Source organism: Streptomyces sp. NPDC005878 (assembly GCF_040629815.1).
Classification (GTDB): domain Bacteria; phylum Actinomycetota; class Actinomycetes; order Streptomycetales; family Streptomycetaceae; genus Streptomyces.
The window spans coordinates 115343-173013 of the sequence record NZ_JBEXWK010000012.1 but is presented as its reverse complement, the minus strand read 5'-3'; the positions used below and the strand labels follow the sequence as shown (position 1 = coordinate 173013).

Sequence of the window (57671 nt, the reverse complement as noted above, 5' to 3'; positions counted from 1 at the left end):
GGCCGATCCCGATGAAGTCGTACGGCTCACGAGACTGCGTGGACAAGGTTCTCTCCCAGGTACTGCTCGGCGTGGCCGGCGATCAGATCGAGGACGGCGGCGATGTCGGCGGCCGTCGTCTCGGGGTTGAGCAGGGTGAACTTCAGGTACTGGCGTCCGCCGGTCTTGGTACCGGCGACGACCGCCTCGCCGGACGCGAAGAGCGCCTTGCGGGCGTAGAGGTTGGCGCGGTCGATCTCGGCGGGCGAGGTGACGGCATCCGGGATGTAGCGGAAGACCAGGGTCGAGAGGGTGGGCTCGACCACGACGTCGTAGCGCGGGTCGGCGGCGAGCAGCCGCCAGCCCTCCACGGCCAGGTCGCACACCTCGTCGAAGAGCGAGCCGATTCCGTCGGCGCCCATGGTGCGCAGCGTCATCCACAGCTTCAGGGCGTCGAAGCGGCGGGTGGTCTGGAGGGATTTGTCGACCTGGTTGGGGATGCGCTCCTCGGCGGCCCGGCGCGGGTTGAGGTAGTCCGCGTGGTACGTGGCGTGCCGCAGCGTGGTGCCGTCCTTGACCAGGATCGCGCTCGAACTGACCGGCTGGAAGAAGGACTTGTGGTAGTCCACGGTGACCGAGTCGGCGTGCTCGATGCCGTTGAGGAGGTGGCGCCGGGTGGGGGAGACGAGCAGCCCGCAGCCGTACGCGGCGTCCACGTGGAACCAGGCGCCGTACCGCTCGCACAGCTCGCCGATCTCCGGCAGCGGGTCGAGCGAGCCGAAATCGGTGGTGCCGGCGGTGGCGACGACGGCCATCGGCACGTTGCCCTCGGCGGCGCAGCGCTCCAGGGCGCGGGCGAGCGCCACGGTCTGCATGCGCTTGTCCTGGCCGCAGGGGATCGACACGACGGCGGACCGGCCGAGGCCGAGGAGCTGGGCGGACTTCTGGACGCTGAAGTGGCTGCACTCGGAGGAGAAGATCCGCAGCCGGGAGAGGTCGTCGGTCTTGGCCTCCTCGCGGGCCAGCAGCAGCGCCTGAAGGTTGGACTGGCTGCCGCCGCTGGTGAAGACGCCGTCGGCGGCCGGGCCGTAACCGACGCGTCCGGCCGTCCAGTCGATCAGCCGGCGCTCGATGAGGGTGCCGCCCGCGCTCTGGTCCCAGGTGTCGAGCGAGGAGTTGACGGCCGAGAGGACCGCTTCGCCGAGGACGGCGGGGATCACCACGGGGCAGTTGAGGTGGCCCAGGTAGCGCGGGTGGTGGAAGTAGACGGCGTCGCGCAGATACACGTCCTCCAGCTCGTCCAGGACGGCGGAGGTGTCGCCCAGCGGCCGGTCGAGGTCGACCCGGTCGATGAGCGGGGCGATGTCCTCGACGCCCGCGCCCGTGAACGGGCGCCGGGTCGCGGCGAGTTTCGACGCCACCCGCTCGACTCCTTCGGTCACGGAGCGCCGGTAGCTCTCCGCCGTCGTGTCATTGAGCAGGTGCGAACGCATGAACTGTCCTCCCGGATCGGGGACTTCGTCGGGCCCTCCGGGCAGAAAGGAAGGGGGCGAGGACCGCGATCTGGAACTAAGGTTAGCCTAACCTAAGTTCGATCTCAACAGGCCCTCGCCCCCCTTGAGGCGGGTGCGGCGCCCTGAGGCCCGGCCTCCGTCTGCGGGTGAGTGGGTGGCTGGTCGCGCAGTTCCCCGCGCCCCTAAAAGCTTGTGGCTGAGCAGAGTTCCCCGGCTGCGGCGGACCCCCTAGGGGCGCGGGGAACTGCGCGACCAGCCCACCACCGGCCCGCAGCCGTGCAACCGGCCTACGCGGCCTCTTCCTCGCGCAGCTGGTCCTCCGAGCGCCCCTGCCGCCAGTAACCGACGAACGTGACGTTCCTGCGGTCGATGTGACGCTCATTCACGAAGTGCCGCCGCAGCTCCCGCATGGTGGAGGCCTCCCCGGCGATCCATACGTACGGGTCGAGCCCCGGCAGGACCGGCTCCGTCCGCACCGCGTCCAGGACGGAGGGCGCGCCCTCCTCCTTCACCAGCCAGGTGATCTCGGCGTCGGCGGCCGTCGGCAGCGCCATCCGGTCCCCGCTGAACGGCACTTCGAGCCACACCCGCGCGGGCGTGCCGGCCGGCAGCCACTCCAGGATCGCGGAGACGGCCGGCAGCGCGGTCTCGTCGCCCCACAGCACCACCCCGTCCGTCCCCGCCGGGGGCCGGAAGCGCACCGCCGTGTTGTCGGCGACCGCCGGACCGAGGACCGCCACACGGTCCCCGGGCTCGGCGCGCGCGGCCCAGCGGCACGCCGGGCCGCCGTCCTCGTGGAGCGCGAAGTCGATGTCGACCTCGTCGGGGTCGCGGCGCTGGGCGCGCAGGGTGTACGAGCGCATCACCGCCCGTACCCCGTCGGGCAGCGCCCGGTACTCCGCGAACCACGTCTGCGGGTCCTGGGTGAGCGGCAGGACGGGCGCGTCCTGGCCCGGGTGCGGCAGGAAGAGCGAGAGGCTCTGGTCCCGGCCGCCGCCCTCGAAGTACGCCAACTGCTCGCCGCCGAAGGTGATCCGCACCAGCGACGGGCCGAGCCGCCGGGTCCGTACCACGCTCAGATCGAAGAGACGGAAGGGGACGGTAGCGGTCTCGGCTGTCAGCGTCATGGTCAGGCAACCTTCTTCGCGGTCTCGATGGCCTGGGCGAGGGTTTCGAGGATCGGCGCGCACTTGGCGTACGAGTAGATCGGCTCGGTGGTGCGCGGGGTGATCTGGCCGGCCTTGACGGCGGGCAGGCCGGCCCAGGTCGGCTTGGACTTCAGGGCGTCGGGCTGGAGGGCCGTGGAGCGGTTGTCCATCATGATCACGTCGGCCTTGTACTTGCCGACGTTCTCCCAGCTGAGCTCCTCGAAGAAGCCCTGGGCGTTGACCTTGGGCTCGACGAACTTCACGCCCAGCTCCTGGAAGTAGGCGGTGTCGGCGGAGGTCTTGGGCGCCGAGACGTAGAACAGGTCGGCGCTGGCGGAGCCGATCATCACCGTGACGTTGGGGTTGGCCTTGGTGGCGGCCTTCAGCCGGGCGGCGGCCTTCTCGAACCGGGCCTTGGCCTCGGTGACCTTGGCCGCCTTGAGGTCGGCGCCGAGGGAGGCGGCGAGGTCGGCACGGCGCTGGAGGGCGGCCGGCATGCTGAGCTGCGCGGCCCACAGGGCGACGCTCGGGGCGAGCTTGAGGATCTTGTCCTTGCTGTTGTCCGGCACGTACCAGAGAGCGTCCTTCTCCCACATGTCCGTGACGAGCAGCTCGGGCGCGAGGGCCGCGTACTTCTCGACGCTGAACTCGCCCCAGACGTTGCCGAGGATCTCGACCTTGTTGATGTCGAGGTCGCCCGCCTGGACGTCCGGCTTGCCGTCCTTGGTCTTCGTCGGGCCGAACACGGCCTTGACCTCGACGCCGTAGTCGTGGAGGGCGGCGGCGGTGCCGGTGAAGGCGACGATGGTCTTGGGGGTGGACTTCGTCTGCACGGTCTTGCCACGGTCGTCCTTGAAGGACCAGGGACCGGACTTGCCGGTGGCCTGCTGCTCGTCGCCCGTTTTCTTGTCGTCGTCGCCGTCCCCGCAGGCGGCCAGCGCGGCCCCGAGGCCGAGGGCGCCGCCGGCGGCCAGCAGGCCGCGACGGGAGAGGTGGGACGCTCGGGAAAAGGGCATGACGATCCGCTTTCGTACGTGCCGGGGTCGGCCTCTGGCAGTTCCTGGGTAGGTTAGCCTAACCTCACAAGGATCTGTAGAGGGGTCCCGGACGGGGCCGGGGCCCTATGGCCGCGCGGCCCCGAGGCCGAGGGCGCCGCCGGTGGCCGACAGTCGCGACGGGAGGGGTGGGACGCCCCCGAGCGCCCTACCGCCGCAGGGGCGCGTACGTGAAGCGGACTTTGTGGGACGCGGTGGGTTCGTAGAGGGTGCGGCAGGTGGTGCAGTGCCAGTGCCAGTGGTCGGCGGCGCCGGGGACGGTGGCGGAGGTGTCCTTCCACAGGGGCGGCCGCGTGGGGCAGGCGGGGCAGGTGGGTGGGGTCACGTTGCCCAGGGTGGGGGTGGGGGTGGGGTGCCGGGGGGTGTACGCGCCGGGTCCACCCCTTCGGGGGATCGGGGTGCGGCGGGGGTGGCTTGAGGCATCTCCCGGGGGCGAGCCCCCGGGTCCCCTGGACGGGCCCGCGCCCCGCTACCGCGCGGGAGCGACCCTGCGGCCCGGTGGTGGGTTGCTCGCGCAGTTCCCCGCAGTTCCCCGCGCCCGCTAGTCACCCTTTGTCTGCGGCCCGGTGGTGGGTTGCTCGCGCAGTTCCCCGCGCCCCTAACCCCCCGTTTGTCTGCGGCCCGGTGGTGGGCTCGTCGCACAGTTCCCCGCGCCCCTAAAGGCCCAGGGGCGCGGGGAACTGCGCGCTCGGCCACAGACGGTCCGCAGACGAACTCCCCGGCCTGCCCCGCAGGCGCCTCCCGGGCCGAGCCCAATCCCCCAAGGGGCGCGGGGAACTGCGCGACAAGCCCCCACCGGACCCGCAGACGAACCCCGGACCGAGAAGCGACCCGCAGGCGAACCCCGGACCGAGAAGCGACCCGCAGGGGAACCCCGGGACCAGGAAGCGACCCGCAGGGGAACCCCCGGCCGGGGAGGGGCCCGGAGGGCGAGCCGGGCACGGGGCGCGGGGAGGGGCAGCTGTTACGCCGGCATGCCCAACTCCCTCGCGATCAGCATCCGCTGCACCTCACTCGTCCCCTCCCCGATCTCCAGAATCTTCGAGTCCCGCCACATCCGGGCGACCGGATACTCGTTCATGAAGCCGTACCCGCCGTGGATCTGCGTCGCGTCCCGCGCGTTGTCGACCGCGACCGTCGACGAGTACAGCTTCGCCACCGCCGCCTCCTTCTTGAAGGACTCGCCCCGCACCAGACGGGACGCCGCGTCGCGCCACCCCACCCGGGCCATGTGCGCCCGCATCTCCATGTCCGCGATCTTGAACTGGATCGCCTGGTTGTCCCCGATGGGACGGCCGAAGGCGTGGCGCTCGCGCGCGTACTTCACCGACTCGTCGACGCAGCCCTGCGCCAGTCCCGTGGCCAGCGCGGAGATGGCGACGCGGCCCTCGTCGAGGATGCGCAGGAACTGCGCGTAGCCCCGGCCCTCCTCGCCCAGGAGGTTGGCCGCCGGGACGCGGACGTCCGCGAAGGACAGCTCGCGGGTGTCCGAGGCATTCCACCCCACCTTCGAGTACGGCGCGGCCACCGTGAAGCCCGGTGTGCCGGAGGGGACGATGATCGAGGAGATCAGCGGGCGTCCGTCGGGCTTGCGGCCGGTCACGGCCGTGACCGTCACCAGGCCCGTGACGTCCGTACCGGAGTTGGTGATGAAGCACTTGGTGCCGTTGATGACCCACTCGTCACCGTCGCGCACCGCCGTCGTCCGCGTGCCCCCCGCGTCCGAGCCGCAGTCGGGCTCGGTCAGGCCGAACGCGCCCAGCATCTCGCCGGAGCACAACTTCGGCAGCCACTCCCGCTTCTGCTCCTCCGTACCGAACCGGAACACCGGCATCGCCCCGAGGGAGACGCCCGCCTCCAGGGTGATGGCCACCGAGGAGTCGACCCGCGCCAGCTCCTCCAGGGCGATGCCCAGCGCCAGGTAGTCGCCGCCCATGCCCCCGTACTCCTCGGGGAAGGGCAGCCCGAACAGGCCCATACGGCCCATCTCGCGGACGATCTCGTACGGGAACTCGTGGCGCTCGTAGAAGTCGCCGATCTTGGGGGCGACGACGTCGTGCGCGAACTCCTCGACCGTACGGCGGAGTTCTTCGTGCTCGTCGGAGAGCCGGTGGTCAAGGGACATGGGGGTCACTCCTTGTGGGAGTCGGGGGAGAGGGCGCGGACGGTGCGGGACGGGCTCGGCCGTCCCAGCTGCTCGGCCATCCACACGCTGGTGGCGGTGAGCCGGCCGAGGTCGACCCCGGTGTCGATACCGAGGCCCTGGAGCATCCACACGAGGTCTTCGGTGGCGAGGTTTCCGGTGGCGGACTTGGCGTACGGGCAGCCGCCCAGGCCGCCCGCCGAGGCGTCGACCGTGGTGACGCCGTGCTGGAGGGCGGCGAGGGTGTTGGCGAGCGCCTGGCCGTAGGTGTCGTGGAAGTGCACCCCGATCGCGGAGGTGGCCACGCCCTCCTCGTTCAGCGCCGCCAGCAGGCTCCGGACGTGGGCCGGGGTCGCCACCCCGATCGTGTCCCCCAGGCTCAGCTCGTCGCAGCCCAGGTCCATGAGGGACTTCGCGGTGCGGACGACCTGCTGGACGGGGACGGCTCCCTCCCACGGGTCGCCGAAGCACATCGACAGATAGCCCCGGACATGGACCCGCCGCTCCTTCGCGCGGGCCACGACCGGCGCGAACATCGCCAGCGACTCGTCCACCGTACGGTTGAGATTGGCCTTGGCGAAGGACTCCGTGGCGCTGGCGAAGACCGCGATCCGGTCGGCGCCGAGCGCGAGCGCCCGGTCCAGACCGCGCTCGTTGGGCACCAGGACCGGCAGCGCCACGCCTGCGATGTCCCCGACCATCGGGAACAGACGCTCGGCGTCGGCCAGTTGGGGCACCCACTTCGGGTGCACGAAGCTGGTCGCCTCGATGGTGGTCAGACCCGCGTCCGCGAGGCGGCGCACGAACTCGGCCTTGACCTCGGTGGGGACGACGGCCTTCTCGTTCTGGAGCCCGTCGCGGGCCCCGACCTCGTGGATGCGCACCGAGGCGGGCAGGTCCGGCGCCGGTACGACCATGGGGAGCGTCACTGGTCCTCCTCCTTGGGGGTCACCACGGCCAGGACCTGGTCCATGGCGACGGTCGAGCCGGGGGAGACGTCCAGCTCGGTGACGGTGCCGGCGTGCGGGGCGGAGATGACGTGCTCCATCTTCATCGCCTCGACCACCAGCAGGCTCTGGCCCGCCGCGACCTCGTCCCCGACAGCCACCTTGACGACGGTGACGGTGCCTGGCATCGGCGCGGCCAGGGTGTCCGCGCCGCCGCGCGCGGCGCCGCCGAGGCTCGCCGCGACCGGGTCGTGGTCCAGCACGTGCCAGCTGTCCCCGTCCCGCCCGAGCCAGGTCCCCTCCGGGGAGGCGGCGGTGGTGAAGGTGTGGGTGACGCCGTCGAGCTCCACCGAGACCTGGCCGGGGGAGACCCGCCCGGCGGCCGTGCCGCGCACCGTGTGAGTAACGGGTTCGAGTCCCGGTACTCGGAACGGGAAGGACAGGGGCGCCGGTTCGCCGCCCATGCGCCAGCCGCTCGGCACCGCGAACGGGTCCCGCCACGCGCCCGTGGCGGGCGGCCGCAACCCCTCCTGCCGCACCAGCGCCGCCGCCGCGTACACCTCGTCCGGGACACCGTCCGGGACCAGGGTGTCGGCCTCGCGCTCGACCAGGCCCGTGTCGAGGTCGCCCGCGACCACGGCCGGATGGGCGAGCAGCCGGCGCAGGAATCCCGCGTTGGTGGGCACGCCCAGGGTGACCGTGTCGGCCAGCGCGGCACGCAGCCGGCGCAGCGCGGTGGCGCGGTCCGGTCCGTACGCGATGACCTTGGAGAGCATCGGGTCGTAGAGGCTGCCGACCTCCGTGCCCTCGCTCAGGCCGGAGTCCGTGCGCACCCCGTCACTCTGGGGCTCGCGCAGCGCCAGGACCGTGCCCCCCGAGGGCAGGAAGCCACGGGAGGGGTCCTCGGCGCAGACGCGGGCCTCGACGGCGTGGCCGGTCAGGGTGATGTCCCGCTGCCCGAACGGCAAGGGTTCGCCCGAGGCGACCCGCACCTGCCACTCCACCAGGTCGAGGCCCGTGATCAGCTCGGTGACCGGGTGCTCGACCTGGAGGCGGGTGTTCATCTCCATGAAGTAGTACGAGGAGGGGTCGCTGCCCGGGACGATGAACTCGACCGTGCCCGCGCCCGCGTAGCCACAGGAGCGGGCGGCCTGGACCGCCGCCTCGCCCATGGCGGCCCGGGTCTCCTCGTCGAGCAGGACCGAGGGTGCCTCCTCGATGATCTTCTGGTGGCGGCGCTGGAGGGAGCACTCGCGCTCGCCGAGGTGCACCACGTTGCCGTGGCCGTCCGCGAGGACCTGGATCTCGATGTGGCGGGGGCGGTCGATCCACCGCTCCACCAGGAGCGTGTCGTCGCCGAAGGAGGCGCGGGCCTCGCGCCGGGCGGCCGCGATCTCGTCGGCGAGCGCCGCCTCCTCGCGGACCAGCCGCATGCCCTTGCCGCCGCCGCCCGCGCTGGGCTTCAGCAGTACCGGCATGCCGATCTCGCGGGCCGCGTCGGCCAGTTGGCCGTCGGTGAGACCGCTGCCGGAGGAGCCGGGCACGACCGGGACGCCGGCCGCCTTCACGGTCTCCTTGGCGCGGATCTTGTCGCCCATCAGCGCGATGGCGTCCGCCGGGGGGCCGATGAAGACCAGGCCGGCCTCGGCGCACGCGCGGGCGAAGGCCGCGTTCTCGGCGAGGAAGCCGTAGCCCGGGTGGACGGCCTGGGCGCCGCTCTTCGCGGCCGCCTCCAGGAGGCGGTCGACGCGGAGGTAGCTCTCGGAGGCCGCGGCCGGGCCGATCCGCACGGCCGTGTCGGCCTCGCGTACATGGCGGGCGTCCGCGTCCGCGTCGCTGAACACCGCGACCGAGCGCACCCCGAGGGCGCGCAGGGTGCGGATGACGCGGACGGCGATCTCGCCCCGGTTGGCGACGAGGACTGTGTCGAACATCGTCATGGTCCGCCTCACATCCGGAAGACGCCGAAGCCGGGCGCCGAGTAGTCCCGCTGGGGGAGGGGGGCGTTGGCACAGGCCGTCAGGGCGAGCCCGAGGACCTGGCGGGTCTCCATCGGGTCGATCACCCCGTCGTCCCACAGCCGGGCCGACGCGTAGTAGGCGTTGCCCTGCTGTTCGTACTGCGCGCGGATGGGGTCCTTGAAGGACTCCTCGTCCTCGGCGGCCCAGGACTCGCCGCGCGCCTCCAGCTGGTCGCGCTTGACGGTGGCGAGCACCGAGGCGGCCTGCTCGCCGCCCATCACCGAGATCTTGGCGTTGGGCCACATCCACAGGAAGCGCGGCGAGTAGGCCCGGCCGCACATCGAGTAGTTCCCCGCCCCGTACGACCCGCCGACCACCACCGTCAGCTTGGGGACGCGGGTGCAGGCGACGGCGGTGACCATCTTGGCGCCGTGCTTGGCGATGCCTCCCGCCTCGTAGTCCCGGCCGACCATGAAGCCCGAGATGTTCTGGAGGAAGACCAGCGGGATGCCGCGCTGGTCGCACAGCTCGATGAAGTGGGCGCCCTTCTGGGCGGACTCGGAGAACAGGATGCCGTTGTTGGCGACGATGCCGACCGGGTGGCCGTGGATCCGGGCGAACCCGGTCACCAGCGTCTGCCCGAACTCGGACTTGAACTCCTGGAAGCGCGAGCCGTCGACCACGCGCGCGATGACCTCGCGGACGTCGTACGGCGTGCGCGAGTCGACCGGGACCGCCCCGTACAGCCCGAAGGGGTCGACCTTCGGCTCCTCCACCGGCTCCACGCTCCAGGGGAGCTCCCCGCGCGCGGGGAGGGTGGCCACGATGGTGCGCACGATGCGCAGCGCGTGCGCGTCGTCCTCGGCGAGGTGGTCGGTGACGCCGGAGGTGCGCGAGTGGACCTCGCCGCCGCCGAGCTCCTCGGCGGTGACGACCTCGCCGGTGGCGGCCTTCACCAGCGGCGGGCCGCCGAGGAAGATCGTGCCCTGGTTGCGGACGATCACGGCCTCGTCGCTCATCGCCGGGACGTAGGCCCCGCCGGCCGTGCAGGAGCCGAGGACCGCCGCGATCTGCGGGATCCCGGCGCCGGACATCCGGGCCTGGTTGTAGAAGATTCGCCCGAAGTGGTCCCGGTCGGGGAAGACCTCGTCCTGCATCGGCAGGAAGGCGCCGCCGGAGTCCACCAGGTACAGACACGGCAGCCGGTTCTCCAGGGCCACCTCCTGGGCGCGCAGGTGCTTCTTGACGGTCATCGGGTAGTACGTGCCGCCCTTGACCGTGGCGTCGTTGGCCACGATCACGCACTCGCGGCCGCTGACCCGCCCGATTCCGGCGATCACCCCGGCGGCGGGGGCCTGGTCCCCGTACATCCCGTCGGCCGCGAGCGGTGCCAGCTCCAGGAAGGGCGAGCCGGGGTCGAGCAGGGTGTCGACCCGGTCGCGCGGCAGCAGCTTGCCGCGCGCGACATGACGCTCGCGGGCCCGCTCGCCGCCGCCGAGACGAGCCGCGGCCAGTCTGGCGCGCAGCTCCTCGCCGAGGGCGCGGTGCGCCTCCTCGTTGGCCCGCCATGCCTCGGACGCGGGATCGGCCGCGCTCCCAAGGACCGGTGCCTGCTGCATCGTGTCGAGCCCCCTTGCCCGTACGAAGTCTCCGGCGGAGCCGTCACGCGGAGTCCTCCGGTGAGATCCCCGGCCGGATGTTAATGACCGTTAACTCATTTCCACCAGGTTAACGAGCGCTAACCGCGTTGTCTAGAATGAATTCCCATGAGCACCCGGACCGATGCCCCCACCCGCCGCGAGCAGATCCTGCGCGAGGCCGCGCGCCTCTTCGCCGAGCGCGGCTTCCACGGCGTGGGCGTCGACGAGATAGGCGCGGCCGTCGGTATCAGCGGCCCCGGCCTCTACCGGCACTTCGCCGGCAAGGACGCGATGCTGGCGGAGCTGCTGGTCGGGATCAGCGGCCGGCTCTACGACGGCGGGCGCAAGCGGGTGGCCGCCGCGGACGGGGGCCCCGAGGCGGTCCTCGGCTCGCTCATCGACGGCCACATCGACTTCGCCCTCGACGACCGGGCGCTCATCACCCTCCACGACCGGGAGCTGGACCGGCTGCGCGACAGCGACCGCAAGCTGGTGCGCCAGCTCCAGCGGCAGTACGTGGAGCTGTGGGTCGCGGTCGTCCGCGAGCTGTACCCGCACGGCTCCGAGGCCGAGGTCCGCGCCGCCGTCCACGCGGTCTTCGGCCTGCTCAACTCGACCCCGCACCTCGGCTCGTACGGGGCGGGGCTGCCGGGGCGCGCCGCCACCGAGGCGCTGCTGCGGCGCCTGGCGCACGGGGCGTTCGCGGCGCTCGCCAACTGAGCGCCCACGCGCGCGTGACGGGCGCGCGGCGGTCGCGCGACGGATGCGCGGCGGATGCTCGGGGGCGCCTGCGGCCGTACGTCCACTGCGCGGACGACGGCGCCCGGCTCCGCGCGCGGGGGCAGAATGGGCGCATGCCGATACCCAGCCGTGCCGCTCTCGTCGACCACCTCGTCCGCACCCGTATCGCCGGAGACGTCGCCACCCCCCGCGACAACAACCTCTCCCACTACCGCAAGCTCGCCAACGGCGACCGCCACTACTGGCTGGGCCTGGAACTGGGCGAGCGCTGGAGCGACGAGCAGGACGTGCTCGCCGTGATGGCCGAGCGCTGCGGCGTCGTCGACGACCCCGGGCACCGCACCGGCCAGGACACCATCGACCCGGAGCTGACGGTCGACGCGCTGGAGCGGATGGCGGCCCGGCTGCGGAAGGCCGTGGCCGGCAAGCAGCGGGTGCTCTTCGCCACCGGCCACCCCGGCGCGCTGATCGACGTGCACAGCAGGACCGCGTCGGCGCTGCGCGCCGCGGGATGCGAGATCGTGCGGATCCCGGACGGGGTGACGGCCGACGAGGGCTGTGTGGTGCAGTTCGCGGACGTCGCGCTGTACGAGCGGGGCGCGTCCCTGTGGCACACGCACTCGCCCGCGCCCATGGCGGCCATCCTGGACGCGCTGGAGCGCGCGGGGCGGGCGCTGCCGGACCTGGTCGTCGCGGACCACGGCTGGGCCGGGTGCGCCGCCCAGCGCGGGATCGACGCGGTGGGGTACGCCGACTGCAACGACCCCGCGCTGTTCCTGGCGGAGGCGGAGGGGACGCTCCAGGTCGCCGTGCCGCTGGACGACCACGTGGTCGACCCCCGGTTCTACGAGCCGATGACCGAGTACCTGCTGGGCGCGGCCGAGCTGGTCTGAGGCGGCGCCGCGGGGCCGGGGCCGCGGGGCCGGAGCCGTCGCGGGCTCCCGGGCCTACCGCGGGACCCTGACCACGCCCTCCTGGACCACCGTCACCGCCAGGCGGCCGTCCTGGGTGTAGATGCGGGCCTGGCCCAGGCCCCGGCCCGCCGAGGCCGACGGGGACTCCTGGTCGTACAGGAGCCACTCGTCGGCCCGGAACGGGCGGTGGAACCACATCGCGTGGTCCAGGGACGCGCCCACCACGTCCCCGACCGCCCAGCCGCCCCGGCCGTGCGCGAGCAGCACCGAGTCGAGCAGCGTCATGTCGGAGACGTAGGTGGCGAGCGCGATGTGCAGCAGGGGGTCGTCCGCGAGCTTGCCGTTCGTACGGAACCAGACCTGCGAGCGCGGCTCGCGCGGGGTGCCGGCGCTGGCCCACGGCGGCGCGTCCGCGTAGCGCAGGTCGACGGCCGCGCGCGCCTCGATCAGGCGCTCGGCGACGTCCGCGGGCAGATGGCGCGGCAGCGTCTCGGCCGCGGTCGGCAGCGACTCCGGGTCCGGCGCGGGCGGCATGTCCGCCTGGTGCTCAAGCCCCTCCTCGTACGTCTGGAAGGACGCCGAGAGGTGGAAGATCGGCTGACCGTGCTGGACCGCGACGACCCTGCGGGTGGTGAAGGAGCGGCCGTCGCGGATGCGGTCGACCAGATAGACGATCGGCGCGCCCGGGTCCCCGGCGCGCAGGAAGTACGCGTGCAGGGAGTGCGGCGTCGGGGTCTCCCCCGCTCGCGCGGAGCCGGGAGGGGAGGCGGGGACGGTGCGGCCCGCGGCGACCAGCGCCTGGGCCGCGACCTGTCCGCCGAAGACGCGCGGGACGAGCGCCGAGCGGGAGCGGCCCCGGAAGTAGTCCTGCTCGATCTGCTCCAGGTCGAGCAGATCGAGCAGGGCATCCAGAGCCTCGGTCACAGACCCATGTCCTTGGCGATGATCGACTTCATGATCTCGCTGGTGCCGCCGTAGATGCGGTTGACGCGGTTGTCGGCGTACAGACGGGCGATCGGGTACTCGTTCATGAAGCCGTAGCCGCCGTGCAGCTGGAGGCAGCGGTCGATGACGCGGTGGGCGACCTCGGTGCAGAACAGCTTGGCGGAGGCGGCCTCGGCCGGGGTCAGCTCGCCCGCGTCGAGGGCTTCCAGGGCGCGGTCGGCGACCGCCTCGGCTGCGTCCACCTCGGCCTGGCAGGCGGCCAGTTCGAACTTGGTGTTCTGGAAGTGCGCGACGGGCTTGCCGAAGACGGTGCGCTCCTGGACGTACTGCTTGGCGAACCGGACGGCGGCCTTGGCCTGCGCGTAGGCGCCGAAGGCGATGCCCCAGCGCTCGGAGGCGAGGTTGTGGCCGAGGTAGTAGAAGCCCTTGTTCTCCTCGCCGAGGAGGTCCTCGACGGGGACCTTCACGTCGACGAACGCCAGCTCCGCGGTGTCGGAGGTGCGCAGGCCGAGCTTGTCGAGCTTGCGGCCGACGGAGTAGCCCTCGGACTTGGTGTCGACGGCGAACAGCGAGATGCCGTGGCGGCGGTCCTCGGCGGTGGGCGCGGCGGTGCGGGCGCAGACGATCACGCGGTCGGCGTGGACGCCGCCGGTGATGAAGGTCTTGGCGCCGTTGAGGACGTAGTGCGAGCCGTCCTCGGAGAGCTTCGCGGTGGTCTTCATGCCCGCGAGGTCGGAGCCGGTGCCCGGCTCGGTCATCGCCAGCGCCCACATCTCCTCACCCGAGACGAACTTGGGCAGGAAGCGCTTCTTCTGCTCGTCGCTGGCGAGCATCTTGATGTACGGCAGGCCCAGCAGCACGTGCACACCGGAGCCGCCGAACTGGACGCCCGCGCGGGCCGTCTCCTCGTACATGACGGCCTCGAACTTGTACGAGTCGATGCCGGCGCCGCCGAACTCCTCGTCGACGCGGATGCCGAAGACGCCGAGCTCGGCGAGCTTGTAGTAGAAGTCGCGCGGCGCCTGGCCGGCGGCGAACCACTCGTCGTAGACCGGGACGACCTCGGCCTCGATGAAGGCCCGGATGGTGTCCCGGAACGCCTCGTGGTCCTCGTTGAATACGGTGCGGCGCACGGACGCTCTCCTTCTGACGGTGGCGGCGGCTTGGCTAAGCGCTTGCTCAGAGCTGGAAAGACGAAGTTACCCGGCGGTCACTCGCACTGTCCAGAGTGAGGCTCAGCACGTCCCGGCGCACTCCGGAGCGCGAGCCACAGCTCCGTACGGACGTCCATGTCGTCCAGGTCCGCGTCCAGCAGCGCCGCGCACCGGGCCACGCGCTGGCGCACGGTGTTGCGGTGCACGCCCAGGGCCGCGGCCGTCCGGTCCCAGCTGCCGTGGAGCGAGAGCCAGGTGTGCAGGGTCGTCACCAGCGGCTCGGTGAGCGGGGCGAGCAGTGCGCGGGCGTGGGCGGCGGCCTCCTCCGGGTCCATCAGCGAGGCGTAGCCGCCGGTGCGGTGGCGCGCCAGCGCCGACCGGGCGGCCTCGGCCCGGCGCAGGGCCCGCGCCGCCTGGGCGTCGGCCGCGGCCAGCTCCCCGGGGGCGGCGGGCGCGCTCACCCCCAGCGTCCAGCCGGGGCGCGCGGCGACCTCCCGCCCTCCGGGGACGAGCACGCGCGCGTAGCCGTCGCCCGCCTCCACCAGCGGGCTGCCGAGGTCGGGCGGATCGCCCTCCCCGCGCGCGTGGACGACGGTCCAGGGCGCCTCGCCGAGCAGCGGCGCGACCTCGGCCGGGGCCTCGCCGAGCAGCAGCCGCACCAGCGCGGCCGACCGCGCCGACTCGCCCGCGCCCTGCCGGTCCGCGGTGAGCAGGGAGAGCAGCACGGAGGCGACCCCGGCGACGGTGTGGTCGCCCGCCTCGCGCTTGTCGGCCGCGGTGGCGAGCACCAGCCGCCGCGGTCCGGTCAGGGCGTACGCGGCGAGGTGCGGGCCCGCGCCGGTGTCGGTGGCGGACGCGGGGGAGCCGGGGGTGCCCGGGGCCACCACCGCCGCCAGCCGGCGCAGCGCCGCCGCCGCGCCCGGGGACGGCTCCGGGCCGGCCGCGCGCAGGACGTCGCCCCCGGGGCCGAGGAGCCCCGCCCAGCCGCCGAGCCGGACCGCGAGCTGGTGCAGGACCGCCGGGACCGGGTCCGGGCGGGCCGCCGCCGCGGCGAGCCCCTGCTGGGCCCGGGCGACCCGGCGCAGCTCGTGGTGGCGGGCCCGGGTCATCAGGCCCCACACCGCGCGGGCCACCGCGGTGAACGTGGTGGCCGGCGGCACTTCGAGCAGCGGCAGCCTGTGCCGTTCGCAGGCGTCCACCAGCGCCGCGGGGACCGTGTCGTACACCGGGGTGACGCCGAAGCCGAGCGCCGCCGCGCCCGCCTCGGCGACCCGGGCCGCGTACCGCTGCGGGTCGGTGAGCTGTACGCCCGCGGTCAGCAGCAGCTCCCCGCCCAGCAGGTACGGATACGGGTCGGCCATCTCCGAGGTGTGCACCCAGTGCACATCGGCCTCCGGCGGCCCCGCGATCCGCCGCAGGCCCAGGTCGGCGCGGGTCAGCAGGGCCGAGAGCGGGACGGGAGTGGTGGGAGGGACGGAGGTGTCCGCCATGGTGGATGATCCCTCCATCATCGGCGTCGGGAGTGGAGGAAACGTACACTTCAGTGTCGGTGTCCGGCGACCTATCGTCGTGGTGAACCGCATGAACCGTGTGAAGTGCGCGAACAGCGCAGAACGCACGAATCGCCGAAACGAAGGGCCCCTTCCCATGAGCAGCAACGAAACGCCGCGCGGTCCGATCGACTCGTCCCGCGTCCCGCGGTACGCCGGTCCCGCGACCTTCGCCCGGCTGCCCCGTCTCGACGAGGTCGGCACCGCCGACGTCGCCGTGGTCGGCGTGCCCTTCGACAGCGGTGTCTCCTACCGGCCCGGCGCCCGCTTCGGCGGCAACGCCATCCGCGAGGCCTCCCGTCTGCTGCGCCCGTACAACCCGGCCCAGGACGCCTCGCCCTTCGCGCTCGCCCAGGTCGCGGACGGCGGCGACATCGCGGTGAACCCGTTCAACATCAACGAGGCCGTGGACACCATCGAGGCCGCCGCCGACGACCTGCTCGGCACCGGCGCCCGCCTGATGACGCTCGGCGGCGACCACACGATCGCGCTGCCCCTGCTGAGGAGCGTCGCCAAGAAGCACGGCCCGGTCGCGCTGCTCCACTTCGACGCGCACCTGGACACCTGGGACACCTACTTCGGCGCCGAGTACACCCACGGCACCCCGTTCCGCCGCGCGGTCGAGGAGGGCATCCTCGACACCGAGGCGCTCTCCCACGTCGGCACCCGCGGCCCGCTCTACGGCAAGCAGGACCTCACCGACGACGAGAAGATGGGCTTCGGCATCGTCACCTCGGCCGACGTCTACCGCCGAGGCGCCGACGAGGTCGCCGACCAGCTGCGCCAGCGCATCGGCGACCGCCCGCTCTACATCTCCATCGACATCGACTGCCTCGACCCGGCGCACGCCCCCGGCACCGGCACCCCGGAGGCGGGCGGCATGACCTCCCGCGAGCTCCTGGAGATCCTGCGCGGCCTGGCCTCCTGCAACCTGGTCTCGGCCGACGTCGTCGAGGTCGCCCCGGCGTACGACCACGCCGAGATCACCTCGGTCGCGGCCTCGCACACCGCGTACGAGCTCACGACGATCATGTCCCGGCAGATCGCGGCGGGCCGCGCAGGGGGCGCGGGACAGACCGGCAAGTGACGTATCCGCGTCGCCGGGCGGCCGCCGTGCCGGCCGCCCGGCGACGGGCCCCGCTCCCGGAAGAGGACGCGCAGTGACCCACGACCACCACGACCCGGTGCTCCGGCCCACCCCGCGGCAGCGGGAGGCGGCGCTGAACGCGCCGCCCGGCCGCACCGGCGGCGACCTCGTCGTCGAGACCCTCCGGGGGCTCGGCGCCACCGCCGTCTTCGGCCTCCCCGGTCAGCACGCGCTCGCTCTCTTCGACGCCGTGGGCCGCTCCGACCTGCGCCTGATCGGGCTGCGGACGGAGAGCAACGCGGGCTTCGCCGCCGACGCCTACGGGCGGATCACCGGCGAGGCGGCTCCGCTGCTGCTCTCCACCGGTCCCGGCGCCCTCGCCTCGCTGCCCGCCCTACAAGAGGCCGCCGCCGCCAGCGCCCCCGTGGTCGCCATCTCCAGTCAGGTCCCCACCGCGGGCCTGGGCGGGGGCCGCCGCGGCCATCTGCACGAGCTGCGCGACCAGAAGGCGTCCTTCCGGGACGTGGTGAAGTCCGTGCACCCCGTCCGCAGCCCGTCCCAGATCCCCTCGGCCCTCGCCGCCGCCTGGGAGTCGGCGCTGACCGCCCCGCACGGGCCGGTCTGGGTGGAGATCCCCGAGGACGTCCTCCTCGCCGAGACCGTGCTCCCCGAGGTCACGGGCATCGACGCGACCCCGCGCGAGCTCGCGCCGCGCCCGGAGCTGACCGCCCTCGCGGCCCACTGGCTGGAGACCGCCGTCCGGCCCGTGATCATCGCGGGCGGCGGAGTCGTCCGGTCGGACGCGGCCGGTAAGCTCCGCCGGCTCGCCGAGCGTCTGAACGCCCCCGTCGTCACCACCTTCGGCGGCAAGGGCGCCTTCCCCTGGAACCACCCGCTGTCGCTCCAGTCCTGGCTGGAGGACCGGCACATGACCGACTTCCTGGAGGACGCCGACGTCCTCCTCGTCGTCGGCTCGGGCCTGGGCGAGCTGTCCTCGAACTACCACACGTTCCTCCCCGGCGGCCGGGTCGTCCAGATCGAGGCCGACCTCGGGAAGCTGGAGTCCAACCACCCCGCCCTCGGTATCCACGCCGACGCCCGGCTCGCCCTCCAGGCCCTGCTGGAGACCGTCGGCGAGCGCCCCGACCCGTACGCCCCGGCCCGGGTACGGCTCGTCCTCGACGAGATCGGGGCCCGCCTGGCCGGGCAGGACCTGGAGCTGGAGCAGTCCCTGCTCGCCTCGATCCGCTCCGCGCTGCCGCCCCGCTCCCCGTCGTTCTGGGACATGACGGTCCTCGGCTACTGGGCCTGGTCCGCCTTCGACGCCGGGCACCCGGGCCTCATGCACTCCGCCCAGGGCGCGGGCGGCCTCGGCTACGCCTTCCCCGCCGCCCTCGGCGCGGCCGTCGCCGAGCCGGGCACCCCCGTCCTCGCGGTCTCCGGCGACGGCGGCGCCATGTACTCGCTCGCCGAACTGGCCACCGCCCGTCAGCACGGCCTGGACGTCACCTGGCTCGTCGTCGACGACGGCGGCTACGGCATCCTGCGCGCCTATATGAACGACGCCTTCGGCGCCGCCACCGGTACCGAGCTGACCGGCCCCGACTTCGTGGCCCTGGCCGAGTCCTTCGGCGTACCGGCCGTCCGCACCACGCCGCAGGGCCTGGCCGGGGACCTCGGCAAGGCCCTGGCCGCGCCCGGTCCCTCGGTCGTGGTGCTCCCCGCCGCTCCGCGCATGTTCGCCCCGACCCACCGCTGACGACTCCTTCCGCCGCGCACCTGTCCGGTATGGGGCGATAGACGGCCGCCGGTGACAGAGCTGTGACAGAGTTCGGCGCCGTCGCCGGGCAACTATCCCGTCCTCGACGAGTCATCTCAGGTGGGCGCACCACGGGGGTGCGCCCACCTGACGATCTCCAGGGGACGGAATCGCTTTGCCCAGACACCTCCTCACCTCCCGCATATCCCGCCGGGCGCGCCGCGGCGCGCTCTCGGTGGCCGTCGCCGCGGGCGTGCTCGCGCCGGTGGCCCTCACCGCGACGCCGGCCGCCGCCGCGCCGACGGTGAGCTGCACCTCCGCCAAGGCCGGTCTCGCGGCCAAGCTGTCCAAGGACATCACCTCCGCGCTCAGCGGCCGCGCGTCGCTGACGGCCGTGGCGCTGTACGACCGCTCGACCGGCACCAAGTGCGAGCTGCGCGCGACCGACACCTTCGACTCCGCGAGCGTGGTCAAGGCCACCGTGCTGGCGACGCTGCTGTGGGACGCCGGCAACCACCACCGCTCGCTCACCTCGAACGAGCGCGCCCTGGCCACGAAGATGATCACCGAGTCGGACAACGACTCCACGACCGCGCTGTGGAAGCAGCTCGGCACCTCCAAGGTGTCGGCGTTCCTCAAGGCCGCCGGGATGACCCAGACGACCCCGGGCTCCGACGGCTACTGGGGCCTGACCCGGATCAGCGCCCGCGACCAGGCCAAGCTGCTCGCGCTGCTGACCTCCCGCAACTCGGTGCTCAGCGACGACGCCCGGGAGTACGAGCTGGGCCTGATGAACCGCGTCCGCTCGGACCAGCGCTGGGGCACCCCCGCGGGTGTCCAGGGCGGGACGACCGTGCACGTGAAGAACGGCTGGCTGCCGCGCGCCACGCACGGCTGGCGGGTGCACAGCATCGGTGCCTTCACCGACGGTGGCCACGACTACGGCCTGGCCGTCCTCACCGAGGACAACAGTTCGATGAGCCAGGGCATCAGCACCATCGAGGCCGTCGCGCGCGCCGTCCACGCGGACCTCGGCCGCCCGGCCGAGGGCGGCAGGCCCTGGCACCCGCCGAAGCGGCCCTCGGTGGCGAGCGAGGCCATCCCGCCGGTGCCGGAGGCCCCCGCGGGCCGCGACCTCGTCTCGGTCGTCCCGAGCCGCTGACGCGCCCGTACGCCGCACCACAAAACCCGCCGCGGGTCCTAGGACCCGCGGCGGGTTTTGTGTCGCCGACCGTTGCGGCGGGATGAAATCCGCCGGTGACGGCGTTGGTGCGTTGCGGTGGACCGGACGGTCGGGCGTACTTACGGGAGGCAACCAGTGGCGGCGGCAGAGCAGGGGTGGGCACGACGGCTCACCGGGTACGCCTGGCGGTACCGGCGGGACGTCGTGCTGGCGCTCGGGTCGTCGCTCGGCGGCATGGCGGTGATGGCCCTGGTCCCGCTGGTCACCAAGGTGATCATCGACGACGTGATCGGGGCGCACACCCGGTCCCTGGCCGTGTGGACCGGCCTGCTGATAGCCGCGGCCGTGGTCGTGTACGTCCTGACGTACATCCGCCGCTACTACGGCGGCCGCCTCGCCCTCGACGTCCAGCACGACCTGCGGACCGAGATGTACGCGACGATCACCCGGCTCGACGGGCGGCGCCAGGACGAGCTCTCCACCGGCCAGGTCGTCGGCCGCGCCACCAGCGACCTCCAGCTCATCCAGGGCCTGCTCTTCATGCTGCCGATGACCATCGGCAACATCCTGCTCTTCGTGATCTCCCTGGCGGTCATGGCCTGGCTCTCACCGGTGCTCACGCTGGTGGCGCTGGCCGTGGCGCCCGCGCTGTGGTTCATCGCCAAGCACAGCCGCGACCGGCTCTTCCCGGCCACCTGGTACGCCCAGGGCCAGGCGGCGGCCGTCGCGGGCGTCGTGGACGGTGCCGTCTCCGGCGTCCGGGTGGTCAAGGGGTTCGGCCAGGAGGAGCAGGAGACCGGCAAGCTCCGCGAGGTCGGCCGCAGGCTCTTCGCGGGCCGGCTGCGCACGATCAAGCTGAACTCCCGCTACACCCCCGCCCTCCAGGCCGTCCCCGCGCTCGGCCAGGTCGCCATGCTGGCCCTCGGCGGCTGGCTGGCCACCCGGGGCGAGATCACCCTCGGCACCTTCGTCGCGTTCTCCACGTATCTGGCCCAGCTCGTCGGCCCGGTGCGGATGCTGGCCATGGTCCTCACCGTCGGCCAGCAGGCCCGGGCGGGCGTCGAGCGGGTCCTGGAGCTGATCGACACCGAGCCGTCGATCGCGGACGGCACCAAGGAGCTGCCCGCCGACGCGCCCGCCACGGTCGAGTTCGACGACGTGAGCTTCGCGTACGAGGACGGGCGCCCGGTCCTGGACGGCTTCTCCCTGGAGATCATGCCCGGGGAGACCGTCGCCGTGGTCGGCGCCTCCGGCTCGGGCAAGTCCACCGTCTCGCTGCTGCTGCCGCGCTTCTACGACGTGACCCACGGCGCGGTCCTGGTCGGCGGCCACGACGTGCGCGAGCTGACCCTGGCCTCGCTGCGCGCCGCCATCGGCCTGGTGCCGGAGGACAGCTTCCTCTTCTCCGACACCGTGCGCGCCAACATCGCGTACGGCAGGCCCGACGCCACCCAGGAGGAGATCGAGGCCGCCGCGCGCGCGGCCCAGGCGGACCGGTTCATCGCCGACCTGCCCGAGGGCTACGACACCACGGTCGGTGAGCACGGTCTGACGCTCTCCGGCGGCCAGCGCCAGCGCGTGGCGCTCGCCCGCGCGATCCTCACCGACCCGCGCCTGCTGGTCCTGGACGACGCCACCTCGGCCGTGGACGCGCGCGTGGAGCACGAGATCCACGAGGCCCTGAAGTCGGTGATGGCCGGGCGCACCACGCTGCTCATCGCCCACCGCCGCTCCACCCTCAACCTCGCCGACCGCATCGCCGTCCTCGACGAGGGCCGCCTGGCGGCGCTGGGCACCCATGAGGAGCTCCAGCGCGACTCGGCGCTCTACCGCCGTCTGCTGACCGACCCGGACGAGCTGGGCGCGGTCTCGCCCGGCCACGTCGTCGCGGCCGGGGCGGTGGAGGACCACACCGTACGGCAGGAGCTGGACGCCGAGTTCGACGCCGAGCGGGGCATCACGCCCCCGCTGTGGATCCGCGAGGACAAGCCGGTCGCGGCCGCGCCCGGCGGGATGCCCGCCACCCCCGAGCTGCTGGCCCAGGTCCAGGCGCTGCCCCCGGCCACCGACACCCCCGGCATCGACGAGGCCAGGGCCGTGCGGCCCGAGACGTCCTACGGGCTGCGCCGGCTGCTCAAGGGCTTCGGCCGGCCGCTCTGCGTCAGCCTGGCGCTGGTCGCCGTGGACGCGGGCATGTCGCTGCTGCTGCCGGTGCTGATCCGGCACGGCATCGACCAGGGCGTCACCAAGCTGGCGCTCGGCGCGGTGTGGGCGGCGGCGGGTCTGGCCCTGCTGACCGTGGTGATCCAGTGGGCCGCGCAGTTCGGCGAGACCCGGATGACCGGACGCACCGGCGAGCGCGTCCTCTACAGCCTCCGGCTGAAGATCTTCGCCCAGCTCCAGCGGCTGGGCCTGGACTACTACGAGCGCGAGCTGACCGGCCGGATCATGACCCGGATGACCACGGACGTGGACGCGCTGGCCACCTTCCTCCAGACCGGCCTGGTCACCGCCTTCGTCGCCGTCGTCACCTTCTTCGGCATCATGCTGGCGCTGCTGGTCATCGACCTCCAGCTGGCGCTCGTCGTGTTCGCCACGCTGCCCCCGCTGGTCCTGGGCACCTACTTCTTCCGCAAGCAGAGCGTGAAGGCGTACGAACTGGCCCGCGAGCGGGTCGCCGGGGTCAACGCCGACCTCCAGGAGTCGGTGAGCGGACTGCGGATCGTGCAGGCCTTCGGCCGCGAGCGCGACGGCGCCGCCCGCTTCACCGCCCGCAGCGCCGACTACCGCACGGCCCGTATCCGCGGCCAGTGGCTCATCTCGGTGTACTTCCCCTTCGTCCAGCTGCTGTCGTCGGTCGCCGCCGCCGCGGTGCTGATCGTGGGCGCCCACCGGGTCGACGCGGGCACCCTGACCACGGGCGCGCTCGTCGCCTACCTCCTCTACATCGACCTGTTCTTCGCCCCCGTCCAGCAGCTCTCGCAGGTCTTCGACGGCTACCAGCAGGCGGCCGTCTCCCTCAAGCGCATCCAGGAGCTGCTGCGCGAGCCGACCTCCACCACCGCGGCCGGCGAGCCGAGGGAAGTCCCCTCCCTGCGCGGCGACATCGCCTTCGAGGACGTCGACTTCCGGTACGGGGACGAGGAGGAGGCCCTGTCGGGCGTGAACCTGCGCATCCCGGCAGGGCAGACCGTCGCCTTCGTCGGCGAGACCGGCGCTGGCAAGTCCACGCTGGTCAAACTGGTCGCGCGGTTCTACGACCCCACCGGCGGCCGGGTCACCGCCGACGGCACCGACCTGCGCGACCTCGACCTCACCGCCTACCGCCACCGCCTCGGCGTCGTCCCGCAGGAGGCGTACCTGTTCGCCGGGACCGTCCGGGACGCCATCGCCTACGGGCGGCCCGACGCCACGGACGCCCAGGTGGAGGCCGCCGCCCGCGCGGTCGGCGCCCACGACATGATCGCCACGCTGGACGGCGGCTACCTCCACGAGGTGGCCGAGCGCGGCCGCAACCTCTCGGCCGGACAGCGCCAGCTGATCGCGCTGGCCCGCGCCGAACTCGTCGACCCGGACGTCCTGCTCCTCGACGAGGCCACCGCCGCCCTGGACCTGGCCACCGAGGCCCAGGTCAACCAGGCCACCGACCGGCTCACCGGCCGCCGCACCACGCTGGTGGTCGCCCACCGCCTCACCACGGCCGCCCGCGCGGACCGGGTCGTGGTGATGGACCACGGCCGGGTCGTCGAGGACGGCACCCACGACGAACTCCTCGCCCGGGACGGGCGCTACGCGAGCCTGTGGCGCACCTTCATCGGCGAGGACGAGCCCGCGGCGGTATGAGCGTCTGAGTACGCGCACACAGACGAATGAGTACCGGGGACGGTCCGCGCGGCGGGCCGTCCCCGGTTGGATCGGGGCATGACCACGAAGACCGCGTTCACGCCCGCCCCCGTCCCGAGGAACTCCCGGACCCGGATGCGTACGGCCGCCGTGCTCTCGGCGTTCGGGATGATCCCGGCCGTCGTCCTGGTCGGACTGGCCGTGGCCGGCTCCGAGCGCTTCTCCCGGTGTCTGACCTACGGCGACTACTACACGGACTGCGCCTCCCACGGGGCGAGCGCCACGCAGATGAGCTGGGCCCTGTGGGCGGCCGGTCTCGCCTTCGTCTTCGTCCTGGCCGTGCCCGACCGCGCCCGGCGCGCCAAGGAGATGCGGGCGGCGGGCCTGTGGATCCAGATCCTCGCCGAGGTCGCCTTCGTGGCGATGATCGGCAGCAACGCCTGACCGGCCGCCCCGGCCCGCGGCGCAACCGCGGGTAGCCTCCGCGCGTCCGTACTCACATACGCTCATGTGACGGAAGGGGGCAAGCGTGTTCGGTGGGGGTAGGCGGGGGCTGCGGGACCGGGCGGGACCGGGGCTGGCGGTGCTCCTCGCGACGGCCGGCCTCGCCGTGCTCGGACCGGGCGCGGGCAGCGCCGAAGCGGCGTCCTCGTGCGGCGGACGGCAGGTCAGGACGGTCACGTTCGCCACCGGCGAGCTGCGGGTCTACAAGACGCACGGCTACGCGTGCGCGGTTGCCGTGGCCAAGTCGCCCGGCGCCCGACGGCAGATGTCGGTGACGATCCAGGCGCGCGGCGGCGGCCCGGTCTCCGACGGCGGCCGGTTCACCCGGCAGGCGGGCCCGGTCACGGTGCACGCCATCAACCGCTGTGTACGGGCCTCGGGCTCGGTGGCGGGCAGGGGCGGCTCCACGGGCTGGATCCTGTGCTGAGACGGCCCTGAGGACGGGATGACAACGCTGCCATGGGGCAGGGTGGCACAACTGGGTCTGGTCGCACTGGTGTTGCCCCCGCTAGGTTCACGACGATCGCGTCACGTCGTGACCCCAGGGGAGAGTGCATGCGCAAGACGCTCAGATGGCTTCTTTCACTCGTCGTGCTCATAGGCACGGTGAGCGTGGCGGGAGCCACGGCAGGGGCGGCCACCGCCGCCGAGCCGGACCTCGCCGTGCCGGACATCAAGGACCGCATCCTGGCGATACCCGGGATGAGCCTCATCGAGGAGAAGCCCTACGCGGGCTACCGCTACTTCGTCCTCGGCTTCACCCAGCCCGTGGACCACCACCATCCGAAGGCGGGCACCTTCCAGCAGCGGATCACCCTGCTGCACAAGGACACCGGCCGCCCGACCGTCATGTACACCAGCGGCTACAACGTCTCGACCAACCCCGGCCGCAGCGAGCCGACCCAGATCGTGGACGGCAACCAGGTCTCGGTCGAGTACCGCTACTTCACCCCGTCCCGGCCCGCGCCGGCGGACTGGAGCAAGCTGGACATCTGGCAGGCGGCCAGCGACCAGCACCGCATCTTCCAGGCCCTCAAGCCCGTCTACCGCAAGAACTGGCTGACCACGGGCGGTTCCAAGGGCGGTATGACGGCGACGTACTACAAGCGCTTCTACCCCCGCGACATGGACGGCGTGGTGGCGTACGTCGCCCCCAACGACGTCGTCAACGACGAGGACTCCGCGTACGACCGGTTCTTCCGGACGGTCGGCACCAAGGAGTGCCGCGACAAGCTCCAGGCCGTGCAGCGCGAGGCGCTGGTGCGCCGCAAGCCGCTGGAGGCCAAGTACGCCGAGTACGCCAAGGCCAACGGCTACACCTTCACCACCACCGGCTCCCTCGACAAGTCGTACGAGGCGGTCGTGCTCGACTACGTGTGGGCGTTCTGGCAGTACAGCCTGCTGGCCGACTGCGCGACCATCCCGGCGGACGCCCCGCACGCCACCGACCAGGCGATCTGGGACACGGTCGACACCATCTCCGGCTTCTCGTTCTACACCGACCAGGGCCTGGAGCCGTACACGCCGTACTACTACCAGGCCGGTACGCAGCTCGGCTCGCCCGCCATCGAGCAGCCCTGGCTGCGCGGCCTGAGCCGCTACGGCTACCAGCCGCCGCGCCACTTCGTCCCGCGCTCCATCCCGATGCGCTTCCAGCCGACGGCGATGGCCCACGTGGACACCTGGGTGCGCCACCACGCCGACCACATGCTGTTCGTGTACGGCCAGAACGACCCGTGGGGCGCGGAGCGCTTCCGCCTCGGGCACGGGGCGCGCGACTCGTACGTGTTCACGGTCGCGGGCGGCAACCACGGCTCCAAGGTCGCGGGGCTCGCGGCCGGGGAGAAGGCGACGGCGACCTCGGCGATCCTGCGCTGGGCGGGCGTGCCGGCGGCGACCGCCGCCAAGGCCAGGCCGCTGGCGGCCTTCGACGCCCGGCTCGACCGCTCGTCCGTCGAGCGCGAGCCGACGCTGCGGCCGTAGCGCCACGGCTCACAGCCGCCGCGCGCACCCCACCCTGTCCCCGCCTCCCGGCAGCTGCACGTACAGCGCCGTCGACGCGGGGCAGTCGGGGCGGCGCGGCACCGCCGAAGTGACCTCGAACTCGGCGGCGTTGGGGCCCGACCCGTCGCACGGCGTCTCCTTCACCAGGTCCGACCCCGCGTGGTACACGCAGTCGCCCACCACCGTGTAGGGGCCGCCGCCCATCCCCGGGTCGCCCGGGTGGGGCGCCTCCAGGTTGCGCATACAGGCGTAGCCGGAGGCGCCCTCGCCCCCGATGTACAGCACGAAGTCGGTGTCCGGCGGGCAGCCCGCGGCCCCGGCCGTCCGCGTCCCCTCCCGGCGCACCAGGACCCGGGCCACCGCCCGCTCGCTGGTGCACGGCACCTCGCGGAACGTGCGCCCGCGCGCCGCGCAGTCCCCGTCCCCGAGGAAGGTGGCGCCGTAGGACGGCGGGACGGGCGAGTCGGGGACGGCCGCGGCGCCCGGATCCTGCCGGCAGCCCGTCAGGAGCAGCGTCCCGGCGCAGAACGCGGCCGAAACGGCCCGAACCAGTCTTGTGGCACCGTACTCGTACATGTCCGACCCCCCGCTCCAGCGTGACCTCTCACGCCGAGAACACGCCAGAGGGCCCGGGGGTTATCTCCGGTACGACAGCCCGTAGCCGATCGGGTACAGCACCCGCGCCGGATCGTCCCCGCGCGGCACCGCCACCGGCAGCCGCCCGACGGGCTCCGCCCGGCCCGCCATGACCCGTACCGCCGCGCGGAGTTCGACATCGGTCCAGGAGTAGGTGGCGAGCGAGGCCGTGAACCCGCTGAGGTGCGCGATGTCGTACGGGTTGCGGATCGCGAGGTGCACCACCGGCACACCGCTCGCGCCGAGCGCCGCCACGAGCCGGGCCTGCGCCCCGCCCGGCCCCGCGTTGTAGGTGCCCACGACCACCACGTCCTTGCCGCGCGCCGCCGCCACCGCCGCGTCGATCTGGGCCTGCGAGGGCTGGGTGCCGGTCGGCAGGGCGCTCGCGCGGAAGCCCAGTTCGGCCAGGGCCCCGGCCAGGACGGTGGTCGGCGGCCCGGTCGTCCCGGAGGGGGAGGCCGGGTCGGGGCCCACGACCAGGACCTCGCGGTGGCCGCGGCGGGAGAGCGGGAGCAGTTCGCCCGTGTTGGCGAGCAGGGTCGTGGTGCGCTCGGCCACCGCGTCGGCGGCGGCGAGGTGCGGCCGGGTGCCGACCACCCGGTCCACGGCGTCGTGGGAGACGTACGGATGGCTGAACAGGCCCCGGCGCTCCTTGAGTTCCAGCACCCGCAGGATCGATTCGTCCAGCCGGGCCTCGCTGATCTCGCCGCTGGTGACCGCCGCCATCACACCGTTCCACGCCACCGCGAGGTCGGGCGGGTTGAGCAGCTGGTCGGCCCCGGCCTTCAGGGCGAGCACGGGGACCCGGTCGTCGCCGTACTTGTCCCGGACGCCCTGCATGCCCAGCGAGTCGGTGACGATGACCCCCCGGTAGCCGAGCTCCTCGCGCAGGATGCCGGTGAGGATCGGGTGCGACAGCGTCGCCGGGTCCTTGCTCGCGTCGAGCGCCGGGAACTGGATGTGCGCGGTCATGATCGAGTCGATCCCGGCGGCGACGGCGGCCCGGAACGGCGGCGCGTCCAGCTCCTCCCACTGCCGGCGGGTGTGGGTGATCACCGGGATGCCGGTGTGGCTGTCGATCGTGGTGTCGCCGTGCCCGGGGAAGTGCTTGGCGGTCGCCGCGACGCCCGCCTCCTGGTAGCCGCGCACCTCGGCGGCGGCCAGACGGGCCACCGCCGCCGGGTCGGCGCCGAAGGAGCGCACCCCGATGACGGGGTTGGCCGGGTTGACGTTCACATCGGCGTCGGGGGAGTAGTTCTGCCGGATGCCCAGCGCGCGCAGCTCGGCCCCGGCGACGCGTCCGAGCGTGCGGGCGTCGCGCGCCGACCCCCCGGCGCCGAGCGCCATCGCGCCCGGGAAGAGGGTGGCGGGGCGGCCGACCCGGCACACGATGCCGTGTTCCTGGTCGGTGGCGATGAGCAGCGGTAGCGGCGTGGGCTGGGACAGGCCCGCGCGCTGGATGCCGTTGGAGAGGCCGGCGATCTGGTGCGGGTCGCGGGTGTTGTGGGCCCAGGCGAAGTAGATGACGCCGCCGACGTGGTACCGGGCGATCAGTTCGGCGGCGGTGCGGACGCCCAGCTCGCTGAGGTTGGCGTCGATGTCGGCCTGGTCGGGCGCGGTCGCGGAGTGTCCGTACACCCGCGTCACGAAGAGCTGGCCGACCTTCTCCGCCAGGGACATCCGGGAGACCAGCCGGCGCAGCCGGGCGGCGGGGGCGCGCGGTGCGTCGGCGTACGCGGGGAGCGCGGGTCCCACGGCGGTGGCGGCGGCCGTCGCGGCGGCGGTGGTGAGGAGGGTGCGTCTGGAGGTGCGGTACGACACGGGCACTCCATCCCTAGGTCTGGAAGAAACTTCCAAACCGAACGGATAACCGGAAAGTTATTGCCGGTCAAGGGGGCGCGCACCGCCGGGCCGGGATCCGGGCGGGAAGCAAAGGAGGGGCGGGGAGCGGATGCCGCCGGAGCGGCAGGACCGGGTGGATCAGGAGCGGACCAGGGCGGCCAGCCGCTCCCGCCCGGCGGTCAGCAGCCCCGGCAGCGCGGCCGCCTCCGGGTACCAGCGCTTCTCGTACTCCCAGCACAGCCAGCCCCCGGCCCCGAGCGGCGCCAGCGCGTCCGCCAGCGGCAGCACCCCCGCCCCGAGCGGCAGCGGCGCGGTGTCCTCGGCCGAGGCGATTTCCTTGACCTGGACGTATCCCAGGTGCGGGGCGAGGGCCGCGTACGAATCGGCGGGGCTCTCGCCGCCGAGCCAGGTGTGCATCACGTCCCACAGGGCGCCCGCCGAGGGCGAGCCGACCCGGTCGAGGACGCGCGCGACGGCCGCGCCCGTGCGGTGCGAGTCGTGTGTCTCCAGCAGGACGCGCACGCCCCGCTCGGCGGCGAACGCGCACACCGACCGCAGCCGCCGCACCGCGGTCCCGTCGTCGTCCGGGCCGCCCCGGCCGCCGGGGAAGACCCGGACGTACGGGGCGCCGAGGTCGTGCGCGAGATCCACCAGCGCCTCGACCGGCTCGGTGTCGCCGGGGTCGGCCACGCGCGCGTAGCCGGCGACGGTGAGCACGCTCACCCCGTGCGCCGCGAACTCCGCCGCCACCTCCGCCCGTTGCCGGGCGCCGATGCCGGGGTGGACCGGCTCCTCCGGATGGGCGCGCAGCTCCACGCCGTCGTAGCCGTGCGCGACGGCGAGGCGCACCACCTCGGCGACCGGCAGGCCCGGCACCCCGAGGGTGGAGAATGCGTACCGCGTCCGCCCGTTCATCGGCCTGCCGGACCGGTTGGCGCACCGAGGAGCGCCGCGCCTGCCCGCACCACCGCCGCGAACCGCTCCACCGTCTCCTTCAGCACCGCCACCCCGTCACGCTCCCACAGCTCCTCGTTGAACAGCTCGACCTCCACCGGGCCGGTGTAGCCCGCCGCGGCCACCCGGCCGTACCACGCGCCGAGGTCGATCACCCCGTCCCCGAGCTGGCCCCGCCCTGTCAGGACCCCGGCGGGCAGCGGGGTGGTCCAGTCGGCCAGTTGGAAGGAGTGGATCCGGCCGTCCGCCCCGGCCCGGGCCACCGCCGCCGGGGCCAGGTCGTCCCACCACAGGTGGTAGGTGTCCACGACCACCCCCACCTCCCGCGCCGGGAACCGCTCCGCGAGCTCCAGGGCCTGGCCGAGGGTGGAGACGACACAGCGGTCCGCGGCGTACATCGGGTGCAGCGGCTCGATCGCCAGGCGTACGCCCCGGGCGCGCGCGTACGGAGCCAGCTCGGCCAGCGCGTCCGCGACCCGCTCGCGCGCTCCGGCCAGATCCCGGTCGCCCTCGGGCAGTCCGCCCGAGACCAGCACCAGGGTGTCGGTGCCCAGCTCCGCCGCCTCGTCGAGCGCGGCCCGGTTGTCGTCCAGCGCCCTCGCGCGCGCGAGGGGCTCCTCCGCCGTGAAGAAGCCGCCCCGGCACAGCGTGGTGACGCGCAGCCCGGCGTCCCGCACCAGCCGCGCGGCGGCCCCGACGCCGTACGCCCGCACGGGCTCGCGCCACAGCCCGACGCCCGGCACGCCCGCGTCCGCGCAGGCGCGGACCAGCTCGGGCAGCGGGAGCTGCTTCACGGTCATCTGGTTGATGCTGAGCCGGGACAGCGGCGCGGGGTTCATGAGGCGACTCCGTGGACCGTGAGCAGGGCGCGCATCCGGGAGGCGGCCGCCTCCGGATCGGGGAACAGGCCGAGACCGTCGGCCAGTTCGTAGGCCCGCGCCAGATGCGGCAGCGAGCGGGCCGACTGGAGGCCGCCCACCATGGTGAAGTGGTCCTGGTGGCCCGCGAGCCACGCGAGCAGGACCACGCCCGTCTTGTAGAAGCGGGTCGGCGCCCCGAAGAGGTGGCGGGCGAGCCCGACCGTGGGGTCCAGGCGCTTGCGGAAGCCCGCAGGATCGGCCGCGTCCAGCGCCCGTACCGCGTCCGCCGCGAGCGGGCCCAGCGGGTCGAAGATCCCCAGCAGGGCGTGGCTGAAGCCCCGGTCGTCGCCCTCGATCAGCTCGGGGTAGTGGAAGTCGTCGCCGGTGTAGCACTTCACCCCGTCCGGCAGCCGCCGTCGCAGCTCCACCTCGCGGCCGGCGTCGAGCAGCGACACCTTCACCCCGTCGATCCCCGCCGCGTGGGCGGAGACGATCGCCAGGAACGTCTCGGTGGCCGCGTCGAGGTCGGCCGAGCCCCAGTAGCCGGTCAGCTCCGGGTCGAACATCGGGCCGAGCCAGTGCAGGATCACCGGCCGCCCGGTCTGCTCCAGCAGCCGCCCGTACACGGCCCGGTAGTCCTCCGGGCCGCGCGCCACCGCCGCCAGCGCGCGCGAGGCCATCAGGATCGCCTGGGCGCCGGCCCCCTCGACGACGGCGAGCTGCTCCTCGTACGCGGCCGTCACCTCGTCCAGGGAGGCCGCCCCCGCCAGTTGGTCGGTGCCCGCCCCGCAGGCGATGCGCCCGCCGGCCGCGCGGGCCTCGGCGGCCGAGCGCCGGATCAGCTCGGCGGCCGTGGGCCAGTCCAGGCCCATCCCTCGCTGCGCGGTGTCCATGGCCTCCGCGACGGCGAGCCCGTGCGCCCACAGATGGCGGCGGAAGGCGAGCGTGGCCTCCCAGTCCAGGGCGGCGGGCCCCCCGGGCACGGTCTCGGCGTACGGGTCGGCGACCACGTGCGCGGCCGAGAAGACCGTGCGGGACAGCGGCGGGCCGCCCGGGGCGACGGCGGCCGGGTCCCGGCGCGGCTCGTACCGGACGAGCGTGCCGTCCGCGCGCGGCAGCAGCAGGCTCACAGCACGATCTCCGGCACCTCGACCCGGCGGCCCTCCGCGGAGGACCGCAGCCCCAGCTCGGCGAGCTGCACCCCGCGCGCACCCGCCAGCAGGTCCCAGCGGTAGGGCGTGCCGAGCACCACATGGCGCAGGAACAGCTCCCACTGCGCCTTGAAGCCGTTATCGAACCCGGCGTTGTCCGGCACCCGCTGCCACTGCTCGCGGAACTCCTCGGTCGCGGGCAGGTCCGGGTTCCACACCGGCTTGGGGGTGGCGGCGCGGTGCTGGACGCGGCAGGTGCGCAGCCCCGCCACCGCCGAGCCCTCGGTGCCGTCCACCTGGAACTCGACGAGTTCGTCGCGGTGCACCCGGACCGCCCAGGAGGAGTTGATCTGGGCGACCGCGCCGCCCTCCAGCTGGAAGATCCCGTAGGCGGCGTCGTCGGCCGTCGCGTCGTAGGGCTTGCCGCTCTCGTCCCAGCGCCGCGGGATGTGCGTGGCCGCCAGCGCCTGGACGGAGGTGACGCGGCCGAAGAGCTCGTGCAGGACGTACTCCCAGTGCGGGAACATGTCGACGACGATCCCGCCGCCGTCCTGCGCGCGGTAGTTCCACGACGGGCGCTGGGCCTCCTGCCAGTCGCCCTCGAAGACCCAGTAGCCGAACTCGCCGCGCACCGACAGGATCCGGCCGAAGAAGCCTCCGTCGACGAGCCGCTTCAGCTTCAGCAGGCCCGGCAGGAAGAGCTTGTCCTGGACGACGCCGTGCCTGATCCCGGCGTCCCGGGCGAGCCTGGCCAGCTCCAGGGCGCCGGACAGGCCCGTCGAGGTGGGCTTCTCGGTGTAGACGTGCTTGCCCGCGGCGATCGCCCTGGCCAGGGCCTCCTCGCGGGCGGAGGTGACCTGGGCGTCGAAGTAGATCTCCACGGAGTCGTCGGCGAGCACGGCGTCCAGGTCCGTGGACCAGTGGGTGAGGCCGTGGCGCCCGGCGATGTCCCGCAGCGCCGACTCCCGGCGGCCCACCAGGACCGGCTCGGGCCACAGGACCGTCCCGTCGCCGAGGTCGAGGCCGCCCTGGTCGCGCAGGGCGAGCAGGGAGCGTACGAGGTGCTGGCGGTAGCCCATCCGGCCGGTGACGCCGTTCATGGCGATCCGCACGGTCCGGCGCGCGGACTCCGGTGGCGTCGGGTGTGCGGACGCCGGTGGCGCCGGACGCGCGGGCGCCGGTGGTGTCGGGTGTGCAGACGTCGGTGTCATCGAGGTCCCCTTCATCCCATCGGCCCCGTCCCTCGGGGCGGCGGGGCTCGGTGATCCAGCGGCGATCTACTGGTAACAGGCGTAGCAAGCGCTTTCTATCGAGGGGGACGCTAGCCTGCGCACAGCGCCGCCGACAAGAGGCGCGCGGCGGACCACCCCAAGTGCCCACGAGACGTGCCCGGAGGCAGAGATGACAGCGACCCTGGCGGATGTGGCGGCGCGCGCCCGGGTGTCCCCGGCGACCGTCTCGCGGGTGCTCAACGGCAACTACCCGGTCGCCGCGGCCACCCGCGAACGCGTCCTGCGGGCCGTGGACGAGCTGGACTACGTCCTGAACGGGCCCGCGAGCTCCCTCGCCGCCGCCACCTCCGACCTGGTGGGCATACTCGTCAACGACATCGCCGACCCCTTCTTCGGGATCATGGCGGGCGCGGCCCAGTCCGAGATCGGGGGCAACCCCGGCGCGCGCGAGAAGCTGGCGGTGGTCTGCAACACCGGCGGCTCGCCGGAGCGCGAACTCACCTACCTCACCCTGCTCCAGCGCCAGCGGGCCGCGGCCGTCATCCTCACCGGGGGTGCCCTGGAGGACCCCGGGCACGCGGCGGCGGTCGCGGCCAAGCTGGGACGGCTGGCGGAGGCGGGAGCGCGGATCGTGCTGTGCGGACGGCCCCCGCTGGCGCTCACCGGGCCCGGCGGCGGGGCGCGGAGCGCCGGGCCGGACGCGGCGACGCTCACGTTCGACAACCGGGGCGGCAGCCGCCGTCTGACGGAGCACCTGCTCGCCCTGGGCCACCGCCGCATCGGCTACGTGGCGGGCCCCGAGGAGCGCACCACCACCCGGCACCGCGTCGAGGGCCACCTCGCGGCGCTCGCGGACGCGGGCGTGACACCCGGACCGCTCGTCCACGGCTCGTACGACCGCCGCTCCGGCTACGACGCCACCAACGAACTCCTGCGCCGGGACGCGTCGTTGACCGCCGTCGTGGCCGCCAACGACACCGTCGCGCTCGGCGCCTGCGCGGCCCTGCGGGACCGGGGCCTGTCCGTCCCGGACGACGTCTCGGTGGCGGGCTTCGACGACCTGCCGTTCAGCACGGACGCGGTCCCGGCCCTGACGACCGTACGGCTGCCGCTGTACGAGGCGGGGGCGCGGGCGGGCCGGCTCGCGATGGGCAAGGAGCCGGTGCCGCCGGGCGGGATCGCCACGGTGCACGCGGAGTTGATGGTCCGGGGCTCGACGGGCCGTACGCGCGCGTAGCGGGAGTGGTGACGCGGCGGCCGGCTCTTCGCGGCGGGCCCGGGACGCACGCGCGCGCAGCGGCCGCCGGAGAGGGCTGGAGGGGGTGCGTCCGGGGCGGAGTTCGCCGACGGATTCCCGCCAGCCGATGCGGGCGCGGCCGAGCAGGATCGTGGGCACGGCCTCCGGTTCGCCCCCTTCGGGGCAAGGCCGCAACCCCGAGGAGAAACCCCATGGACCTGCGTCTTTCCGGCCGCACCGCGCTCGTCACCGGCGCCTCGAAGGGCATCGGCCTCGCCGTGGTGAGCACCCTGCTGGACGAGGGTGCCCGCGTGGTCGCGGTCTCCCGCCGCACCAGCCCGGAGCTGGAGAAGCTGGCCCGCCCCGGGCTGGTCCACGTACCGGCCGACCTGATGGACCCCGGGGCCCCCGCGCGCGTGGTGGCCCGTACCGTCGAGGAGTTCGGCGGGCTGGACGTCCTGGTCAACAACGCGGGCGGGCCGCCGCCGGGCGTGTCCCTGCCGCGCACCTCGTTCCTGGACGCGGACGACCCGGACTGGTCCGCGATCTTCGAGTTCAACCTGTTCTCGGCGGTACGGACGGTCCGCGCCGCCCTGCCGCACCTGCTCGCCGACGGCGGCGGCGCGGTCGTCACCGTCTCGACGGCCCTGGCCCGCCAGCCCTCGGTCGGCAACGCCGAGTACGGCGCGGCCAAGTCGGCCCTGACCCACCTCACCAAGGTCCTGTCGGAGGAGTACGCACCCCGGGGCGTCCGCTTCAACACCGTCTCGCCCGGGGCGGTACGGACCGCGTGGTGGACCGAGGAGGGCGGCGCCGCCGACGTGATCGCGGCCATGGCGGGTTCGGACCGCGACACGGTGATGGACACCCTGGCCCCGCAGATGATGAACATGTCCACCGGCCGCCTGGTGACCCCGCAGGAGGTGGCCGACGCGGTGGCCCTGCTGGCCTCGCCGCGGTCGGGCAGCACCACGGGGGCGGACCTCGTGGTGGACGGGGGCTACCTGAAGGCGGCGTGAGGACCGGCCGGAGGAAAAACCTCCCTGCTTGCCCCCCTTTGCCGGTATCTCGGGATTCCGGAAAAATAACTGCCCGCAGTTGTACAACCCTTCTGGCGTGACGGGTGTCTTAGTTGGCGTCGGTGTTCCAGGGGAGGGATCCGGGGGGGGTCCGAAGGGGACGCCGGCAGGGGAGGGAATGGGGAGGGAATCGAGGGGCCCGGTCATACGGACCGGGCCCCCTTGAATTCCCGTGCGCTCCCGGCCTCCGGGCGAACCCCCGGCCGGCCCGGGAAAGTTGTCCACAGGCGTCCCCGGGTGTCCGAGGCCACGGGTAGCGTCGGATCATGTCCAATCTCGCGGTGCTCGAAGGGGTCCTGGAGCGGATCACCTATGCCAACGAGGAGAACGGCTACACGGTCGCCCGGGTCGACACCGGGCGCGGCGGCGGCGACCTCCTCACGGTGGTGGGGTCGCTCCTCGGCGCGCAGCCGGGCGAATCCCTGCGCATGGAGGGCCGCTGGGGCTCCCACCCGCAGTACGGCAAGCAGTTCACCGTGGAGAACTACACGACGGTCCTGCCCGCCACCATCCAGGGCATCCGGCGCTACCTCGGCTCCGGCCTGATCAAGGGCATCGGCCCCCGCATCGCCGACCGCATCGTGGAGCACTTCGGCACGGACACGCTCGACATCATCGAGCAGCAGCCGCAGCGCCTGGTGGAGGTGCCCGGCCTCGGCCCCAAGCGCACCAAGCTGATCGGGGCCGCCTGGGAGGAGCAGAAGGCCATCAAGGAAGTCATGGTCTTCCTCCAGGGCGTCGGCGTCTCCACCTCCATCGCCGTGCGCATCTACAAGAAGTACGAGGACGCCTCGATCTCCGTGGTGAAGAACCAGCCCTACCGGCTGGCCGCCGACGTCTGGGGCATCGGCTTCCTCACCGCCGACCGCATCGCCCAGGCCGTCGGCATCCCGCACGACAGCCCGGAGCGCGTCAAGGCCGGCCTTCAGTACGCCCTGTCCCAGTCCACCGACCAGGGCCACTGCTTCCTTCCCGAGGAGCAGCTGATCGCGGACTCGGTGAAGCTCCTCCAGGTCGACACCGGGCTGGTGATCGACTGCCTGGGCGAGCTGGTCGCCGAGGAGGGCGTCGTCCGCGAGCCGGTCCCCGGACCGCAGGGCGGGGCCGAGCGGGTCAACGCCGTCTATCTCGTCCCCTTCCACCGCGCCGAGTTCTCCCTGGCCGCCCAGGTCGTCCGGCTGCTGCGCACCGGCGAGGACCGGATGCCCGGCTTCCAGGACGTGGACTGGGAGCGGGCCCTGTCCTGGCTCGCCGGGCGCACCGGCGCCGAGCTCGCCCCCGAGCAGCAGGAGGCCGTGCGGCTCGCGCTCACCAGCAAGGTCGCGGTGCTCACCGGCGGCCCCGGCTGCGGCAAGTCCTTCACCGTGCGCTCGATCGTGGAGCTGGCCCGCGCCAAGAAGGCCAAGGTGGTGCTCGCCGCGCCCACCGGCCGCGCCGCCAAGCGGCTCGCCGAACTGACCGGCGCCGAGGCGTCCACCGTCCACCGCCTCCTTGAACTGAAGCCGGGCGGCGACGCGGCGTACGACAAGGACCGCCCGCTCGACGCCGACCTGGTCGTGGTCGACGAGGCCTCGATGCTCGACCTGCTGCTCGCCAACAAGCTGGTGAAGGCCGTCGCCCCGGGCGCCCACCTGCTGATGGTCGGGGACGTGGACCAGCTGCCCTCCGTCGGCGCCGGCGAGGTGCTGCGGGATCTGCTCGCCGAGGGCGGACCGGTGCCGCGGGTGCGGCTCACCAGGATCTTCCGGCAGGCCCAGCAGTCCGGCGTGGTCACCAACGCCCACCGCATCAACTCCGGAGTCCCCCCGCTCACCCAGGGCCTCAGCGACTTCTTCCACTTCGTGGAGGAGGAGACCGAGGACGCCGGGCGGCTCACGGTGGACGTGGCCGCGCGCCGCATCCCCGCCAAGTTCGGCCTAGACCCCCGGCGCGACGTGCAGGTGCTCGCCCCGATGCACCGCGGCCCGGCGGGCGCGGGCACCCTCAACGGCCTCCTCCAGCAGGCCATCACCCCGGCCCGCCCCGATCTGCCCGAGAAGCGGTTCGGCGGAAGGGTGTTCCGGGTCGGCGACAAGGTCACCCAGATCCGGAACAATTACGAGAAGGGCGAGAACGGCGTCTTCAACGGCACCGTCGGCGTGGTGACCGCGCTCGACCTGGACGAACAGCGGCTGACGGTGCTGACGGACGAGGACGAGGAGGTGGGGTACGACTTCGACGAACTGGACGAGCTGTCCCACGCGTACGCGGTGACCATCCACCGCTCGCAGGGCAGCGAGTATCCGGCGGTGGTGATCCCGGTCACCACCGGCGCGTGGATGATGCTCCAGCGGAACCTGCTCTACACGGCGGTCACCCGCGCCAGAAAACTCGTCGTCCTGGTGGGGTCCCGCAAGGCGATCGGCCAGGCAGTGCGTACGGTTTCCGCAGGCAGACGCTTTACCGCACTCGCTCATCGGCTGTCAGGAGGGCCCTTGGTGGGAAACATCACCTAGGGCTTCCAGAACCGGGGCGAAGGGGGCAGGATGAGCAGGTTGACGGCACTGAGTGCCGCTAATAAGCCCAATGGGCGACCCCGAGTGCACTCTGCTGAGCCAAATGGGGGATGGTAGAGACAGTCAGGGCACCTCGAAGAAGAGGCACTACGTCGGTGAGGGATGACGTGAGCGAGAACGCTAACAACGCTGTAGTACTGCGGTTCGGCGATGGCGAGTACACCTACCCGGTGATCGACAGCACCGTCGGCGACAAGGGCTTCGACATCGGGAAGCTCCGGGCCCAGACCGGTCTCGTGACCCTGGACAGCGGATACGGCAACACTGCCGCCTATAAATCCGCCATCACCTACCTCGACGGCGAGCAGGGCATCCTGCGCTACCGCGGATACCCGATCGAGCAGCTCGCCGAGCGCTCGACCTTCCTGGAGGTCGCGTACCTCCTCATCAACGGCGAGCTGCCGACGGTCGACCAGCAGTCGACGTTCAAGAGCGAGATCACCCAGCACACGCTGCTGCACGAGGACGTCAAGCGCTTCTTCGACGGCTTCCCGCGCGACGCCCACCCGATGGCCATGCTGTCCTCGGTCGTCTCCGCGCTGTCCACGTTCTACCAGGACAGCCACAACCCGTTCGACGAGAAGCAGCGCCACCTCTCGACGATCCGGCTGCTCGCCAAGCTTCCGACGATCGCGGCGTACGCGTACAAGAAGTCGATCGGTCACCCGTTCGTCTACCCGCGCAACGACCTCGGCTACGTCGAGAACTTCCTGCGGATGACGTTCTCGGTCCCGGCGCAGGAGTACGAGCTGGACCCGGTCGTCGTCTCGGCGCTCGACAAGCTGCTCATCCTGCACGCGGACCACGAGCAGAACTGCTCCACCTCCACCGTGCGCCTGGTCGGCTCCTCGCAGGCGAACATGTTCGCCTCGATCTCCGCCGGCATCAGCGCCCTGTGGGGCCCCCTGCACGGTGGCGCCAACCAGTCGGTCCTGGAGATGCTGGAAGGCATCCAGGCCAACGGCGGCGACGTCGACTCCTTCATCCGCAAGGTGAAGAACAAGGAGGACGGCGTCCGGCTCATGGGCTTCGGCCACCGGGTCTACAAGAGCTTCGACCCGCGCGCGAAGATCATCAAGGCTGCCGCGCACGACGTCCTGTCGGCCCTCGGCAAGTCCGACGAGCTGCTCGACATCGCGCTGAAGCTGGAGGAGCACGCGCTCTCCGACGACTACTTCGTCTCGCGCAACCTGTACCCGAACGTGGACTTCTACACGGGTCTGATCTACCGCGCGATGGGCTTCCCGACCGAGATGTTCACGGTGCTGTTCGCGCTCGGCCGGCTGCCGGGCTGGATCGCCCAGTGGCACGAGATGATCAAGGAGCCCGGCTCCCGCATCGGCCGCCCGCGCCAGATCTACACGGGCGAGGTCCTGCGCGACTTCGTCCCCGTCGAGGCCCGCTGACCCTTCCGGTCGCGTAGGGGATGCGCCCAACCCCCGGCGAGTGAGCCGAAGGGGCGCGCCTGTGTCGAGAGACCGAACGCGCGGAGGCCCGACGAAGGAGGGCTGAGCACGATCGGGCTCTCGACACAGGCTTTTGCGCCCCGGAGGCGAACCGAGCCCCAAAAAACACAGAAGCGCCCCGCCCACCAATCCCCCCACGGGTTGGCGGGCGGGGCGCTTCCCCTATACCCGGTGCGGATTCCCCCCACGGGATCCGGCCGGGAGCCCTGCGGTCTGCCGGGGTACGTACGTCACGGGTGGGCCGCTCAAAGCTCCCCGTGGTACGTGCCCCGGCCAACGCGCTGCCTGGAACGTCCCCCAAGACATTCCATGGACGTCCCCCAAGACATCCTCGGCATCGCCCACTTAGACTCCCGAACCGGTCCGATGGTTACCTCATAATCTCTGTGATCTAGCTCTCTTTGTGGAGATCAGGTGAAGGAGCGCAACCGTAGGCTGTTGGTTACCACGAAGACCGAGGAGAACGCCATAGCCGCGCCCGCGATCATAGGGTTCAGCAGGCCCGCCGCGGCGAGCGGAACCGCGGCCACGTTGTAGCCGAAGGCCCAGAACAGGTTGCCCTTGATGGTCGACAGGGTCCGCCGGGAGAGCCGGATCGCGTCGGCCGCGACCCGCAGATCCCCCCGAACGAGGGTCAGGTCGGACGCCTCTATCGCCGCGTCCGTCCCGGTGCCCATGGCGAGCCCCAGGTCCGCGGTGGCCAGGGCCGCCGCGTCGTTGACGCCGTCGCCCACCATCGCCACCGAACGGCCCTCGGCCTGGAGCCGCTTGACCACGTCGACCTTCTCCTCGGGCAGCACCTCGGCGTGGACGTCCTCGGCGGCGATCCCGACCCGGGCCGCCACCGCCTCGGCCACCGCCCGGTTGTCCCCGGTCAGCAGCACCGGCCGCAGCCCGAGGCCGCGCAGCATGGCCACCGCCTCGGCGCTGGTCTCCTTCACCGCGTCGGCGACGGTCAGCACGCCCCGCGCGGCCCCGTCCCAGGCCACCACGACCGCCGTACGCCCCTCGGCCTCGGCGGCCGCCTTGGCGCCGGCGAGGGCGGCGGGCAGCTCGACGCCCCGGCCCACGAAGACCGTGTGGCCCTCGACCACGCCCTCGACCCCGCGCCCGGGCAGGTTGCGGAACGACTCGGGGACGGGCAGCTCTCCCGCCTGTTCGACCGCGCCCTCCGCGATCGCGCGGGCGATGGGGTGCTCGGAGGCGTGCTCCAGGGCGCCCGCGTACCGCAGGAGTTCCTTGTCGTCGGTGCCCTCCGCCGCGTACACGTCGTACAGGCTCATCCGGCCGGTGGTGACCGTGCCGGTCTTGTCGAGGACGACCGTGTCGACGCGGCGGGTGGACTCCAGGACCTCGGGGCCCTTGATGAGGATGCCGAGCTGGGCGCCCCGGCCGGTGCCGACCATCAGCGCGGTCGGGGTCGCGAGTCCCAGGGCGCACGGGCAGGCGATGATCAGGACCGCGACGGCGGCCGTGAAGGACGCGGTGATGTCGTCGGTGGCCAGCAGCCAGCCCACCAGCGTGCCGAGCGAGACGAGCAGCACGACCGGTACGAAGACGCCGGAGATGCGGTCGGCGAGGCGCTGGACCTCGGCCTTGCCGTTCTGCGCGTCCTCCACCAGGCGCGCCATCCGGGCCAGCTGGGTGTCGGCGCCGATCCGGGTCGCCTCGACGACGAGGCGGCCGCCGACGTTGACGGTGGCGCCGGTGACGCCGTCGCCCGCGCTCACGTCCACGGGGACGGACTCGCCGGTCAGCATGGACGTGTCCACGGCGGACGCGCCCTCCACGACCGTGCCGTCGGTGGCGACCGTCTCGCCGGGCCGCACCACGAACCGGTCGCCGACCCGCAGCTCGCCGATGGGCAGGCGCACCTCGCGTCCCTCCCGCAGTACGGCGACGTCCTTGGCGCCGAGTTCGAGCAGCGCCCGCAGGGCCGCGCCCGCCTTCCGCTTGGAGCGGGCCTCCAGATAGCGGCCGAGCAGGATGAAGGTGACGACCCCGGCCGCGACTTCCAGGTAGATGGCGGACGCGCCGTCCGTACGGCTGACGGTGGCGTCGAAGCCGTGGCGCATCCCGGGCATCCCCGCGTCACCGAGGAACAGCGCCCACAGCGACCAGAGGAAGGCGGCGAGCGTGCCCACCGAGACGAGGGTGTCCATGGTGGCCGAGCCGTGGCGCAGGTTGGCCCAGGCCGCCCGGTGGAAGGGCAGCGCCCCCCAGACCACGACGGGCGCGGCCAGGGTGAGGCTCAGCCACTGCCAGTTGTCGAACTGGAGCGAGGGCACCATGGCCAGCAGCACGACGGGCGCCGCGAGCAGGGCCGAGACCTGGAGCCGCTGGCGCAGCGCGGCGAGCGCCCGCGCGGTGCGGCTCTCGGCGGCGTCCGCCGCGTCGGCCCGCGCGTCGGCGCGGGGCACGGGCGGCTGTTCGGGCTCCCGCGCCCCGGAGCGCGCGGGCGCGTCCTGCTCGGTCCGGGTGGGCGGCGGGGGCGGAGGAGGGGGCGGCGCGAGTGACTCGGCGGTGTACCCCATCTTGATGACCGTCGCGACCAGGCCCGCCACTTCGACGCCGTCGACGAAGGCGACCTTCGCCTTCTCGGTCGCGTAGTTGACGCTCGCCTCGACCCCGTCCATCCGGTTCAGCTTCTTCTCGATACGGGCGGCGCACGAGGCGCAGGTCATACCGCCGATGGCCAGCTCGACCGTGTTCGTTTCCACGTGGACTCCTGAAAAAGAGACCGGGCCGTACGGCGCGGATGCGCTGGTCGTACGGCCCGGAAGAGGAAGACCGGGCCGCTCAGGCCCGGCCGACCAGCTCGAAGCCGGCCTCGTCGACCGCCGCGCGGACGGCCTCGTCGTCCAGCGGAGCCGCCGAGACGACGGTCACCTCGCCGGTCGCCGCGACGGCCTTCACCGAGCCGACGCCGGCGATCTCGCCGATCTCGCCCGACACAGCGCCCTCGCAGTGCCCGCAGGTCATCCCGGAGACCCGGTAGACGGTGGTGACGGAGCCGACCTGGACGTCGGCCGGGCCCTCGCTGTGGCAGGAGCCGGCGGGCGAGCAGCAGGAGCCGGTCGTGCTGGCGGCGGCTTCGGTCTCGGCGGTCATGGACTTCTCCTCTTCGGGGGTACGGATTCCATGGTGCACCAGGGGGTCACGAGAAGGCCGGGACCCGCTGACAGGCTCCACGTTATACCCCTGGGGGGTATAAATCCACTACCGTGCGCGCGGACCTCCCAGTCAGTCGTTGCCTTTGCGGCCCCGGTTCCCGGGGCGGCGGGCGACCCAGGTGCGGATGGTGTCGGCGTACCAGAAGGGCTTGCCGTTCTCGACGAGGTCGGGGGCGGGCAGCAGCCCGTGTTTGCGGTACGAGCGGACCGTGTCCGGCTGGACGCGGATGTGCGCGGCGATCTCCTTGTACGACCAGAGCCGTCGGTCGGTCATGGTGGACACCTCCCTGCGTGCGCCGCAGCGGCGGTCTGGCGGCCGTCGGGGGAGCTGGGCGCGGACAGTTGACGATCACTCAGCCTGTGCCCGTTGAACGACGGAGAGTGAAGGCTGGGGTGCGGCTGTCGACCCTCTGTGACGCAAGACCCGCGTAATGGAGACATGTGTGACAGGAAAGGGACGGTTGTGACAGGGGTGACGAATGGGGCGGGTTCGGGCCGTCAGGCGCCCTCACCCGTGCCCGCACGCGCCGACCACCGGGCCCGCCGTGCCCCCGCCCGGGCCCGCCGCGCCGACCGGCGGCCCGCCGTGCCCCCGCCCGGGCCCGCCGCGCCCCCGTCCTCAGCGCCCGCCCGTCCTACGCGTACAGCTCCGGCATCTCCCGCGCCGGTTCCACGCGCACCCGCTCGCCCGAGTGCTGGGCCCGTACGCCCGCCTCGCAGGCCACGGCCGCCATGTAGCCGTCCCAGGTGCCGGGGCCCTCGACGCGGCCCCGCCGGGTGGCGTCGACCCACGCCTGCACCTCGCGGTCGTACGCGTCGGCGAAGCGGGTCGTGAAGTCCTGCGGGAGTTCGCCGCCCCAGCGCCCGCCGGAGCGCACGACTGGTCCGCTCCCGTCTCCGACGGAGGCGGCCCCGCGCTCGCACACCGCCTCGCAGCGCACCTCGTACCCGAAGCCGCAGTTGACGAAGATCTCCACGTCGACGACCGCGCCCCGGGCCGTCTCGAAGAGCACGAGCTGCGGGTCGCCCAGGCCCTCGGGCGCGTGCGAGGAGGGGCGCGGACGCAGCACCTGGACGGCGGTGAGTTCCTGGCCGAGCAGCCAGCGGGCCGTGTCGACCTCGTGGACGACGGAGTCGCGGATCAGCATCTCGGTGGTGAAGAACGAGGGGGAGGTGGCGTTGCGGTGGCGGCAGTGCAGGAACAGCGGCCGCCCGAGCCCGCCCTCGTCGAGCAGCGCCTTGAGGCGGGTGAACTCGGCGTCGTAGCGCCGCATGAACCCGACCTGCGCCAGCCGCCGCCCCCGCCGGGTCTCGGCCTCCAGGACCCGCAGGGCCCCCTCCGGATCCGGGGTGAGCGGCTTCTCGCACAGCACGGGAAGACCGCGCCGGAACGCCTCCAGGAGCGCGCTCTCGTGGGCGGGCCCCGAGGAGGCGATCAGGACCGCCTCGACGCCCGGAGCGGCCATCGCGGCGACCGGGTCGGTGTGGGCGGAGCAGCCCTCGATGGGGCCGGCCACCTCCTTGGCGCGCTCGCCGTCGATGTCCGCGACGGCGGCGACCCGGGCCCCGCCGGTCACGGTGGTGAGGCGGCGCACATGGTCGGCGCCCATCTTGCCGGTGCCGATGACGGCGATCCCGAGCGGTGCGGAGGCCATCGCGTCACGCCCCGCAGGAGCGCAGGAACGCGCGCGTGCGCGTGGCGATCGGCAGCGGGCGGTCCGGGTCGCACGGGTACATGTCCTGCTCCACGATCGCGAACAGGTCCACGTCGAGTGCCTGGGCGGCGGCGAGGACCGGTTCGAGGGCGGGCACCCCGGCGGGCGGCTCGCACATCACCCCCCGGGCGACGGCGGGCCCGAACGGCAGCCGCTCGGCGTGCACCTGGGCCAGGACGTCCGGATCGACCTGCTTGAGGTGGAGGTAGCCGATGCGCTCCCCGTAGGTCTCGATGAGCTTGACGCTGTCGCCGCCGCAGTAGGCGTAGTGCCCGGTGTCCAGGCACAGGTTCACCAGGTCGGGGTCGGTGGCGTCGAGGAAGCGGGCCACGTTCTCCTCGCTGTCGATGTGGGTGTCGGCGTGCGGGTGCACCACGATCCGCAGCCCGTAGCGCTCGCGCACCTCGCGGGCGAGGCGTTCGGTCTGCCGGGCGAGGTCGCGCCACTGCGCGGCGCCGAGCGTGGAGCTCTCCAGCACCTCGCCCGTCCTGTCGTCGCGCCAGAACGCGGGGATGACCACCAGGTGGCCGGCGCCGGTGGCCCGGGTCAGCTCCGCCACGTCCGCGACGTGCTCCCAGGTGGTGTCCCACACGGCGGGGCCGTGGTGCAGCCCGGTGAAGACGGTCCCGGCCGAGACGCGCAGGTTCCGGCGCGCGGTCTCGTCGGCGAGGCGCGCGGGGTCGGTGGGGAGGTAGCCGTACGGTCCGAGTTCGATCCACCCGTATCCGGCCCCGGCGACCTCGTCGAGGAAGCGGGTCCAGGGGACCTGGCGGGGGTCGTCGGGAAACCAGACGCCCCAGGAGTCGGGGGCCGAGCCGATCCGGATACGAGTCTTGGCCGTCGTCATGGGAGCAGCCTTCCGGGGGCGCCGGAACGGTGTCAAGGCTACGTCCGAATGTCAGGACAAAAGATTGACAGGGCCGGTCCGGGGCCGCTAGACCTGGGACGGCCGAGGGGCACCGATGAAGGGGGCGTGCATGGAGGCGGTTCCGTACGACGTGATCACCATGGGGCGGATCGGGGTGGACCTCTATCCCCTCCAGACCGGCGTGCCGCTCGCGAAGGTGACGTCGTTCGGCAAGTTCCTCGGCGGCTCGCCCTCGAACGTGGCGGTCGCGGCGGCCCGGCTCGGGCGCCGCACGGCCGTGGTCACCGGCACCGGCGAGGACCCCTTCGGGACGTATCTCCGCGAGGAGCTGGGCGCGTTCGGCGTCGACGCCCGCTGGGTGAAGAGCGTGCCGGGCCTGGCGACCCCGCTCACCTTCTGCGAGATCTTCCCGCCGGACGACTTCCCGCTGTACTTCTACCGCGCCCCCAAGGCCCCCGACCTGGAGCTGTACGAGGCGGACCTCGACCTGGACGCGATCCGCGCGGCACGGATCTTCTGGGTCACCGGCACGGGCCTGAGCGTCGAGCCGAGCCGCTCCACCACGCTGGCGGCGCTCGCCGCCCGGGCGCGCGCGGGCACCACGGTCTTCGACCTCGACTGGCGGCCGATGTTCTGGACGGACCCCGAGGAGGCGCGCCCGTACTACCGCGAGGCTTTGCGGCACGCGACGGTCGCCGTCGGCAACGTGGAGGAGTGCGCGGTGGCCACCGGCGAGCGCGAGCCGCACGCCGCCGCCCGGGCGCTGCTCGCCGCCGGGGCCGAGCTCGCCGTGGTCAAACGGGGACCCGAGGGGGTGCTCGCCCTGCACCGGGACGGCGGCGCCGCCGAGGTGCCGCCCGTCCCCGTCGAGGTGGTCAACGGGCTCGGCGCGGGGGACGCGTTCGGCGGGGCCCTCTGCCACGGCCTGCTGGCGGGCTGGGACACCGGACGCGTGATGCGGTACGCCAACGCCGCCGGCGCGATCGTCGCCGCCCGCCTCGCCTGCTCCTCCGCGATGCCGTACCCGGCCGAGGTCGAGCGCGTCCTGGCGGGGGGAGCGCCGTGAGCGTCCACGTCAGCCCCGGCGAGCTGGCCGGGGTCCGCGCCCGCAGTCCCGAGGCCGTCGCGGAGGCGGCCGCCCGGCGCGCCCGGCGCCCGCTCGTCCGCGACTCCGGGCGGCTGCTGATCGTCGCGGCCGACCACCCCGCCCGGGGCGCGCTCGCCGTCGGCGACGACGCCTTCGCCATGGCCGACCGGTCCGTCCTGCTGGAACGGCTCTGCCTCGCCCTGTCCCGGCCCGGCGTCGACGGGGTGCTCGCCAGCGCCGACATCCTGGAGGACCTGCTGCTCCTGGGGGCCCTGGAGGACAAGGTCGTGATGGGCTCGATGAACCGGGGCGGGCTCGCCGGATCCGCCTTCGAACTGGACGACCGCTTCACCGGCCACCGCGCCCAGGACCTCGCCCGGCTCGGCTTCGACGCGGGCAAGCTGCTGCTGCGCCTCGACTACGAGGACCCCGGCTCGCTCGACACCCTGCACACGGCGGCCCGCGCCATCGACGCGATGGCGGAGCGTCGGCTTCCCGTCTTCGTGGAGCCGTTCATCTGTCACCGGCGCGACGGACGGCTGCGCAACGATCTGGGCGCGGACGCCGTGACGCGTTCGCTCGCCATCGCCTCCGGCCTGGGCGGCACCTCCGCGTACACCTGGCTGAAGGTGCCCGTCACCGACGAACCCGACGAGATGGCCCGGGTGATGGCGACCACCACCCTGCCCGCCGTGCTGCTCGGCGGGGACACCGGCACGACCCCGGGGGAACAGGAGGCGGCGTACGAGAAGTGGCGCGGCGCGCTGCGTCTGCCCACCGTGCGGGGGCTGGTGGCGGGGCGCACCCTGCTCTATCCGGCCGACGGCGACGTGGCGGGCGCGGTCGACATCGCGGCCGGGCTGCTGAAGGGGTAGGGATCGGGCATGGACGCGCACAAGGACGAGCTGTTCGTACGGGCCGGATCCGCCTCCACGGGGGCGTACGCCCTGGACATCGGCCCCGAGCGGGCCGGCTGGGGCTACTCGGGCCTGCGGATCCTGGAGCTGGCGCCGGGCGGGGAGCACTCCCTCGCCACCGGCGGCAGCGAGTGGATCCTGCTGCCCCTGCAAGGTGGCTGTACCGTACATGTAGAAGACCGGATCCTGGAACTGCGGGGCAGGGAGAGCGTGTTCGCCGGAGCCACCGACTTCGCGTACCTCCCGCGTGACGCCCACGCCCAGATCGCCTCCGGCGCGGGAGGCCGCTTCGCCCTGGCAGGAGCGAGGTGCGAGCGCCGACTCCCCGCTCGCCGCCGCCCCGCGCCGGAGGTACCCCTCGAACAGCGCGGCTCCGGCGTCACCGCCCGCGAGATCCGGGGCTTCGCCGCCGCCGACGCCTTCGACTGCGACCGGCTCATCGCCGTCGAGGTGGTCACCCCGGGCGGCAACTGGTCCTCCTATCCGCCGCACAAGCACGACGAGCACGTGCCCGGGCGGGAGTCGGAGCTGGAGGAGATCTACTACTTCGAGTTCGCGGGCCCGGACGGATTCGGCTACCAGCGCGTGTCGCCCTCGCGCCCGGGCGGCGCCGACGTCCTCGCCGAGGTCCGCACCGGCGACACCGTCCTCGTCCCCGACGGCTGGCACGGGCCCTCCATCGCCGCCCCCGGACACCCCATGTACTACCTCAACGTGATGGCGGGGCCGGGCGAGGAACGCGCGTGGCGCATCAGCTTCCACCCGGACCACACCGACCACACAGAGGGTTACCGATGAGCGGTACGACCAGGCGTCTGACCACCGCGCAGGCGCTGCTCGCCTTCCTCGCCCGCCAGTACACCTCCCGCGCCGGGACCGAGCAGCGCCTGATCACCGGCGCCTGGGGCATCTTCGGCCACGGCAACGTCGCCGGGATCGGCCAGGCGCTCCTGGAGCCCGGCAGCGACATGCCGTACCACCAGGGCCGCAACGAACAGGCCATGGTGCACGCGGCCGTCGGCTACGCCCGCCAGTCCGGCCGGCTCTCCGCCCACGCGGTGACCACCTCGATCGGGCCGGGCGCCACCAACCTCGTCACCGGGGCGGCCCTGGCGACCGTCAACCACCTGCCCGTCCTGCTGCTGCCCGGCGACGTGTTCGCCTCCCGCCCGGCCGACCCGGTCCTCCAGCAGCTCGAAGTCCCGTACGCGGGCGACGTGTCGGTCAACGACTGCCTGCGGCCCGTCTCGCGCTACTTCGACCGGATCACCCGTCCCGAGGCGCTGATCCCGGCCGCGCTCGCCGCGATGAGCGTGCTCACCGACCCGGCCAGGACCGGCGCGGTCACCCTGGCGCTGCCGCAGGACGTGCAGGCGCAGGCGTACGACTGGCCCGAGGAGTTCTTCCGGCGGCGGGTGTGGCACGTACGGGCCCAGGAGCCCGATCCGTACGAGCTGGACGCGGCCGTCCGTCTGCTGCGCGGCGCCCGCCGGCCGCTGGTCGTCGCGGGCGGCGGGGTCCACCACGCCCGCGCCGAGGACGCGCTGCGCCGCTTCGCCGAGCGGACAGGCATCCCGGTCGCCGCCACCCAGGCGGGCAAGGGCTCACTGCCCCACGACCACCCGTGCGACGTGGGCGGCATCGGCCACACCGGCACCGCCACGGCCGACGCGCTGGCCCGCGAGGCCGATGTCGTCCTCGGCGTCGGCACCCGCTGGACGGACTTCACCACCGCCTCCTCGACGCTCTTCCAGCACCCCTCGGTCCGGTTCGTCGGGCTCAATGTGAACGGCGCCGACGCCCACAAGCTCGGCGCGCTCCAGCTCGTCGCGGACGCCCGCGCCGGCCTCGAAGCACTGACGCGGGCCCTCGACGGGCACCGCGTCGCGCCCGCCTACCCGGCCGCCTACGGCGCGGCCAAGACGGCCTGGGAGGAGCGCGTCACCGCCGCCTACACTCCCCAGGACGAGGACGCCCGTCCCACCCAGGCCCACGTCCTCGGCGTCCTCGACGCCTTGGTCACCGGCGACGACATCCTGATCAACGCGGCGGGCTCGCTCCCGGGGGATCTGCACAAGCTGTGGCGCACCCGCTCCCGCGACCAGTACCACGTCGAGTACGGCTACTCCTGCATGGGATACGAGATCCCGGCCGCGATCGGCGTGGCGCTCGCCGCGCCCGGCCGGCCGGTGTGGGCGCTGGTCGGCGACGGGACGTATCTGATGAACCCCACCGAGATCGTCACGGCGGTGCAGGAGAACCTCCCCATCAAGGTGGTGATCCTCCAGAACCACGGGTACGCCTCCATCGGCGGGCTCTCGGAGTCGGTGGGCGGCGAGCGCTACGGGACGGCCTACCGCTTCCGGGCGCCCGACGGGAGCTTCACGGGCGCGCCCCTGCCGGTCGACCTGGCGGCCAACGCGGCCTCCCTCGGCATGGCCGTGCTGCGCCCCAAGACCGTTCGTGACCTGCGCGAAGCCCTCGCGAGCGCCCGCGCGGCGGACCGTCCCACATGTGTCTACGTCGAGACCGAAACGGCAGACACAGTGTCGGGCCCGCCCCCGGCGCAGGCGTGGTGGGATGTTCCCGTGGCCGAGACCGCGACCCGCTCGTCGGCGGTCGAGGCGCGCGAGGAGTACGACCGGCAAGTCGCAGCCCGACGCCGCCATCTCTGAAGGAGTTCCCTGCCATGACGAAGACCGTCAACCACTGGATCGGTGGTAAGCCCGTCGAGAGGGCTGCGGGCGCCTCCGGTTCGTACGGCCAGGTCACCGACCCCGCGACCGGGGCCGTGACCACGCGGGTCGCCTACGCGACCGTCGAGGAGGTGGACGCGGCCGTCGCCGCCGCCCGCGAGGCGTACACCACCTGGGGCCAGTCCTCGCTGGCCCAACGGACGGCGGTGCTCTTCACGTTCCGCGCCCTGCTGGACGCCAACCGCGACGCGATCGCGGAGCTGATCACCGCCGAGCACGGCAAGGTGCACTCCGACGCGCTGGGCGAGGTCGCGCGCGGCCTGGAGATCGTCGACCTGGCGTGCGGCATCAGCGTGCAGCTCAAGGGCGAGCTGTCGACGCAGGTCGCCAGCCGGGTGGACGTGGCGTCGATCCGCCAGCCGCTGGGCGTCGTCGCGGGCATCACACCGTTCAACTTCCCGGCCATGGTGCCGATGTGGATGTTCCCGCTCGCCATCGCCTGCGGCAACACCTTCGTCCTGAAGCCGTCCGAGAAGGACCCCTCGGCGTCGATGAAGATCGCGGAGCTGCTGAGCGAGGCCGGGCTGCCCGACGGCGTCTTCAACGTCGTGCACGGCGACAAGGCCGCCGTGGACCGCCTCCTGGAGCACCCGGACGTGGCCGCAGTCTCCTTCGTCGGCTCCACCCCGATCGCCCGCCACATCCACGCCACGGCCTCCGCCCACGGCAAGCGCGTCCAGGCGCTCGGCGGCGCCAAGAACCACATGCTGGTCCTGCCGGACGCCGACCTGGACGCGGCGGCCGACGCCGCCGTCTCGGCCGCGTACGGCTCGGCGGGCGAGCGCTGCATGGCCATCTCGGCGGTCGTGGCGGTCGGCGCCATCGGCGACGAACTGGTCGCGAAGATCCGTGAGCGCGCCGAGAAGATCAAGATCGGCCCGGGCACCGACCCGGCCTCCGAGATGGGCCCGCTGATCACCGCCGCCCACCGCGACAAGGTCGCCTCCTACGTCACCGGCGCGGCGGCCCAGGGCTGCGAGGTCGTCCTCGACGGCACCGGGTACACCGTGGAGGGCCACGAGGACGGCCACTGGATCGGCCTGTCGCTGCTCGACAAGGTGCCCACGTCCGCCGACGCCTACCGGGACGAGATCTTCGGCCCGGTGCTGTGCGTGCTGCGGGTCGAGTCGTACGAGGAGGGCCTGGCGCTCATCAACGCCTCGCCGTTCGGCAACGGCACCGCGATCTTCACCCGGGACGGCGGCGCGGCCCGCCGGTTCCAGCTGGAGGTCGAGGCCGGCATGGTCGGCGTCAACGTGCCGATCCCGGTGCCGGTGGGCTACCACTCCTTCGGCGGCTGGAAGGACTCGCTCTTCGGCGACCACCACATCTACGGCAACGACGGCACGCACTTCTACACCCGCGGCAAGGTCGTCACCACCCGCTGGCCGGACCCCTCCGACGCGCCCGCGGGCGTCGACCTGGGCTTCCCGCGCAACCACTGATCCACGGCCCGGCCGGTCGGCCCCCGGCCCGGCCCTCCGAGCGGCCCGTACGGTTTCCCCCAACCGTGCGGGCCGCCGCCGTTTCCGTAACGGCCTCGGCCCGGCCCGGGCGCCCGCCCGGGTCCCGGCGGGCCGCACCGACCGGCACCAGTCGGCACCGGCCGGTGACCGGGGGTAACCGGAGGCCTGGCACGGGGTGCCAAGGGCGTTCCGGTATGCGGGATCCGGCAAACTTTTTCGGCGCGGCGGCTGCGGTTCCCGTACCGGCCGACATTGCGCCTTTGTTGCGCTCTTAACGCCGCATCAGTGCCGTAGGGGCGCCGGGGCGACGAATTCCGTAGGTGAACAGCTATTGACCTGCGGATCGAGTGGAGATTGAAATGGCGGCCCGGGAGCGACCCACCACTCACCACCGGGGCCGGACGGGCCCCGGAGCACCACCCGGAGGTCGATAGCGCTCCCCGCTCACAACCCCACCCCGCCGATCGGACGCACCTCGATGACCGAAACGCTCAGCCCGCCCCACCTCCTCTCCCCGGCCACGGGCGAAGCCCCCAAGAAGCTCAAGCGTTCCATCGGCGTCGTGGGCGGCACCCTGCTGACGCTCTCCTGCGTGACGCCCGCCTCCACCCTCTTCGTGGTCGTGCCCGACCTGTTCTCCAGCCTCGGCACCTACACCGCGCTCACCATCGCCATCGGCTCGCTGCTCTGCGTCGGCGTCGCGTTCTGCTACTCGGAGCTGGGCACCCTCATCCCCAGCGCGGGCGGCGAGTACGCGATGGTCTCCACCCTCGCCGGACGGCTCGCGGGCTGGCTGGTCTTCGTCCTCTCCCTGCTCGTCGTGATGATCGTCCCCCCGGTCATCGCCATGGGCACCGCCGACTACCTGGCGCCGCTCGTCCACATGCCCGCCCCCGCGGCCGGCGGCGGCGTGATGCTGCTCGCCACCCTCGCCGGCCTGCTCGACCTGCGGGCCAACGCCTGGATCACCGGGATCTTCCTGGTCCTCGAAGTGGTCGCCGCGGCCCTGGTCGCCGTCCTCGGCTTCGCCCACGGCGAGCGCGGCGGCTCCTCCCTCGTGCACGGCACGGTCGCCGCCGACGGCGGCGGCCACTCCACGGTCACCGCGATGATGGTCGTCTCGGGCCTCGCCATCGCCCTCTTCATCACCCAGGGCTTCTCGACCGCCGTCTACCTCTCCGAGGAGCTGGAGCACCCGCGCCGCAACGTGGCCCGGACCGTGCTCGCCACCCTCGCCATCTCGACCGCCGTCATCCTCGTCCCCGTCGTCGCCATCACCGTGGGCGCCCCCGACCTCGCGACGCTCACCTCCGGCGACATCAGCGGCATGGTCACCGCCTGGTCCAACTCGGCCGTCGGCACCTTCGTCAGCCTCTGCGTGGCCCTCGCCATCGTCAACGCGGGCATCGTGATGGTCATCCAGAACTCCCGCGTCCTGTTCGCCTCGGCCCGCGACAAGGCCTGGCCCGAGCCCGTCAACCGCGCCCTGTCCCGCCTCGGCCGCTTCGGCTCCCCGTGGGTGGCCACCCTCCTGGTCGGCGTCCCCGGCGCCGCCCTCTGCTTCGTCAACCTCGACACCCTGTACGGCGTCACCGGCGTCTCGGTGACCGGCATGTACCTGCTGGTCGCCGTCGCCGCCCTGCTCAGCCGCCGCGGCGGGCACCGGGAGACCGCCGCCTGGCGGATGCCGCTGTGGCCCGCCGTCCCGGTGGTCCTGATCGCCGTCCTCGCGTACATCCTCACCCAACAGGAGACCCGGTACCTGCTGTGGACCGGCGGCATCACGGCCGTCGCCACCCTCTACTGGGCGCTCTACCTGCGCCCGCGCCGCGAGACGCGGTGGCTGGTGAGCATCCCGGAGGACGAGCAGGCCTGACGCGGCCCGGCGGCCGGGCCGTCAGGATCCGGACCAGACCCGCGCCCGCGGCTCGGCGAGCGCGGTCCTGTCCGGATCCGGCGGTCCGTCCGCGGGACGCAACGGGCGGGCCGCGCCTAGGGTTTGGGGTATGACTGCCGCGCCCACGCCGCTCGACCACGACTTCTACTGTGCCGAGATCCTGCGCCAGACCGACGCGCTGAGGTCCCACCTGGACGGCGCCGACCTCCGTGCCGCCGTACCGACCTGCCCCGACTGGACCCTCGGGCAGCTCGCCGTCCACGTCGGCGGCGCCCACCGCTGGACCGCCGAGATCGTCCGTACGAAGTCCACCGCCGCGGTCCCGCAGGAGCGGGTGCCCGCCTTCGAGGGCCCCGAGAAGGACGAACCGGAGGCCCTGGACGCCTGGTTGGGCGAGGGCGCGGCCCTCTGCGCCGACGTCCTGCGCACCGCGGGCCCCGACCAGGCCGCCTGGTCCTGGACGGGCGACGCGACCGCCGGGTTCTGGGCGCGCCGGATGACCCACGAGACGGTGGTCCACCGCGCGGACGCGGCGCTCACCGTGGGCGCGGAGTACGTGCTCGCGCCGGAGGTCGCCGCGGACACGATCGACGAGTGGCTGGAGATCGTCACGTACGTCCAGGCCGCCAGGCTCGCCCCGGCCGCCGCCGAACTGCGCGGCCCCGGCCGCAGCATCCACCTGCACGCCACGGACACGCCCGGCGCCGAGTGGCTGATCGAGCTGGGCGAGGACGGGGTGAGCTGGCGGCGCGCCCACGAGAAGGCCACGGTGGCGCTGCGCGGCCCGCTCACCGACGTCCTGGGCGTCTTCTACCGAAGGCTGCCCGCCGACAGCCCCCGCGTGGAGGTCCTCGGCGACGCCGCGCTCCTGGACTTCTGGCTGGAGCGCGCCTCCTTCGGCTGACCGCCCGCAGGGCCGCCGCCCCGGCGCCCGTACTGCCGTCGCGGTACGGGAACGGCCGCCCGTACGCCGCGAGTACACCCCGGCCTCCACCTGGCGGCAGGTCCGGTTGTCGGACCCGGCGCTTACGGTGGAGGCATGAGACTGCGCAGACCTCGTGGGAGGGCGGCGGCCGGGGTGGCCGCCGCCCTCGTGGTGCTCGCCGGTGCCGGCGTGTGGACGGCCACCGGCGCCGGCGGCGCGCCCGCGGTGCACCAGGAGGACCGGGTGATGGAGATGCCCGGGGCGAAGATCGACACGTCGTACTTCACGGCGGGGGACGCCAAGAAGAAGCGACCCGCTGTCCTCCTGGGCCACGGCTTCGGCGGCAGCAAGGACGACGTCCGCGCCCAGGCGCGCGACCTCGCGCGCGAGGGCTACGCGGTGCTGACCTGGTCCGCGCGCGGCTTCGGCGCCTCCACCGGCCAAATCGGCCTCAACGACCCGGCGTTCGAGGTGAAGGACGTCTCCCGGCTCGTCGACTGGCTGGCGAAGCGCCCGGAGGTGCGGCTCGACGCGGCGGGCGACCCGCGCGTCGGCGTCACCGGCGCGTCCTACGGAGGCGCGATCTCGCTCCTGGCCGCCGGACACGACAAGCGGATCGACGCGATCGCCCCCCAGATCACGTACTGGAACCTGGCGGACGCCCTCTTCCCCGACGGCGTCTTCAAGAAGCTCTGGGCCGGGATCTTCTTCTCCACCGGCGGCGGCTGCAAGACCTTCGAGAAGCAGCTCTGCGACATGTACGAGAGGGTCGCGGTCAGCGGCAGGCCGGACGCCCAGGCGCGCGACCTGCTGGCGGCCCGTTCCCCGTCCGCCGTGGGCGACCGCATCAAGGTGCCCGCGCTGATCGTCCAGGGCCAGAGCGACTCCCTCTTCCCGCTCGGCCAGGCCGACGCCATGGCCCGCCGGATCCGCGCCAACGGCGCCCCCGTCGCGGTCGACTGGATCACCGGCGGCCACGACGGCGGCGACCGCGAGTCCGGGCGGATCACCCCCCGGATCACCTCCTGGTTCGACCACTACCTCAAGGGCGACAAGGACGCCTCCACCGGCCCCGCCTTCCGGGTCACCAGGACCGGCGGCATCAGCTCCACCGACGGCGCCGCCCAGCTGCGCGGCGCCACCAGCGGCAGCTACCCGGGCCTGGCGGACGGCACGCGCGCGGTGCGGCTCACCGGCCGCGAGCAGACCTTCGAGAACCCGGCGGGCGCCGCCCCGCCCGCCATCTCGGCCGTGCCCGGCGTCGGCGGGGGACTGGCGGGCCTGTCCTCGCTCGGCGTGGGCGGCCTCTCCATCGACTTCCCCGGGCAGTACGCGCGCTTCGACTCCGAACCGCTCAGGCCCGGCCTGCGCGTCACCGGCTCGCCCACGGTCCGGCTCAAGGTCACCTCCAGCGCCGACGACGCGGTGCTCTTCGCGAAGGTGTACGACGTGAGCCCCGACGGCAAGCGACAGGTGCTCCCCGCCCAACTGGTCACGCCCGTCCGGGTGGACGGTGCCAAGGAGGGCAAGGAGGTCGAGGTCACCCTGCCCGCCGTCGACCACAACGTGGAGGCGGGCCACCGGCTGCGCCTGGTGGTCGCCGCGACCGACCTCGGTTACGCCTCCCCGGCCGCGCCGGGCACGTACAAGGTGGCGCTGGTGGGCGGCTCGCTGAAGGTGCCGACCGCGCCCGGGGTGAAGACCGAGCCCGCCGGGGTGCCCTGGTGGGCCTGGGGGCTGCCGCTGGCGGGCGCGGTGATCGCGCTCGGCCTGCTGGCCACCCGCCGCGCCACGGCCCCCGCCCCCGACCCGGAGCTGGCCGAGGTCCCGCTCCAGATCACCGGTCTGACGAAGAAGTACGCCAAGTCGACCGACCGGTACGCGGTCCGCGACCTCTCCTTCCGCGTTGAGAAGGGCCAGGTCCTCGGCCTGCTCGGACCCAACGGCGCGGGCAAGACCACCACCCTGCGCATGCTGATGGGCCTCATCCGCCCCGACAGCGGCGAGATCCGCGTCTTCGGCCACGCGATCCGGCCCGGCGCGCCCGTGCTCTCCCGGGTCGGCGCCTTCGTCGAGGGCGCGGGCTTCCTGCCGCACCTGTCCGGCCGCGCCAACCTGGAGCTGTACTGGCAGGCCACCGGCCGCCCCGCCGAGGACTCCCACATGGAGGAGGCGCTGGAGATCGCGGGCCTGGGCGACGCGCTCCAGCGCGCCGTGCGGACGTACTCGCAGGGCATGCGCCAGCGCCTCGCCATCGCCCAGGCCATGCTCGGCCTGCCGGACCTGCTGATCCTCGACGAGCCGACCAACGGTCTCGACCCGCCGCAGATCCGCGAGATGCGGGACGTGATGATCCGCTACGCCCAGGGCGGCCGCACGGTCATCGTCTCCAGCCATCTGCTCTCCGAGGTCGAGCAGTCCTGCACGCATCTGGTGGTCATGGACCGCGGCCGGCTCGTCCAGGCGGGCCCGGTCGCCGAGATCACCGGCGGCAGCGACACGCTGCTGGTCACCGTCGACGGCCCGGTCACCGAGGTGCTGGCCGACAAGGTGGCCGCGCTGCCCGGCGTCGGCGCGGCGACGCCCACCGACGAGGGCATGCTGGTGCGCCTGGAGGGCGCCACGGCCACCGGGCTGATCGCCGAACTGGTCCGCCTCGACGTGCCGTTGACGGGCGTGGGCCCGCACCGCCGCCTGGAGGACGCCTTCCTGACCCTGATCGGAGGACCGGCATGAGCGCGCCCACGCACACCGGGGCCGGGGCGACGCCCGACCTGAGGGCGACCGCCCCCGGCTACCGCCCGCGCCGCACGCTTCCCCTGCGGGTGGAAGCGGCGCGCCAACTGCGCCGCAGGCGCACCCTGGTGATGGCAGGCATCCTCGCCGCGCTGCCGTTCATCCTGGTCACGGCGTTCGCCATCGGCGGCACGCCGTCCGGGCGGGACGGCCGGATCACCCTGATCGACACGGCGACGGCCTCCGGGGCGAACTTCGCGGCGACGGCCCTGTTCGTCTCGGCGGGCTTCCTGCTCGTGGTGCCCGTCGCGCTGTTCTGCGGCGACACGGTCGCCTCGGAGGCCGGCTGGTCGTCGCTGCGCTATCTGCTGGCCGCGCCCGTGCCCCGGGCCCGGCTGCTGTGGAGCAAGCTGGTGGTGGCGCTGGGCCTGAGCGCGGCGGCGATCGTGCTGCTGCCGCTGGTGGCCCTGGCGGTGGGCACGGCGGCGTACGGCTGGGGCCCGCTGGAGATCCCCACCGGCGGCTCGCTCGGGGCCGGCGAGGCCCTGCCGCGCCTGGCCATCGCGGTGGCGTTCGTCTTCGTGTCCCAACTGGTCACGGCCGGGCTGGCGTTCTGGCTCTCCACCAAGACGGACGCGCCGCTGGGCGCGGTCGGCGGCGCGGTGGGCCTGACGATCGTGGGCAACGTCCTGGACGCGATCACGGCCCTGGGCGACTGGCGCAAGGCCCTCCCGGCCCACTGGCAGTTCGCCTGGGCGGACGCGCTCCAGCCCCACCTGGAGTGGAGCGGCATGGCCCAGGGCGCGGGCGTGTCGGTGGGGTACGCGCTGGTGCTGGTGGCGCTGGCGTTCCGGGGGTTCGAGAGGAAGGACATCGTGTCGTAGGGGCTGCGGCCGTCCCGGCGTCACGGGTGGCGCGGGTGGGTTGCAGGTGACTGAGGAGGGCGACCCGGCCGGGGGAGGGAATCCAGGGAGCTGGTCGCCCCGGCGCGGGCGAGCCGCAACGGGGATGTTGACGACCGGCCGCCGCGACGGAGCGCGGGTGAGTA

At 73.3% G+C, this 57671-nt stretch carries 45 protein-coding genes (1 of these 45 cut by a window edge); 22 read left to right on the top strand and 23 right to left on the bottom strand.

Going from position 1 to position 57671, the window contains the following annotated elements:
• The 9 genes from ABZ404_RS19940 to ABZ404_RS19900 all read right to left on the bottom strand — a co-directional run.
• Positions 1–46: the 5' end (the start) of a SidA/IucD/PvdA family monooxygenase gene (locus ABZ404_RS19940; protein WP_358835712.1), read on the bottom strand. The gene continues 1229 nt to the left of window position 1, outside the view; 46 of the gene's 1275 nt are visible here — the first part of the coding sequence; its start codon is at positions 44–46; the stop codon falls past the left edge of the window.
• Entirely contained in the window at positions 27–1472 is a 1446-nt protein-coding gene (locus tag ABZ404_RS19935; protein WP_358835713.1) for an aspartate aminotransferase family protein, read from the bottom strand. The genes ABZ404_RS19940 and ABZ404_RS19935 overlap by 20 nt, the downstream gene beginning before the upstream one ends.
• Positions 1473–1780: 308 nt before the next feature.
• Entirely contained in the window at positions 1781–2620 is an 840-nt protein-coding gene (locus tag ABZ404_RS19930; RefSeq protein WP_358835714.1) for a siderophore-interacting protein, read from the bottom strand.
• Positions 2621–2622: 2 nt separating this feature from the next.
• Positions 2623–3657: an ABC transporter substrate-binding protein gene (locus tag ABZ404_RS19925; protein ID WP_358835715.1), complete on the bottom strand. Its 1035-nt coding sequence runs from the start codon at positions 3655–3657 to the stop codon at positions 2623–2625.
• Between the two features lie 187 nt (positions 3658–3844).
• The gene (locus ABZ404_RS19920) at positions 3845–4021 is read right to left on the bottom strand and encodes a hypothetical protein (RefSeq protein ID WP_358835716.1); all 177 of its coding nucleotides are present in this window, start codon (positions 4019–4021) and stop codon (positions 3845–3847) included.
• Between the two features lie 639 nt (positions 4022–4660).
• Positions 4661–5821, bottom strand: a complete 1161-nt coding sequence (locus ABZ404_RS19915; RefSeq protein ID WP_358836360.1) for an acyl-CoA dehydrogenase family protein — start codon at positions 5819–5821, stop codon at positions 4661–4663.
• Positions 5822–5826: 5 nt separating this feature from the next.
• Complete coding sequence (locus ABZ404_RS19910; RefSeq protein WP_358836362.1) at positions 5827–6756, bottom strand: hydroxymethylglutaryl-CoA lyase; 930 nt, start codon at positions 6754–6756, stop codon at positions 5827–5829.
• Positions 6757–6764: 8 nt separating this feature from the next.
• Positions 6765–8720, bottom strand: coding sequence for a biotin carboxylase N-terminal domain-containing protein (locus ABZ404_RS19905; protein ID WP_358836361.1), 1956 nt, complete (start codon positions 8718–8720; stop codon positions 6765–6767).
• A gap of 14 nt (positions 8721–8734) precedes the next feature.
• The gene (locus tag ABZ404_RS19900; RefSeq protein ID WP_358836359.1) at positions 8735–10366 is read right to left on the bottom strand and encodes a carboxyl transferase domain-containing protein; all 1632 of its coding nucleotides are present in this window, start codon (positions 10364–10366) and stop codon (positions 8735–8737) included.
• Between the two features lie 147 nt (positions 10367–10513).
• Between ABZ404_RS19900 and ABZ404_RS19895 the strand changes: the two genes are divergently transcribed.
• On the top strand, positions 10514–11107 hold the full coding sequence (locus tag ABZ404_RS19895) for a TetR/AcrR family transcriptional regulator (RefSeq protein ID WP_358836358.1): 594 nt from the start codon (positions 10514–10516) through the stop codon (positions 11105–11107).
• Between the two features lie 134 nt (positions 11108–11241).
• Positions 11242–12021 carry a phosphatase gene (locus ABZ404_RS19890; RefSeq protein ID WP_358836357.1) on the top strand — a complete coding sequence of 260 codons (780 nt, stop codon included), beginning with the start codon at positions 11242–11244 and terminating at the stop codon, positions 12019–12021.
• Between the two features lie 54 nt (positions 12022–12075).
• On the opposite strand, the gene ABZ404_RS19885 is transcribed toward ABZ404_RS19890, so the two are convergent.
• The 3 genes from ABZ404_RS19885 to ABZ404_RS19875 form a co-directional block, all read right to left on the bottom strand.
• The gene (locus tag ABZ404_RS19885) at positions 12076–12966 is read right to left on the bottom strand and encodes an acyl-CoA thioesterase II (protein WP_358836356.1); all 891 of its coding nucleotides are present in this window, start codon (positions 12964–12966) and stop codon (positions 12076–12078) included.
• Positions 12963–14120, bottom strand: coding sequence for an acyl-CoA dehydrogenase family protein (locus ABZ404_RS19880; protein ID WP_358836355.1), 1158 nt, complete (start codon positions 14118–14120; stop codon positions 12963–12965). The genes ABZ404_RS19885 and ABZ404_RS19880 overlap by 4 nt, the downstream gene beginning before the upstream one ends.
• A gap of 77 nt (positions 14121–14197) precedes the next feature.
• Complete coding sequence (locus ABZ404_RS19875) at positions 14198–15631, bottom strand: PucR family transcriptional regulator ligand-binding domain-containing protein (RefSeq protein ID WP_358990618.1); 1434 nt, start codon at positions 15629–15631, stop codon at positions 14198–14200.
• Between the two features lie 157 nt (positions 15632–15788).
• Between ABZ404_RS19875 and speB the strand changes: the two genes are divergently transcribed.
• The 7 genes from speB to ABZ404_RS19840 all read left to right on the top strand — a co-directional run bounded on the left by speB (position 15789) and on the right by ABZ404_RS19840 (position 26050).
• Positions 15789–16778 (top strand): agmatinase, encoded by a 990-nt coding sequence (speB, locus tag ABZ404_RS19870; RefSeq protein ID WP_358837896.1) that lies wholly within the window; start codon positions 15789–15791, stop codon positions 16776–16778.
• 73 nt (positions 16779–16851) lie between these two features.
• Positions 16852–18537, top strand: a complete 1686-nt coding sequence (locus ABZ404_RS19865) for a thiamine pyrophosphate-binding protein (RefSeq protein ID WP_358837714.1) — start codon at positions 16852–16854, stop codon at positions 18535–18537.
• 175 nt (positions 18538–18712) lie between these two features.
• Positions 18713–19699: a serine hydrolase gene (locus tag ABZ404_RS19860; protein WP_358990616.1), complete on the top strand. Its 987-nt coding sequence runs from the start codon at positions 18713–18715 to the stop codon at positions 19697–19699.
• A gap of 156 nt (positions 19700–19855) precedes the next feature.
• Positions 19856–23563, top strand: coding sequence for an ABC transporter ATP-binding protein (locus ABZ404_RS19855; protein WP_358836742.1), 3708 nt, complete (start codon positions 19856–19858; stop codon positions 23561–23563).
• A 78-nt stretch (positions 23564–23641) separates the two neighbouring features.
• Entirely contained in the window at positions 23642–24007 is a 366-nt protein-coding gene (locus ABZ404_RS19850; RefSeq protein WP_358836743.1) for a hypothetical protein, read from the top strand.
• A gap of 85 nt (positions 24008–24092) precedes the next feature.
• Entirely contained in the window at positions 24093–24494 is a 402-nt protein-coding gene (locus ABZ404_RS19845; protein WP_358836744.1) for a hypothetical protein, read from the top strand.
• 128 nt (positions 24495–24622) lie between these two features.
• The gene (locus tag ABZ404_RS19840) at positions 24623–26050 is read left to right on the top strand and encodes a S28 family serine protease (protein WP_358836745.1); all 1428 of its coding nucleotides are present in this window, start codon (positions 24623–24625) and stop codon (positions 26048–26050) included.
• 9 nt (positions 26051–26059) lie between these two features.
• On the opposite strand, the gene ABZ404_RS19835 is transcribed toward ABZ404_RS19840, so the two are convergent.
• The 6 genes from ABZ404_RS19835 to ABZ404_RS19810 form a co-directional block, all read right to left on the bottom strand.
• Complete coding sequence (locus ABZ404_RS19835; RefSeq protein WP_358836746.1) at positions 26060–26647, bottom strand: hypothetical protein; 588 nt, start codon at positions 26645–26647, stop codon at positions 26060–26062.
• Positions 26648–26707: 60 nt separating this feature from the next.
• Positions 26708–28528: a glycoside hydrolase family 3 protein gene (locus tag ABZ404_RS19830; RefSeq protein WP_358990614.1), complete on the bottom strand. Its 1821-nt coding sequence runs from the start codon at positions 28526–28528 to the stop codon at positions 26708–26710.
• Between the two features lie 159 nt (positions 28529–28687).
• Positions 28688–29464, bottom strand: a complete 777-nt coding sequence (locus ABZ404_RS19825) for a sugar phosphate isomerase/epimerase family protein (RefSeq protein ID WP_358832169.1) — start codon at positions 29462–29464, stop codon at positions 28688–28690.
• A complete protein-coding gene (locus tag ABZ404_RS19820; RefSeq protein ID WP_358832170.1) occupies positions 29461–30342 on the bottom strand; it encodes a sugar phosphate isomerase/epimerase family protein in 882 nt (293 codons plus the stop codon). The genes ABZ404_RS19825 and ABZ404_RS19820 overlap by 4 nt, the downstream gene beginning before the upstream one ends.
• Positions 30339–31493, bottom strand: a complete 1155-nt coding sequence (locus tag ABZ404_RS19815) for a dihydrodipicolinate synthase family protein (protein ID WP_358832171.1) — start codon at positions 31491–31493, stop codon at positions 30339–30341. The genes ABZ404_RS19820 and ABZ404_RS19815 overlap by 4 nt, the downstream gene beginning before the upstream one ends.
• Complete coding sequence (locus tag ABZ404_RS19810) at positions 31490–32614, bottom strand: Gfo/Idh/MocA family oxidoreductase (RefSeq protein ID WP_358832172.1); 1125 nt, start codon at positions 32612–32614, stop codon at positions 31490–31492. Before ABZ404_RS19810 ends, ABZ404_RS19815 begins: the two co-directional genes overlap by 4 nt.
• A 301-nt stretch (positions 32615–32915) precedes the next feature.
• Here ABZ404_RS19810 and ABZ404_RS19805 point away from each other — a divergent pair, with 301 nt between their 5' ends.
• The 4 genes from ABZ404_RS19805 to ABZ404_RS19790 all read left to right on the top strand — a co-directional run bounded on the left by ABZ404_RS19805 (position 32916) and on the right by ABZ404_RS19790 (position 39023).
• The gene (locus ABZ404_RS19805) at positions 32916–33983 is read left to right on the top strand and encodes a LacI family DNA-binding transcriptional regulator (protein WP_358832173.1); all 1068 of its coding nucleotides are present in this window, start codon (positions 32916–32918) and stop codon (positions 33981–33983) included.
• Between the two features lie 212 nt (positions 33984–34195).
• Complete coding sequence (locus ABZ404_RS19800) at positions 34196–35002, top strand: SDR family oxidoreductase (protein ID WP_358832174.1); 807 nt, start codon at positions 34196–34198, stop codon at positions 35000–35002.
• A 326-nt stretch (positions 35003–35328) separates the two neighbouring features.
• Positions 35329–37557 carry an ATP-dependent RecD-like DNA helicase gene (locus tag ABZ404_RS19795; protein WP_358832175.1) on the top strand — a complete coding sequence of 743 codons (2229 nt, stop codon included), beginning with the start codon at positions 35329–35331 and terminating at the stop codon, positions 37555–37557.
• A 167-nt stretch (positions 37558–37724) separates the two neighbouring features.
• Positions 37725–39023, top strand: a complete 1299-nt coding sequence (locus tag ABZ404_RS19790; RefSeq protein WP_101388377.1) for a citrate synthase — start codon at positions 37725–37727, stop codon at positions 39021–39023.
• 470 nt (positions 39024–39493) lie between these two features.
• Here the strand turns inward: ABZ404_RS19790 and ABZ404_RS19785 are convergent, their stop codons facing one another.
• The 5 genes from ABZ404_RS19785 to ABZ404_RS19765 all read right to left on the bottom strand — a co-directional run bounded on the left by ABZ404_RS19785 (position 39494) and on the right by ABZ404_RS19765 (position 44818).
• Complete coding sequence (locus ABZ404_RS19785; protein ID WP_358832176.1) at positions 39494–41803, bottom strand: heavy metal translocating P-type ATPase; 2310 nt, start codon at positions 41801–41803, stop codon at positions 39494–39496.
• Between the two features lie 79 nt (positions 41804–41882).
• Positions 41883–42194 (bottom strand): heavy-metal-associated domain-containing protein, encoded by a 312-nt coding sequence (locus ABZ404_RS19780; protein WP_358832177.1) that lies wholly within the window; start codon positions 42192–42194, stop codon positions 41883–41885.
• Between the two features lie 132 nt (positions 42195–42326).
• The gene (locus ABZ404_RS19775; RefSeq protein WP_358832178.1) at positions 42327–42530 is read right to left on the bottom strand and encodes a MarR family transcriptional regulator; all 204 of its coding nucleotides are present in this window, start codon (positions 42528–42530) and stop codon (positions 42327–42329) included.
• Between the two features lie 361 nt (positions 42531–42891).
• Complete coding sequence (locus ABZ404_RS19770; protein ID WP_358832179.1) at positions 42892–43911, bottom strand: Gfo/Idh/MocA family oxidoreductase; 1020 nt, start codon at positions 43909–43911, stop codon at positions 42892–42894.
• 4 nt (positions 43912–43915) lie between these two features.
• Positions 43916–44818, bottom strand: a complete 903-nt coding sequence (locus ABZ404_RS19765) for a sugar phosphate isomerase/epimerase (RefSeq protein ID WP_358832180.1) — start codon at positions 44816–44818, stop codon at positions 43916–43918.
• A 130-nt stretch (positions 44819–44948) separates the two neighbouring features.
• Here ABZ404_RS19765 and iolC point away from each other — a divergent pair, with 130 nt between their 5' ends.
• The 9 genes from iolC to ABZ404_RS19720 all read left to right on the top strand — a co-directional run bounded on the left by iolC (position 44949) and on the right by ABZ404_RS19720 (position 57507).
• The gene (gene iolC, locus ABZ404_RS19760; RefSeq protein WP_358832181.1) at positions 44949–45905 is read left to right on the top strand and encodes a 5-dehydro-2-deoxygluconokinase; all 957 of its coding nucleotides are present in this window, start codon (positions 44949–44951) and stop codon (positions 45903–45905) included.
• Positions 45902–46801, top strand: coding sequence for a deoxyribose-phosphate aldolase (locus tag ABZ404_RS19755; RefSeq protein WP_358832182.1), 900 nt, complete (start codon positions 45902–45904; stop codon positions 46799–46801). The genes iolC and ABZ404_RS19755 overlap by 4 nt, the downstream gene beginning before the upstream one ends.
• 9 nt (positions 46802–46810) lie before the next feature.
• Entirely contained in the window at positions 46811–47641 is an 831-nt protein-coding gene (gene iolB / locus ABZ404_RS19750) for a 5-deoxy-glucuronate isomerase (RefSeq protein ID WP_358832183.1), read from the top strand.
• Entirely contained in the window at positions 47638–49518 is a 1881-nt protein-coding gene (gene iolD, locus ABZ404_RS19745) for a 3D-(3,5/4)-trihydroxycyclohexane-1,2-dione acylhydrolase (decyclizing) (RefSeq protein WP_358832184.1), read from the top strand. Before iolB ends, iolD begins: the two co-directional genes overlap by 4 nt.
• Before the next feature lie 14 nt (positions 49519–49532).
• On the top strand, positions 49533–51044 hold the full coding sequence (gene mmsA / locus ABZ404_RS19740) for a CoA-acylating methylmalonate-semialdehyde dehydrogenase (protein ID WP_358832185.1): 1512 nt from the start codon (positions 49533–49535) through the stop codon (positions 51042–51044).
• A 499-nt stretch (positions 51045–51543) separates the two neighbouring features.
• Positions 51544–52941 (top strand): APC family permease, encoded by a 1398-nt coding sequence (locus ABZ404_RS19735; RefSeq protein WP_358832186.1) that lies wholly within the window; start codon positions 51544–51546, stop codon positions 52939–52941.
• A gap of 130 nt (positions 52942–53071) precedes the next feature.
• Entirely contained in the window at positions 53072–53866 is a 795-nt protein-coding gene (locus tag ABZ404_RS19730) for a maleylpyruvate isomerase family mycothiol-dependent enzyme (protein WP_358832187.1), read from the top strand.
• Between the two features lie 135 nt (positions 53867–54001).
• Positions 54002–56623, top strand: coding sequence for an alpha/beta fold hydrolase (locus ABZ404_RS19725; protein ID WP_358832188.1), 2622 nt, complete (start codon positions 54002–54004; stop codon positions 56621–56623).
• Positions 56620–57507 carry an ABC transporter permease gene (locus tag ABZ404_RS19720; RefSeq protein WP_358832189.1) on the top strand — a complete coding sequence of 296 codons (888 nt, stop codon included), beginning with the start codon at positions 56620–56622 and terminating at the stop codon, positions 57505–57507. The genes ABZ404_RS19725 and ABZ404_RS19720 overlap by 4 nt, the downstream gene beginning before the upstream one ends.
• The last annotated feature ends 164 nt before the right edge of the window (positions 57508–57671 follow it).

Excerpts from the sequence above, each read along its gene's own strand:
- ABZ404_RS19935 (WP_358835713.1), bottom strand. The coding sequence starts at position 1,472 with ATGCGTTCGCACCTGCTCAATGACACGACGGCGGAGAGCTACCGGCGC.
- ABZ404_RS19930 (WP_358835714.1), bottom strand. The coding sequence starts at position 2,620 with ATGACGCTGACAGCCGAGACCGCTACCGTCCCCTTCCGTCTCTTCGAT.
- ABZ404_RS19925 (WP_358835715.1), bottom strand. The coding sequence starts at position 3,657 with ATGCCCTTTTCCCGAGCGTCCCACCTCTCCCGTCGCGGCCTGCTGGCC.
- ABZ404_RS19915 (WP_358836360.1), bottom strand. The coding sequence starts at position 5,821 with ATGTCCCTTGACCACCGGCTCTCCGACGAGCACGAAGAACTCCGCCGT.
- ABZ404_RS19910 (WP_358836362.1), bottom strand. The coding sequence starts at position 6,756 with ATGGTCGTACCGGCGCCGGACCTGCCCGCCTCGGTGCGCATCCACGAG.
- ABZ404_RS19905 (WP_358836361.1), bottom strand. The coding sequence starts at position 8,720 with ATGTTCGACACAGTCCTCGTCGCCAACCGGGGCGAGATCGCCGTCCGC.
- ABZ404_RS19900 (WP_358836359.1), bottom strand. The coding sequence starts at position 10,366 with ATGCAGCAGGCACCGGTCCTTGGGAGCGCGGCCGATCCCGCGTCCGAG.
- ABZ404_RS19895 (WP_358836358.1), top strand. The coding sequence starts at position 10,514 with ATGAGCACCCGGACCGATGCCCCCACCCGCCGCGAGCAGATCCTGCGC.
- ABZ404_RS19890 (WP_358836357.1), top strand. The coding sequence starts at position 11,242 with ATGCCGATACCCAGCCGTGCCGCTCTCGTCGACCACCTCGTCCGCACC.
- ABZ404_RS19875 (WP_358990618.1), bottom strand. The coding sequence starts at position 15,631 with ATGGCGGACACCTCCGTCCCTCCCACCACTCCCGTCCCGCTCTCGGCC.
- speB (WP_358837896.1), top strand. The coding sequence starts at position 15,789 with ATGAGCAGCAACGAAACGCCGCGCGGTCCGATCGACTCGTCCCGCGTC.
- ABZ404_RS19850 (WP_358836743.1), top strand. The coding sequence starts at position 23,642 with ATGACCACGAAGACCGCGTTCACGCCCGCCCCCGTCCCGAGGAACTCC.
- ABZ404_RS19840 (WP_358836745.1), top strand. The coding sequence starts at position 24,623 with ATGCGCAAGACGCTCAGATGGCTTCTTTCACTCGTCGTGCTCATAGGC.
- ABZ404_RS19835 (WP_358836746.1), bottom strand. The coding sequence starts at position 26,647 with ATGTACGAGTACGGTGCCACAAGACTGGTTCGGGCCGTTTCGGCCGCG.
- ABZ404_RS19825 (WP_358832169.1), bottom strand. The coding sequence starts at position 29,464 with ATGAACGGGCGGACGCGGTACGCATTCTCCACCCTCGGGGTGCCGGGC.
- ABZ404_RS19820 (WP_358832170.1), bottom strand. The coding sequence starts at position 30,342 with ATGAACCCCGCGCCGCTGTCCCGGCTCAGCATCAACCAGATGACCGTG.
- ABZ404_RS19810 (WP_358832172.1), bottom strand. The coding sequence starts at position 32,614 with ATGAACGGCGTCACCGGCCGGATGGGCTACCGCCAGCACCTCGTACGC.
- ABZ404_RS19805 (WP_358832173.1), top strand. The coding sequence starts at position 32,916 with ATGACAGCGACCCTGGCGGATGTGGCGGCGCGCGCCCGGGTGTCCCCG.
- ABZ404_RS19800 (WP_358832174.1), top strand. The coding sequence starts at position 34,196 with ATGGACCTGCGTCTTTCCGGCCGCACCGCGCTCGTCACCGGCGCCTCG.
- ABZ404_RS19795 (WP_358832175.1), top strand. The coding sequence starts at position 35,329 with ATGTCCAATCTCGCGGTGCTCGAAGGGGTCCTGGAGCGGATCACCTAT.
- ABZ404_RS19780 (WP_358832177.1), bottom strand. The coding sequence starts at position 42,194 with ATGACCGCCGAGACCGAAGCCGCCGCCAGCACGACCGGCTCCTGCTGC.
- ABZ404_RS19775 (WP_358832178.1), bottom strand. The coding sequence starts at position 42,530 with ATGACCGACCGACGGCTCTGGTCGTACAAGGAGATCGCCGCGCACATC.
- ABZ404_RS19770 (WP_358832179.1), bottom strand. The coding sequence starts at position 43,911 with ATGGCCTCCGCACCGCTCGGGATCGCCGTCATCGGCACCGGCAAGATG.
- ABZ404_RS19765 (WP_358832180.1), bottom strand. The coding sequence starts at position 44,818 with ATGACGACGGCCAAGACTCGTATCCGGATCGGCTCGGCCCCCGACTCC.
- iolC (WP_358832181.1), top strand. The coding sequence starts at position 44,949 with ATGGAGGCGGTTCCGTACGACGTGATCACCATGGGGCGGATCGGGGTG.
- iolB (WP_358832183.1), top strand. The coding sequence starts at position 46,811 with ATGGACGCGCACAAGGACGAGCTGTTCGTACGGGCCGGATCCGCCTCC.
- iolD (WP_358832184.1), top strand. The coding sequence starts at position 47,638 with ATGAGCGGTACGACCAGGCGTCTGACCACCGCGCAGGCGCTGCTCGCC.
- mmsA (WP_358832185.1), top strand. The coding sequence starts at position 49,533 with ATGACGAAGACCGTCAACCACTGGATCGGTGGTAAGCCCGTCGAGAGG.
- ABZ404_RS19735 (WP_358832186.1), top strand. The coding sequence starts at position 51,544 with ATGACCGAAACGCTCAGCCCGCCCCACCTCCTCTCCCCGGCCACGGGC.
- ABZ404_RS19730 (WP_358832187.1), top strand. The coding sequence starts at position 53,072 with ATGACTGCCGCGCCCACGCCGCTCGACCACGACTTCTACTGTGCCGAG.
- ABZ404_RS19725 (WP_358832188.1), top strand. The coding sequence starts at position 54,002 with ATGAGACTGCGCAGACCTCGTGGGAGGGCGGCGGCCGGGGTGGCCGCC.
- ABZ404_RS19720 (WP_358832189.1), top strand. The coding sequence starts at position 56,620 with ATGAGCGCGCCCACGCACACCGGGGCCGGGGCGACGCCCGACCTGAGG.